Here is a 55811-nt window from a genome sequence, read left to right as displayed (position 1 = left end):
TCTGGCTTTACCACAAGCCGGCGGGCCTGGTTGTCACCGAGAAGGACCCCGAAGGCCGCGAGACCATTTTCGAGCATCTCGAAACCCACGGTCTGCCGCGTGTCGTCACCGTCGGGCGCCTCGATATCAATACCGAGGGCCTGCTGCTGCTGACCAATGATGGCGGCCTCAAGCGCGTGCTCGAACTGCCCGCCACCGGCTGGCTGCGCCGCTATCGCGTGCGCGCCCACGGCACCGTCACCCAGGCGGCGCTCGACAAGCTCAAGGACGGCATCGAGATCGATGGCATCAAATACGGCGCCATCGAAGCCACGCTCGAGCGCGAGCAGGGCGCCAATGTCTGGCTCGTCCTCGCCCTGCGCGAAGGCAAGAACCGCGAGGTCAAGAATGTCCTCGGCGCCCTCGGCCTCGAGGTCAATCGCCTGATCCGCGTCAGCTATGGCCCGTTCCAGCTCGGCGATATCCCGGTTGGTGGCGTCGAAACCATCAAGGCCAAGATGCTGCGCGACCAGCTCGGCAAGAAGCTCGCCGATGCCGCCGACGTCGATTTCGACAGCGAGATGCCGGCCGAGGCCAATGCCCTGGTCGGCAAGCCCACCCGCGACCGCCTGACGGGGCGTGGCACCAACACGGTCGAAATCGCCCGCCAGCGCTTCCGTTTCACCGACGGCGCCGAAAAGACCGAGCGGGAAATGCACGAGGAACGGCCGCGCCAGGATCGCCCTGGCCGCTTCGACAGCCGCAAGCCCGCGCCGAAGCGGCTTGACGAGCGTGACGAAGAGATGGCCCCGCCCCGCCATATCCACTTCGACGAAGATGGCCGCGCGCCGGAAGAATTCGTGGCCAAGCGCAATACCCGCATCGTCAAGCGCCCCGATCGCGATGACCAGTCCGCCAAGTCCTTCGGCAAGGCCGCGCCGCGTCCGGCCGGCAAGCCGTCCGGCGACAAGAAGAGCTTCGGCGACAAGAAGCCTTTCGGCAAAAAGCCTTTCGGGGACAAGACGCGTGGTCCGCGTCGTGACGATGATCGTCGTCCGGCCGGGGCGCGTGCCGGTGCCGAGCGCAGCGAACGCCCCGGCAAGTCCTTCGGCGATCGCCCGCGTGGTCCGCGCCCGGAAGGCGGGGCTCGTCCCCCGCGTGATCGCGAATTCGCCGGCACGCCACGTGGCCCGCGCCGCAGCGATGCCGGTGCCGAGCGCCCGGCGCGCGAATTCACGCCCCGCCTTCGCCCCGATAGCGAGCGCGGCGAAGGCGCGGCTTTCAAGAGCGAAGCCAAGCGCCCCGGTCGCAATTTTTCCGAAAGACCCAAGACGTTCCGCCCCGAAGGCAGGAGTGCGCGCCCCGCTGGCGATCGCCCGACCCGTCCGGGCCGCGACGAATTCGGCTCCGAGGCCAAGACCTATGGCAAGCCGCGCATGCGCGCCGACGGCAAGCCCATGGCCAAACGCGATGGTGCGGCGCCGGCCCGCGGCCCGCGTCCGGGTGGTTTCAAGCCGGGCGGCAAGCCCGGTGGCCGTCCCGGCGGCGGCACGGGGCGGCCGAGTGGGCCGCGCAAGCCGAGGACGTAATTTATCTCCGTGCGTCACCCTCGGGCTTGACCCGAGGGCCCTTCACTTGCCGAGTTGCAGCTAAGTACAGAGCTCTCGGGTCAAGCCCGAGGGTGACGATCTGTGTAAGGGACCCTCACCATGCGCATCGTCGCCGGCAAATTCCGCGGCAAGCAACTGACCTCCCCGTCGGACGACTCCATCCGCCCCACGGCCGATCGCGTCCGCGAATCGATGTTCAACATCCTCGCCAGCCGCCTCGGCCCGGTCTTCAGCGACATCCGCGTGCTCGATCTCTTCGCCGGCACCGGCGCGCTGGGGCTCGAAGCCCTGTCGCGCGGCGCCAGCCACGTCACCTTCGTCGATACCGGCGCCGAGGCCCGTGGTCTCATCCGCGATCACATCGAAGCCTTCGGGGCAGGGGGCATCACCAAGCTCCTGCGCCGCGATGCCACCGATCTGGGCACGCCGGGCACTTTCGGCCAGTTCCAGCTGGTCTTCCTCGACCCGCCCTATGGCAAGGGCCTGGGCGAACAGGCGCTGGCCGGCCTTGCCGCCGGCGGCTGGCTGGCACCTGGCGCCACCATCGTCTTCGAGGAAAGCGTCGATGCGACGGCAGAAATCCCCGAGGGTTTCACGCTGGACGACCGCCGCGAATACGGCGCGGCGGCGGTGCATTTTCTGACGTTTGGCGGATAGTGCCACGCCCTCGTGGTTCGAGGGTCGCTGCGCTCCCGCCTCACCATGAGGGCTGTTGGAACATCGAGCTAAAAGTAGCCCTCATGGTGAGGTGCGCTTCTTCAGCGCCTCGAACCACGAGGGCGTGGCGCAATCTCAGGCCACCCCCGCACACGCCTCGCACGTCCCCCGTATCTCCATCGTCGTCCGCTCCACCCGAAACCCCTTGGCGCCGGCCCAGTCGCCCAGCCGCTCCTCGATCACCGCATCGGCAAATTCATCCACCTTGCCGCAGCCCTCGCAGATCGCAAAGGCAATCAGGCCCTTGCGGTGGCAATGCGCATCCGCGCAGGCCACGAACGCATTGAGCGATTCCAGCCGATGGGCCAGCCCGCGCTCCACCAGCTTGTCGAGCGCCCGATACACCTGCAGCGGCGCCCGCAAGCCGTCTGCCCGCAGCCTGTCGAGAATGTCATAGGCGCTCAGCGGCGCTTCGGAATGGTTGAGCGCGCCCAGCACCAGGCCCTGGTTGCGCGTCAGGTCGCCGGGAACATCGTGACTATGTGCCATGGGGCACCCTCCTGCCGAACAGTCGCGAAACGGGAACCGCCAGCGACACAAGGAATATCACCAAAGCCATCACCACGATCGAGGGGCCGGACGCGGTATCCCACGTTCTTGATCCGAACAACCCCCCGACCACGGCAACGGCGCCGAGCACCGCCGCCACTGCCGCCATCGCCTCCGGCGTGGCGCTCAGCCGCCGCGCCGTCGCCGCGGGAATGATCAAGAGCGAGGTGATGAGCAGCACGCCCACCAGCTTCATGGCAATGGCGATGACCGAGGCCATCAAAATCATCAGCACCAGCCGGCTCGCCTCCGGCCGCAACCCTTCGGCCTCCGCCAGTTCCGGGCTCACGGTCGATGCCAGCAAAGGCCGCCACGCCAGGATCAGGATGGCGAGAATGCCCACCCCGCCGCCATAGATGATGACGATATCCTCCACCGATACGGCCAGGATGTCGCCGAACAGGAACCCCATCAGGTCGATCCGGACCGTGGTGAGGAACCCCACCAGCACCAGCCCCACCGCCAGCGTCGAATGGCTCAATATCCCCAGCAACGCATCGGTCGACAGGCTCGCCTGCCGCTGCAGCACGATCAGCGCCCCGGCCACCAAAGCCGCCACGGCGAACACACCCAGCGTCATGTTCATCGACAGGATGATCGACAGCGCCACCCCCAGCAGCGCCGAATGCGCCATCGTATCGCCGAAATACGCCATCCGCCGCCAGACGACAAAGCACCCCAGAGGCCCGGCGACGAGGGCCAGGCCGACCCCGGCGATGAGTGCGCGAGTGAAATAATCACCGAACATGGCACACCCCAGTTTCAGGCACCAAGCCAAAGCCCCTCCCCCTTGAGGGGAGGGGTTGGGGTGGGGGTGTCGCGCTTTCCCCGAGTTCAAAATGCGTGGAGGCCCCGACACCCCCACCCTCGATCCCTCCCCTCAAGGGGGAGGGAAGAACGACTGGGCATCCAGCCACCAAAACCTCAATGCCCATGATCGTGCCCCTCATGCCCATGCTCATGCCCCTCAGCCACCACACACCCATCGTCGTGATGCTCGTGGTCATGATGATGCTCATAAATCGCCAGCGAGCCGGCCGCCCGCTCACCGAACAGCTTGAGATATTCCGGGCTGCGCTTCACCGCGCTCGGCGTACCCCGGCAACACACATGCCCGTTGAGGCAGATCACCGTATCAGTCTCGGCCATCACCACATGCAGATCGTGCGAAATCATCAAAATCCCGCTCCGCGTCGTGTCGCGGATTTGCCGCACCAGCTCATAGAGCGCCACCTCGCCGGAAAAATCGACGCCCTGCACCGGCTCGTCCAGCACCAGCAGGTCCGGCTTGCGGATCATTGCCCGCGCAAACAGCACGCGCTGGAATTCCCCGCCCGACAATTCCTGCACCGCCGCCTTGCGCAGCCGCGCCGCGCCCACCGCCTCCAGCGTCGCGTCGATCGCTTCGGGCGTATGCCGCCCGGTCAGCGTCATCAGCCGCTCCACCGTCAACGGCAGCGTCCAGTCGATGCTGAGCTTCTGCGGCACATAGCCGATGCGCAGGCCGGGCAGGCGCGTCACACTGCCCATGGTCGGCTTCAATACGCCCGTCGCCAGCTTGGCGGTCGTCGATTTGCCCGAGCCGTTCGGCCCGATCAGCGTCACGATCTCGCCGCGCGCAATCGTCAGGTCGACCCCGTTGACCAGGGTTCGCCCACCGCGCGTAACGCCAGCATTGCTGAGCGTGATGAGAATGTCTTTCGGAACGACCGCATTCATAAAATCATCGGCTCCATCTCTCCCCTCCCCCCTGAGGGGAGGGGCCGGGGGTGGGGGTGTCGAGGCCGGCGAAAAACGCACGGCCACCCCTTGACCCACTCCAATACGTTATAGCATAACATCGCGGCAAGCGTAATAACATAACATATCACGAGGTCGCCGATGAAACTGCTCGCCCCCTTCGCCCTGCTGGCCACGGCGCTTCTCACCACCACGGCCATGGCCGCGCCCAATGTCGTGGCCTCCATCAAGCCGGTGCATTCCCTCGTCGCATCAGTCATGGCCGGCGTGGGCGAGCCGACTCTCATCGTCAAGGGCTCCGCCTCGCCCCACACCTACGCCCTCAAGCCGTCCGATGCCGGCGCCCTCGAAGCGGCCGATATCGTGTTCTGGACCGGCCATGGCATGGAGCTTTTCCTGGCCGACGCCCTCGCAACCCTGGCCACCGGCGCCACCGTCGTCGAACTCGCCGATTCCCCCGGCATCACTCTGCTCCCCGTCCGCGAAGGCGGCGCCTTCGAAGCCCATGAGCATGAAGGCGAGGACCACGACCACGACCACGACCACGAAGAGCATGACCACGCTGACCATGACGAGGGCGACATGCACTTCTGGCTCGATCCCGAAAACGCCAAGCTGATGGTCGCCCAGATCGCCACGACGCTGGCCGAAGCCGACCCGGCAAACGCCACGGCCTACCAGGCCAATGCCGAAGCCGAACAGGTGAAGCTCGACGAACTCGAAGCCGAACTCGCGGCCACCCTGGCCCCCGTCGCCGACAAGCCCTTCATCGTCTTCCACGACGCCTATCAGTATTTCGAAGCCCGCTTCGGCCTCGACGTCGCCGGCTCGGTCACCGTGACCCCCGACATCATGCCCGGCGCCGCCCGCATCGACGCCCTCAAGACCAAACTCGCCACCCTCGGCGCCACCTGCGTTTTCGCCGAACCCAATTTCGAGCCGACCATCATCGCCGCCATCACCGAAGGCAGCGTGGCCAAATCCGGCGTGCTCGATCCCGAAGGCGGCGCGCTGACCGAAGGCCCGGACCTCTATCCCACCCTGCTGCGGGGTCTGGCGACCAGCCTAGTGGATTGCCTGGAGTAATGAAGGAATAATACCCCCTCCTAACCTCCCCCTGAAAAGGGGGAGGAACAGATCGAGTGCCTTGCACCATCCCGCCCCAACCACCGCCCGGATTCCTCCCCCTATCAGGGGGAGGTTGGGAGGGGGTACCCCCACAAAGACTCGCCTTCGCCACCCCTCTCACCCCAAATCCACCATCCAAAACGTAACGTGCTAACATATCGGAGACGTCATGCACGCTCGCTTCCTGCTACCCCTCCTCGCCGCCAGCGCCCTCGCCACTCCCACCTTCGCCGACGACCACATCTCTGCCTGGCGCCTCTTCATCGCCGATCACGCCCAGCCCAGCGTGACTGCGCTCGACCTGGCTACCGGCGATACGCTCGCCACCTTCTCATTGGCCAGCCCCGCCTCGCTCTACACCACCCATTCGGGCGAAGCCGTTTATGCCGTGCAGGGCGCCGGCAATCAGGTCTCGGCCATCGCCTCCGGCATCCACCTCGACGACCATGGCGATCACGGCGACATCGAGATCACCGATCCCGCCGCCATCGACACCGTTATGTCAGGCGAAAAGCCCGTCCATTTCGTCGAGCATGGCGGCAAGATCGCGCTCTTCTTCGACGCCGAAGGCAAGACGCGCGTCGTCAGCGAAGCCGACTGGCTCGATGGCGGCACCCTCGCCACGGCCGAATTGGACAGCGGCGCCCCCCATCACGGCGTCGCCGTCCCCTGGGGCGACTACACCATCGTCTCCGTCCCCAATCCGGCCGATGCCACGGCCCTGCCCATCGGCGTCAAGGTGCTCGACGCGTCAGGCGCCGTAGTGGGCGATCTCCATGCCTGCCCGGACCTGCATGGCGAAGCCTCGTCGGGCAATGTGCTGGTCATCGCCTGCGCCGAGGGCCTGCTTATTGTCACCGGCTCCGGCGCCCCGGAAATCACCCTGCTGCCCTATGCCGGCCTGCCCGAAGGCAAGTCCACCACACTGCTGGGCGGCGTGGGCCTCCAATATTTCCTCGGCAATTACGGCGCCGACAAATTGGTGACCATCGATCCCTCGGCCGAAAATCCCTTCCGCCTCATCGACCTGCCCACCCGCCGCGTCCATTTCGCCGCTGATCCCGTGCGGCCGAAATTCGCCTATGTATTCACCGAAGACGGCCAGCTGCGCCAGATCGACGTGCTCAAGGGCGAGATCATCCAGTCCCTCGCCGTCACAGAGCCCTATTCCATGGATGGCGAATGGAGCCTGCCGCGCCCGCGCATCGCCGTGGCCGGTGACGTCGTGGCGGTGACCGATCCCAATGCCGGCGCCGTGCATCTGGTCGATATCGCCAGCTTCACCGAAACGCGGAGCATCCCGGTCGCCGGCGCGCCGTACAATATCGTGGCCGTGGGTGGGTCCGGGACGGTGCACTAGCCGACTAGTCATTTAGAGCCTGCGGCCCCACCCCACCCTCAATCCCTCCCCATCAAGGGAGGGAGGCGCAAGTTGCGATGCCGGTGTTCATCGTCTCCCCTTGTGGGGAGGGATCAAGGGTGGGGGTGGGCCGCGCGCACCGGGCTCGCCCCTACTTGATCGGCCCCTTGAATATAAAAAACGCCCCCAGCGCGATCATGGCGAAGCCGATGCCGTGGTTCCAGGTGAATTTCTCGCCCAGGTAGAACACCGCGAACAGCACGAAGACCGAGAGCGAGATCACTTCCTGGATGGTCTTGAGCTCGGCGCCCGAAAAGGTGCCATAGCCGATGCGGTTGGCCGGTACGGCCAGCCAGTATTCGAAAAAGGCGATGCCCCAGCTTATCAGCACCGCCGCCCACAGCGCCGCGCCGGGAAATTTCAGGTGCCCATACCAGGCAAAAGTCATGAAGACATTGGACGCGATCAGCAGCCCGATGGGCGCCAGCGTAGCGACATTGAAGCCCAAGGCTTCCTCCGAAAACGGAAAACCGGTCCATCCCGGCCGCGCCTTTTACCGGTCGCCGGGCTTTCGCGGAAGCGGGATTTCAGCGCAGATGCTTCGTCGGCTGCTCCAGCCCGAAAATCTCGTCGGTAAGGCTGTCCATGCGCTCGCGGATCAGCCCCTGCGCGTCATAGAGCCCGCGGTTGTAAAAATAGGCGCCCATCTTGTCGACGAAGAACATCATCAGCATTTCCGCCGGAATGGCGCCGATCTGCTGATCCAGCTCGTCGCGGAAATAGTCCTGGATTTCCCCGACGATGGCCTTGGTTTCCTCTCGGGTGAACTTGATCGGCTTCATGGTGGCAATCTCCTTGTCTCCGCTGTCTAGCGCGAGTCGGCGTTGCGCCGCCGCCATTTTGGTGGCACACCAGTTGCCGTGTTGGTTCCCCGCGTCCGCTGCGGCAAGGGGATCAAAAGGGAACACGGTGCGACGTACCCATCAGGGCGCAAAACCGTGGCTGCCCCCGCAACTGTAAGCGGTGCGCGCTCTCACAGGCCACTGATCCTCGGATCGGGAAGGCGAGGGCGCTATCTCCACCGCGAGCCAGGAGACCTGCCGGCACCCTTGGGAGTATTTCAGCAAAAGTGGCTCCCACTTTTGCGGTTCGAAATGCGACCCACTGAACAGCCGGGCGAAGAGCCCATTCTATTCGTGCACGGAGGGTGCCACATGAATACGACGACCACCTCGACTGGCCTCCAGTCTCTCTCGATTTCCCAGCGTATCATTGCCGGTTCGCTGGCGCTTCTGCTCGGGCTGACCCTTCTGGTCGGCACCGGCTTTGCCGGCGATTTCCGCCTGCATAACGGCGCCCACGACACCCGTCACGCCATGGGCTTCCCCTGCCACTAAGGCAGGCATCAGGGAAAATCGAAAATGATCCGCAATCTGTTTGCCGCTGCGCTTCTCGCAGCCCTTTGTGCTGGCCTCATCACGGCTGGCCTCCAGCATTTCCGCGTCACCCCGCTGATTCTCCACGCCGAGACCTTCGAGGGTGAAGGCGGCCATAGCCACGGCGCCGAAGCCGTTGCAGCCGATCACGAACACGCCGCCGGCACGCCCGAGCACACGCACGACGCCGTCGCCGCCACCGAGGCCGAGCCCGAAGAATGGGCTCCGGCAGACGGCTTCGAGCGCACCGCCTATACGACGCTTGCCACCGTCCTCGCCGCCGCCGGTTTCGCGCTGGTCATCGGCGCTGTCTCGATGTTCGCGGGCCTGCCCATCACCTTCGCCAATGGCTTCCTCTGGGGCATTGCCGGCTTCGTCACCTTCTCGCTGGCTCCGGCCTATGGCCTGGCGCCTGAGCTGCCCGGCATGCCGGCCGCCGATCTCGGCGCCCGCCAGGTCTGGTGGGTCGGCACGGCGCTGGCCACCGGTGCCGCCTGCCTGCTGCTGGCCAAGACCCGCGCCGGCTGGGCCTTTGCCGTCGCCATCGCGCTGGTCGCCGCCCCGCATATCATCGGCGCCCCGGTGGCGCCCGATGAGCCGAGCGCCGTCCCGGCCCATCTCGCCACTGAATTCGCCGCCATCACCCTGGGCACCGCGCTGGTGTTCTGGCTGGTGCTCGGCGTGGTCTTCGGCAAGCTCAACGACGTCTTTGCCGCCCGCAACAGCGTTCCCAACGGGGTGCCCGCATGACCAAGATCCCGACGACAGTCATCACCGGCTTCCTCGGCGCCGGCAAGACAACCCTCGTGCGTCACCTCTTGGCGCACGCCCCCAAGGGCAAGCGCATCGCGCTCATCATCAACGAATTCGGTGATCTGGGCGTCGACAAGGACATTCTCGCCGGCTGCGGCGACGAAACCTGCCGCGAAGAGGACATGGTCGAACTCTCCAATGGCTGCATCTGCTGCACCGTGGCCGATGAATTCATCCCCACCATGCAGGCTCTGCTCGCCCGCCCGGAAAAGTTCGATCACATCGTCATCGAAACCTCGGGCCTCGCGCTGCCCCAGCCGCTGATCCGCGCCTTCAACTGGCCCGAGATCAAGGCCCAGGTCACCATTGACGGCGTCGTCACCGTCGCCGACGCCTCGGCCCTCGCCGAAGGCCGTTTCGCCAGCGACGAAGCCGCGGTCGACGCCCAGCGCCGCCAGGACGAAATGCTCGACCACGAAACGCCCCTCGGCGAACTGTTCGAGGATCAGCTCTCCGTGGCCGACCTGGTCGTCGTCAACAAGGCCGATCTCGTCGATGACGCGACCCTCGATAAGGTGGAGGCCAATCTGCGCGCCGAAATGCGCCCCGGCGTCGGTCTCATCCGCGCCCGCAACGGCCATGTCGATATCGCCGCTTTGCTCGGCATGGGTATGGGCAGCGAAGACGACATCGCCAACCGCCCCAGCCACCATGAGCTGGAGCACGGCGACCAGACCCACGAGCACGACGATTTCGACAGCTTCTCGCTGCGCCTGCCAGCTATCGGCAGCAAGGACGACCTCCTCGCTGTGATCGAACAGACCATCCGCGACCACGACGTTCTGCGCCTCAAGGGCTTTGCCGCCATCCCCGGCGCCGCCGCACGCCTCGCCATCCAGGCCGTCGGCCCCCGCGTCACCGCCTATTTCGACCGCCCCTGGAAAGACGGCGAAATCCGCGACACGGCCCTCGTCGTCATCGGAGAACAGCCGGTCGACCGCGCGGCGATAACGCAGAGCCTGCAGAGAGCGGCCAAGGTCGCCGCTTAGGGATGAACCGCACAAGGGTGCTCACCTCCTCGCCCCCCTACCTCGATCCCTCCCCTCTGAGGGGAGGGAAGCAATGGAGCCGCAAACTCTGCGCCATCGACGCTATCCCTCCCTCCCCCTTGAGGGGAGGGCCGGGGAGGGGGTCGTTCGGTTCCCGCGGAGGAAATCGGTGATGCACCTCCTCTCCGCCCAGGCCGGCGCCATCCAGCAGGAAGGCGAGGCCATCGATCTCAACCAGCGCCCCGGGGCGCTGGTCTTTGCCTCGTCGGCCGATAGCGAACTGGCCATGCTGGCCGGCGCCGCCGACCGGGCAGGGGAGGATGAACTCCGTCTCGCCAATACGCTGCGCCTCTCCAACAATCTCTCTGTCGATCTCTGGCTCGAAAAGACGGTGGCCCATGCGCGCCTCGTCACTCTCCGCCTCATCGGCGGCGCCGCCTATTTCCAATACGGCGTCGACGAACTCACCGCCCTCTGCGCCAACAGGAAGATTCCGCTCGCCCTGCTCCCCGGCGACGCCAACCCCGACCCCATCCTGCAATCCCGCTCCACCATCCACCCCGATGACTGGACAAGGCTCCACAGCCTCTTCACCGCAGGCGGTCCGGATAACGCCGATACGATTCTCACTGCCTTCCGAGAACTCGCCGCTGTACCCACCCTCCCCCCTGAGGGGAGGGTAGCGCAGCTCGACCCAACGGGTCGTAGCGAAGCTGGGGAGGGGGTCCTTCGGACATTACCCCAACCCTTCGCCCGCTTCGGCCTCTGGCACCCAACCACAGGCATGACCGACGAGCCCGGCCTGCGCGCGCTCCATCAAAGACCTCATGGTGAGCCCGTCGAACCACGAGGTCGGGCACTCCAATACATCCCCATCCTCTTCTACCGCGCCGCCCTCGAAGGCGCCGGCACGGCCACCATCGCCGCCCTCATCGCCGAGCTAGAATCCCAAAACCTCGCCCCGGTCCCGCTGCTGGTCTCCTCGCTCAAGGAAGCCCCCTGCGCCCGCTTCGTGCAGAACGCCCTCGCGGCCTTCCCGCCTTCGGCCATTCTCAACCTCACCGGCTTCGCCCTCGGTCTCGACAGCCTCGACGACAAGGCCAACCCCTTTTCCACCACCGACGCCCCGGTCATCCAGCTCATCCAGTCCGGCCGCTCCGAAGCGCAATGGCTGGCCGACAGCCAGGGCCTTTCTTCCAAGGACATGGCGATGTTCCTCGTCATGCCCGAAGTCGACGGGCGCCTCGCCGGCCTCATCATCGGCCACAAGGCCGACGCCGTCTGGCACACCCGCTGCCAGGTCCCCCTCACCGCCTACACCCCCGACCCCTCCGGCATCACCCGCGCCGTGACCCTGGCCAAAAACTGGTCCCGCCTCCGCACCACCCCCCGCGCCGACCGCAAGGTGGCCATCGTCCTCGCCAACTACCCCATCCGCGACGGCCGCCTCGCCAACGGCGTCGGCTACGACGCCCCGGAATCCACGGTGCGGATACTGATGGAACTGGCAAGGGCGGGTTACACCCTCAACGTCGCTCCATCGCCTCCCTCCCCCTTGAGGGGAGGGACCGAGGGAGGGGGTCCATCAGTGAACCACGGCACCACCCCCACCCCCGACCCCTCCCCTCAAGGGGGAGGGGAGGCCAAGCCTCTTGCTTTCAGCAATGCCAGACGGGAACACAGCAAAAGCATTTCGAATGCGCGGCGGCTACGTGGGGGTCAGACCGTCCCGGAGCGGGTTCTGTGGCCGCTGCTGCGAACGTTCGCTGAACGCGGTGTAAAATTCCGGCGGCAGGTTCCGCTTGGAAAATACATCGCCGATTTCGCCAGCCATCACCCAAAGCTTGTGATCGAGCTCGACGGTGACTCGCATTTTTCGGACGACGGCATTCGCCGTGATCTCGAACGCACGCACTATCTGGCAAGCATCGGCTATAAGGTCCTTCGCTTCACCAACTCCGACATATCCACCAATCAAGATGGCATCTGGCAAACCATAACCGCCACCCTCGACGAACTCTCGGCTCCATCGCCTCCCTCCCCTTTGAGGGGAGGGACCGAGGGAGGAGGTCCATCAGTCAGCACTTTGACCGCCGCTGCCCTCATCGCCGCCCTTCAATCCGGCCCCACCAACGCCAATCCCATGCGCGGCACCTCCCCCGCCACGCTAACCCTCGCCCGCTATCTCGAACTCTTCGCTACCCTCCCGGCGCAAATCCGCACCGAAGTCACCGCCCGCTGGGGCCACCCGGCCACCGATCCCTTCGTGCGCGAAAGAACCTTCCATCTCCCGGCCCTGATATCAGGCAATATCGCCATCCTGCTCCAGCCCGCCCGTGGCTACCACCTCGACGAAACCGCCTCCTATCACGATCCGGCCCTCGTCCCCCCTCATGCCTATCTCGCCGCCTATCTCTGGCTGCGCCACGATTTCGGCGCCCATGCTCTCATCCACAACGGCAAGCACGGCACGCTCGAATGGCTCCCCGGCAAGGCCGCCGCGCTCGATGAAGCCAGCTATCCCGACGCCCTCTGGGGCCAGTTGCCGCACCTCTATCCCTTCATCGTCAACGATCCGGGCGAGGGCACCCAGGCCAAGCGCCGCACGGGCGCCGTCATCATCGACCACCTCGTGCCCCCGCTCACCCGCGCCGAGACCTATGGTCCCCTCAAAGACCTCGAAGCCCTGCTCGACGAATATTATGCCGCCTCCGGCATGGACCGCCGCCGCCTGGCCGACCTTCGCCGCCGCATCCTCGATTTCGTCAGCGACACCAGGCTCGATCGCGATATCGGCCTGCCCGAGGACGAAACCCAGGCCCTCATCAAGATCGACAACTTCCTCTGCGACCTCAAGGAGGCCCAGATCCGCGACGGACTGCACATCTTCGGCCAATCGCCCGAGGGCAATCTCGAACGCGACCTCGCCGTCGCCCTGGCCCGCGTCCCGCGCGGCGACGGGGCAGGGGAGGCCTCCCTCATCCGCGCCCTGGCGGACGACCTCAAGCTCGGCTTCGATCCATTGACGGCAAAGCTCGGGGCCCCCTGGACCGGGCCGACTACGATACCGCAGTCGTCCTCCCTCCCCCTTGAGGGGAGGGCTGGGGAGGGGGTGGTTCAATGGACCTCTGATGGACCCCCACCCTCGATCCCTCCCCTCAAGGGGGAGGCAAGGACGACTGCTGAATCTGGTGCAAATCTCCGGACCATCGGCGACGTCGTCGAACACCTCGAATCCCTCGCGGCCGCCCTGGTGGAAGGCACCCTAGACCTCCCCCCCGACTGGGCCGCCACCGCCTCCGTCCTCGCCACCGTCCAATCCACCATCCGCCCCCGCCTCGCCGCCTCTGGTCCGGCGGAAATCGCCGGCCTCATCGCCGGCCTCGATGGCAAATTCATCGCCCCCGGCCCCTCCGGCGCCCCTTCGCGCGGGCGGCTCGACGTGCTCCCCACCGGCCGCAATTTCTATTCGGTGGATTCTCGCGCCGTCCCCACGCCGTCGGCGTGGGAACTGGGCAAAAAGTCCGCCGAAAGCCTGGTTCTCCGCCACCTGCAAGATCATGGCCATCACCTGCGCGCGGTTGCCCTCTCCGTCTGGGGCACGGCGAACATGCGCACCGGCGGCGACGATATCGCCCAGGCCCTGGCCCTGATCGGCGCCCGCCCCACCTGGGACCCCGGCTCCCTCCGCGTCTCTGGCTATGAAATCATCCCGCTGGCCAAACTCGGCCGCCCCCGCGTCGATGTAACAATGCGCATTTCCGGCTTCTTCCGCGACGCCTTCCCGGCCCAGATCGCCCTGTTCGACCGCGCCATCCGCGCCATCGGGGCCCTCGACGAACCTGCCGACGACAACCCCATCGCCGCCACCATGCGCGCAGACGCCCTCGGCCTCATCGCATCCGGCCAGGACGAAGCCGCCGCCGGCCACCGCATCTTCGGCTCCCAACCCGGCACTTATGGCGCCGGCCTCAACGCCATGGTGGATTCCGGCACCTGGTCCACCAAGGCCGACCTCGCCAATCGCGCCCTCGATTGGGGCCAGTACGCCTATGGCGCAAAGCACGCCGGCACCCCCCAGCGCGACCGCTTCGCCGCCCGCCTCTCCGAAATCGACGCCGTCATCCACAACCAGGACAATCGCGAGCACGACCTGCTCGACAGCGACAATTACTACCAGTTCGAGGGCGGCCTTTCCGCCGCCGCCGAGAGCCTCACCGGCGCAAAACCCGCCGCCTATCACAACGATCATTCCCGCCCCGAACGCCCGCTGATCCGCACGCTGGACGAGGAGATTTCCCACGTCATGCGTTCCCGCGTGGTCAATCCGAAGTGGATCGCCGGCATGCAGCGCCACGGCTATCGCGGCGCCTTTGAGATCATTGCCACCGTCGATTTCATGTTCGCCTTTGCCGCCACCACGGGCGCGGTCAGGACCCACCATTTCGACCTGGCCTTCGAAGCCTTCGTCGAGGACGATGCCACCCGCGATTGGTTGAAATCCGCCAACGCCCACGGCTTTGCCGAACTGATCGCAAAATTCAATGAAGCCCGCCAACGCGGCCTCTGGGTGCCGCGCTCCAATTCCGCCTATGCCTATCTGGAGGAAGCCAAATGACCGACAAGCCCGTCAAGAAGACCGACCTGATGACCGAGGCGGAGCGCGACGCCTATCACGCCGAGAAAATGAAGAAGAAGCGCGAGGCGCGGAACAAGATTCTCGCCACAAAGACCCAGGAAAAAGGCCTGCTGATCGTCCATACCGGCAAGGGCAAGGGCAAATCCACCGCCGCCTTCGGCATGGTGTTCCGCGCGCTGGGCCACGGCTTCAAGGTGGGCGTGGTGCAATTCGTCAAGGGCGTCTGGGAGACCGGCGAGCGCGACGTGCTCGACAAATTCCCCGATCTGGTCACCATCAACGCCATGGGCGAGGGCTTCACCTGGGACGTCGCCGACCGCCAGCGCGACCTCGCCGCCGCCCGCAAGGCCTGGGACCAGGCCAGGGCGCTGATCTCGGACCCCAGCTACAAGCTGGTCCTGCTCGACGAACTCAACATCGTCCTGCGCTACGACTATCTCCCCCTTGAGGAAGTGGTGGAGTTCCTGCGCAACAAGCCCGCCGACAAGCACGTCATCGTCACCGGCCGCAACGCCAAGGACGAAATCATCGAAATCGCCGACCTCGTCACCGAAATGACCGAAATCAAGCACCACTTCCGATCAGGCGTGAAAGCACAAAAGGGCATCGAGTTCTAGGCAGTCCAGTAGCCCGCATGGTGAGGTGCGAGCTCTTGCGAGCCTCGAACCACGAGGGCGTGGCACCACGCCCGTTCCACCCACCGTACCGCCCTCGGACTTGATCCGAGGGCCATTCCCAACGCGACACGAGCGGCAAGTGGTCCTCGGATCAAGTCCGAGGACGGTGCGGAGGGTTGCTGAAGCCGTGAGGCTCAGCAATTCCCCCGCAAACTCCGCACCAGCCGCTCCACCACCGGGGCCATGTCCGACGCATCGGTCACCGAATAGTCCATGCGGAATGCCGCATAGCTCGTCCCGTCGCACAGCAGCACCATGCGCTGATAGAGAATCCGAAATCCCTTGATCGCCGACCAACTGGCCCAGCGCGGTGTCGTCGCCTGATAGGTAGTGTTCCAGGCCTCCGCCTCGCTCCACCGCATGCGCTGGGCCACTTCGTCCTCGAAGCTGCCCATCAGTCCACCGCCCCACACCGTCAGGTAGGTCGGATTGCCCCCGGCCGCGAAAGTCGCGCCATCGCCATTGTCGCTCTCGCCCTGGCCGGCGAAGCCGGGCGGAATATCCACGCCATAGCCGAACCGGCCATTGTCATAATGCTCCCACCCCTGCGCGAAAGCGGGGACGGCAAACAGGGTGAGGAGAAGGGCAAGCAGGATACGCATGCTCCGAATCTGCCCGCGCCGCAGGTTGCCCGCAAGTCACAAAGTTCGGCATGGCCGAAACGAGCCTGCTTGCCCGTCGGCTCTTTCGGCATCGTGATTGGGGCAGGCCGGCCCTCGGACCAGCCTGCAGGCCATCTAGCGACGCTGGTCGCGGATTTCCTTGAGCACGTCGTAGATGGAGAACAGGACCATCCACAACTCGACCGCGATCCGCCATACGATCGCGCCGACGACACCGCCGACAAGCGCCGTGATGAATCCGAAGAAGCCTGCGGCGGGCGGCGCATAGGCGCTGCTGCCCATGGCCAGGGCGCCGAATGCCCCGGCCAGCGTGCCCAGCGCGATCAGCACCAGGCCGATCCAGTAGATCACCTTGGTTATCTTCGGCAGGATGAAAGAGTCGAAAGTCAAAAACGCCTTGAGCATGAAGTCCCCCTTGTTTCAGGCTGGATCACGCTACCATTTAAACCTGTTCAGGCAAGACTATCCTGCGGATAAATTGGCTGCCAAGCCAGTCACACCACCACGATCCCCGCATGTTTCGCCTTCTCCTCCGGCTCCACATGAATGGTGATCTGCACATCCTTCACCGCCTCGCGCAGCTTGGCCTCGATTGCGTCGCAGATGGCATGTGCCGCATCCACGCTCATCGCCCCCGGTACCACCAGGTGAAAATCGATGAAGGTCATCTTCCCCGCCTGCCGCGTGCGCACGTCATGTGCCTCGATCGCCCCCTCGGCATTGGCGGCGATCACCTCGCGGATGGTCTTCTGCGTGTCGGCCGGCACGGCCACGTCCATCAGCCCGCCCACGCTGTCGCGGATCACGCCCCAGCCCGACCACAATATATTGAGCGCCACCAGCCCCGCCAGGATCGGGTCGAGCACGGCCCAGCCGGTGAGAAACACCAGCCCCAGCCCGACCAGCACGCCAATGGTCGAAACCACGTCGGTCAGCAGGTGCCGGCCATCGGCCTCCAGCGCCGGCGACCGCACCGCCCGCCCATGCCGGATCAGCACGAAGGCCCAGATCACGTTGATCACGGTCGCCACGCCGCTGACCATCAGCCCCTGCACCGGCGCCTCCGGCAGTTCCGGGGTGAGGAACCCCAGCACCGCCTCGCGGAAGATCAATATCGCCGCCACGATAATCATCACGCCCACGATGACCGCCGAGAAATATTCGGCCTTGTGATAGCCATAGGGCAGGGCGGCATCGGCCGGCTTCTGCGCCAGCCGCACCGCGATCAGCGCCACGATGGCCGTCACCACATTGACGATCGATTCCAGCGCATCGGAATAAAGCGCGATCGAGCCGGTCACATACCAGGCGAGGAATTTCAGCCCGAGCACGATCAGCCCCACGAGCAGGCTCGCTCCGGCAATGGCCAGCGTTCTGTTTGCGGTAATGCTCACGACAGAGGCCCCCGATTGGCTGTCCTCAGCCCATAGACCCAAGCCCGCGATACGGCAAGTCGTTGAATTTGCAAATCATTTTCAGAAGCATTCTGATCTGGACGCAGCCCGCCGCAAGCCATTGATTGACCACGCGCTTCCCCCCGCCTACAAGCAGGTCGCGCAGAGTTCCCGCGATGGAACTGAAACAGAATTCGGTGCGGTCGACCCAAATCGGGGACCAAGTCCGAACTGCACGAGGCCACGGATGACGCAAGTATCGGGACGCATCGTCGCCGGAATCGGCTTTGCCAGCGCCGCCACGGCGCAGGAGCTGATCGACCTGATCGCGGCCAGCCTGGCCGAGGCCGGTCTTGCCGCCACCCATCTCGCCGCCATCGCCACCCACAAGCGCAAGCTGGGCACCGCTCTCCCGCTGCATGTCGCCGCCCATTTCGGCGTGCCTTTGCGCCTGCTCGATGATGGCGACCTGACCATGCTCGGCCTTGCCGAAGGCGCCGCCGCCGCCGCCGGCCCGCTGCGCCTGGGCAAACGCAAATCGCGCTACGCCACCTGCGCCCTGGCCGATTGCGGCCCGGGCTTCACGCTCGACGCCTTCGGTCAGCCACCGATATCCAGCGCCGCAATCGCCTCATCCAGGCTCGCCACTTCATTGGCCGGGCCATAGACCGGCCGCGCGATCATGATAACCTTGACCCCCAGTTTCTGCGCCGCTTCCAGCTTGGCCGCAGTCTGCCCGCCACCCGAATTCTTGGTGACCAGATGAGTGATGCCCTCCCGCTGCATCAGCGCCATTTCGTCGGCCACCGAATAGGGCGGCCGCGTCTGCAACAGGCTGGCATGGGGCGGCAGGTCCATGGCCGGCGCCTCGATGGTCCGCACCACGAACTGGCAATCGTCCCGTTCGAGAAAATGTTCCAGCCCGCTATGGCCCGTCGTCAGCAGCACATCGGCATTGGCCGGCAAAGCTGCCGCGGCCTCGGCCACAGTCTCCACCGTCATCCAGTCGGCGCCGATCTGCTGCTCCCAGGCCGGTCGCATATAGCGCACCAGCGGCACCCTGGCCTGCTGCGCCGCCGCCACTGCATTGATGGAAATCAGCCCGGCATAGGGATGGGTCGCATCCACCAGCCGATCGATCCCAGCCACTTTCAGATACGCTGCCAGCCCCGGAATCCCGCCGAACTTGCCCATGCGCATCTTGCCTTCGGGGAGCTTGGGGCCCTGCGTGCGCCCCGCCAGCGAGGTCGTCACCTCATGCCCCATCGCCACCAGCCGATTAGCCAGCTCCCGCGCCTCGCCGGTGCCGCCCAGGATCAGGATTTTCATGGCTTTGCCGGTGCTCCTTTCCTCCAATGTGCCCATTCGGACCGGGGCCTACAAGGGCACTACTATCGGCTCCTTCCCACCCTCCCCCTTGAGGGGAGGGTAGCGCCGCTCGGCCCAAGGGGCCGTAGCAGAGCTGGGGAGGGGGTCGCTTTGTGGCCCACCGACGGACCCCCTCCCTCAATCCCTCCCCTCAAGGGGGAGGGAGGCGCCAGCTCCGGCCTCCGTGTTCATCGCCACGCACGCGAACCCACCGACGTAGTCCCAGGAGCACATCGCTAATGCCTGGCCATTTCGCCGCCCTCGACCACGCCGATTTCCCCCCGCTGCAGCCCGGCTCGGTCTGGCTCGTCGGCGCCGGCCCCGGCGGCCCCGGCCTCGTCTCGCTGCTCGCCTACCACGCCCTCGGCCAGGCCGACATCATCGTGCATGACGCCCTCGTCTCGCCCGACCTCCTCGCCATGGCCCCCAAGCACACCGAGAAAATCTTCGCCGGCAAGCGCGGCGGCAAGCCCTCGCCCAAGCAGGCCGACATCACCCTGCAACTGATCGACCTCGCCCGTTCCGGCAAGCGCGTCCTCCGCCTCAAGGGCGGCGACCCCTTCATGTTCGGCCGCGGCGGTGAAGAGGCCGGGGCCTTGGCCCGCGCCGGCATCCCCTTCCGCATCGTCCCCGGCATTTCCGCCGGCCTCGCCGGTCCCGCCTATGCCGGCATCCCGATCACCCACCGCGACACCAACCACGCCGTGATCTTCCTCACCGGCCACGACGAAACCGGCGCGGTCCCCCATTCCGTCGATTGGGCCGCCGTCGCCAACGCCGCCCCTGTCATCGTCATGTTCATGGCGGTAAAACACCTCGCCTCCATCGCGCAAAAGCTCCTCGCCGCCGGCCGCCCCGCCACCGACCGCCTCGCCGTGGTCTCCCACGCCGCAACGCCCGCCCAGTCCATCATCGAAACCACTCTCGCTGATGCCCACACCCTCGCCGATGTGCCCACGCCCGCCATCGTCGTCCTCGGCCCCGTCAGCGCTTACCGGCAGAGCCTCGATTGGTATGTCGATGAAGCCCGGAGGCATGTCTTTGGCTGAGCAAAGATCTCACAATCTGCCCACCCTCCCCCTTAGGGGGAGGGTTGCGCCGCTAGGCCCGAAGGGCCGTAGCAAAGCTGGGGAGGGGGTCGCCTTGTGGATCACTGAAGGACCCCCACCCTCGATCCCTCCCCTGGGGGAGGGAAGGTCGACTGCCAGAATCGGCGCCCACCCATGACATCCGGCCTCATCATCGCCGCCCCCCGCTCCGGCTCCGGCAAGACCACCATCACCCTCGGCCTGCTCGCCGCCCTGCGTCGCAGCGGCCGCGTCGTCGCCCCCGCCAAGACCGGCCCCGACTATATCGACCCCGCCTTCCTCGCCCGCGCCGCCCTGCGCGAGGCGGTCAATCTCGACCCCTGGTCCATGTCCGCCGCCCGCCTCAAATCCCTCGCCGCCACCCAATCCACCGGCGCCGATCTGCTGCTGGTCGAAGGCGTCATGGGCCTCTTCGATGGCGCCGCCGACCATACCGGCTCCACCGCCGATCTCGCCGAACTGCTCGAGCTCCCCGTCATCCTTGTCGTCGATGCCGAGCGCCAGAGCCAGTCTGTCGCCCCCCTCGTCGCCGGCTTCGCCAATTGGCGCCCCGGCGTCCGCATTGCCGCCACCGTGCTCAATCGCGTCGCCTCCATGAAGCACGAGCGCATGCTGCTCGACGCCCTCACCGCGACCGGCATTCCCTGCCTCGGCGCCATCCCCCGCGATGCGGCTTTGGCCATCCCCGAACGCCATCTCGGCCTCGTCCTGCCCGGCGAAGTCGCCGCCTTCGACACCTTCCTCGCCGCCGCCGCCGAAGCCGTCAGCAACTACATCGATCTCCCCCGCCTCACCGCGCTCGCCACCCCCATCGCCGCTGCCGACACGGCCCCCGCGCCGCTGCCGCCCCTCGGCCAACACATTGCCGTGGCCCGCGACGACGCCTTCGCCTTCCTTTACCCGCATATTGTCGACGGCTGGCGCGCCATGGGCGCCACCCTCAGCTTCTTCTCGCCCCTGGCCAACGAAGCCCCATCAGCCGCTGCCGACGCCATCTACCTCCCCGGCGGTTATCCCGAACTCCATGCGGACACTCTCGCCAATGCGGCACGTTTCAAAGCCGGCCTCATCGCCGCCCGCGACCGGGGCGCGCTGCTCTATGGCGAATGCGGTGGCTTCATGGTTCTCGGCGAAACCCTCGTTGACAAGTCGGGGCAGGGCCACCCCATGGCCGGCCTGCTGCCCGTCACCACGCGCATCGATCGGCCCAAACGCATCCTCGGCTATCGCCGCCTCACCCAGTCCGGCCCGCTCCCCTGGCCCCGCGCTCTCAACGGCCACGAATTCCACTATTCCTCGGCCCGCCAATCCCGCCTGCCGCCCCTCTTCGCCGCCACCGACGCCCGCGGCGATCCCTTGCCCCCCATGGGCGCCGCTATCAACCGCGTCATGGGGTCTTACGCCCATGTCGTGGATGCGGCTTGATGCTGCCTCTTTCTTCCCTTCTCCCCTTGTGGGAGAAGGTGCCCCGAAGGGGCGGATGAGGGGGACCGATGCCAGCTAAATCCCTGATGTTCATGGGCACCGGCTCCGATGTCGGCAAATCCCTCCTCGTCGCCGGCCTCTGCCGCGCGCTGGTCAATCGCGGCCTCCGCGTCGCCCCCTTCAAGCCGCAGAACATGTCCAACAACGCCGCCGTCACCGCGGATGGAGGCGAAATCGGCCGCGCCCAGGCCCTGCAGGCCCGCGCCGCCCGCCGCGACCCCGTCACGGCCATGAACCCGGTGCTGCTCAAGCCCGAGCAGGAAACCGGCTCGCAGGTCGTGGTGCGTGGCCAGCGCCGCGCCTCCATGTCGGCGCGGGCATACTGGCAGGAAAGGGGCAAGCTGATGCCCGAAATTCTTGCCGCTTTCTCGGAGCTTGCCCGTGATTTGGATGTGGTTGTCGTCGAGGGCGCCGGCAGCGCCTCCGAGGTCAATCTGCGCGCCAACGATCTCGCCAATTTCGGCTTCGCCCAGGCCGCCAATGTGCCGGTGGTTCTCGTCGGCGACATCCACCGCGGCGGCGTCATCGCCTCGCTGGTCGGCACCTTCGCCGTCATCGATCCCGCCGATGCGGCGCTGGTTCGCGGCACCCTGGTCAACAAGTTCCAGGGCGATCCCGCCCTCTTCGCCGACGGCGTTCGTTTCATCGCGCAGCGCACCGGCGTCCCCTGCTTCGGCCCCGTCCCCTGGTTCACCGACGCCACAAAACTCCCCGCCGAAGACGTCCTCGCGCTGGAATCCTATTCATCCAGCCGGGCAGGGGCCTTCACCATCGCCGTGCCTCGCCTGCCGCGCATCGCCAATTTCGATGATCTAGATCCCCTGCGCGCCGAGCCTGGCGTCAGTCTCATCCTCGTCGAGCCTGGCCAGCCGCTGCCCCGCAACGCCGATCTGATCATCCTGCCCGGCTCCAAGGCGACGCGCAGCGATCTCGCCGCCCTCCGCCACAACGGCTGGGATGTCGACGTTGCCGCCCACCACCGCGCCGGTGGCCAAATCCTCGGCATCTGCGGCGGCTACCAGATGCTCGGCCGCACCATCGCCGATCCCGATGGCGTCGAGGGCCCCCCCGGCAGCAGTCCCGGCCTCGGCCTGCTCGACGTCGAAACCACGCTTACCCCGGTCAAGCAACTCCGCGTCGAACAGGCCGTTCACGCCGCCTCCGGCGCCGCCATCAGCGGCTATCACATGCATATGGGCGCCACCTCGGGCCCCGACCGCAACCGCCCCTTTGCTCATGTCGCTGGTGAAAACGAAGGCGCCGTGAGCCCGGATGGCCGCGTCGCCGGCACCTACCTGCACGGCCTCTTCGCCGCCGATCCGTTCCGCCGCGCTGTCCTCGGCAACGCCGCCAGCCCCGACCTCGCCTATGAAGCGGGCGTCGAGCAGGCCCTTGACGATCTGGCCGCCCACCTCGAAAAGCATCTCGATATCGAAGCCCTGCTGGCGTTGGCGGAGGACGTTCAATGGTGAAAGTGGCTGCTGCCCCCTCATCCGTCTCGGCTGCGCCGAGCCACCTTCTCCCACGAGGGGAGAAGGGTTCCGACTGCGATGTCTCGGTTCCGTCCCCTTCTCCCCTGGTGGGAGAAGGTGCCCGAAGGGCGGATGAGGGGGTATTCTGATGTCCTTCATTCCCCCCCTCGCGCTGCTGCTGGAGCGCTGGCTCGGCTATCCGCCCCGCCTCACTGACGCCATCGGCCATCCCGTCATCTGGATCGGCCGTTTCATCACCTTCATGGAAAAAGGCGTCGACAAGCGCGAGCGCACGCCCAGCCAACGCCGCGATGCCGGCATTTTCACGCTCGGCCTGCTGCTGTTGGTCACGCTTGTCGTTGCGCTCATGGTCCAGCAGCTCCTGCGCAGCCTCCCCTTCGGCTGGGTGCTCGAAATCCTCGTCGCCACGCCCTTCCTCGCGCAAAAGGAACTCGGCCGCGCCGTCGAAGCCGTTGCCACCGCCCTGCGCACCTCGCTCGAAGCCGGCCGCGAATCCGTCAGCCACATTGTCGGCCGCGACCCGCAGGCGCTCGATGAGGCCGGCGCCGCCCGCGCCGCCATCGAAACCCTGGCTGAAAGCACCTCCGACGGTGTCGTCGCCCCCTGGTTCTGGCTGGTCGTTTTCGGCCTGCCCGGCATCGCCCTCTACAAGGCCATCAACACCGCCGATTCCATGATCGGCCACATGAACGAGCGCTATCGAGACTATGGCTGGGCCGCCGCCAAGCTCGATGATCTCGTCAACTGGCTCCCCGCCCGCCTTACCGCCATTCTCGTTATCGCCGCCTGCTTCATCACGCCCCATGCCAGCCCCAGCAAGGCCTGGGCCGCCGCCCGCCGTGATGCTTCCAAGCACGAATCCCCCAATGCCGGCTGGCCCGAAGCCGCCTTCGCCGGCGCCCTCGGCTTCAAGCTGGGTGGCCCGCGCAGCTACGATGGCGAACTGGTCGACCTCCCCAGCTTCGGCGACGGTAAATCGGCTCTGGTCGGCAGCGACATCCTGCGCGCACTGGTGCTCTATCGCAGCACGCTCAATGTGCTGCTGGGGCTGAGTGTGGTAGTGGCGCTATTGGTCTGGGTGGCTTAGGCGCGGGGCCTTGCCACGCCCTCGTGGTTCGAGGCTCGCGAAGGGCTCGCACCTCACCATGAGGCTACTGGAACACCGGGCTAAAAGTAGCCCTCATGGTGAGGTGCGCTTCTTCAGCGCCTCGAACCACGAGGGCGTGCCCCACCCCTCAAGCCTCATACACTCGCCCCCGCCCCGCCGCGCTCTTCAGCGTCATCGGCAGCCCGGCCACGATGAAATGCACCTCGTCGCAAATCTCGGCCAGCCGCTGATGCGCCGATCCCGCCAGGTCGCGAAACGTCCGCGCCATGGCATTATCGGGCACGATGCCCAGCCCCACCTCATTGCTCACCAGGATCACCCTGGCCGCCTTGAGCTGCACCAGCGTCGCCCCCAGTTCGCTCACCGCCTTGGCCACGTCCTCGTTGGCCACCAGCAGATTGGTGATCCACAGCGTCAGGCAATCCACCAGGATCACATCGTGCTTTTTCGCCGCCGCCACCAGCGCATCCGATAGCGCCAGCGGTTCCTCGATCGTGGTGAAGCGTGCGGCCCGCCCGGCGCGGTGGCTGGCCACCCGGTCGCGCATTTCGGCGTCCAGCGCCTGGGCCGTCGCCATATAGGCGGGCCTGCTGCCGCTGCGAATGGCCAACTGCTCGGCAAAGGCCGTCTTGCCCGAGCGCGCCCCGCCCAGCACCAGCACATGTCCAGTCATTTGCACCTCTCCGTAACCGTCCGCCGCTGCGGTCATAACAGCAAAAAGCGCGAGCGCCGAACGGGTTGCGCCATCCATGGCGGCAGGCCATGCCTGCAGCGTCCCTGGCGGCTGCTTTTTGTGCCTTATTCTACTTTCGTCTTAGCATCTTTCGCATTATGGTCCGCGCCGAAACCAGACCCTAGAATCCCCCAAAGTTCGGAGCACCCTGGCGTGACCAGATACTACCTTGGCGTTGATGGTGGCGGTACCAATTGCCGCGTGCGTCTGGCCGACGAGAATCTGAAGACGCTGGCCGAAGTCAGGAACGGCCGCTCCAACCTGCAGATCGACGATGGCGAGCCTGCCTTCAAGGCCATCAGCGACGGCACCCGCGACGTGTTCAGGGCGGCCGGCCTCGATTATGCCGAAACCGCCAATACCTATGCCTGCTTCGGCATGGCCGGCGGCCGCATGGATTCTGCCCGCGCCGAATTCGCCGCCCGTCCCTGGCCCTTCGCCGGGGTGAAGGTCTATGACGATATCGATATTGCCCATGCTGGCGCCCTTGGCGGCGAAGAGGGCGGGGTCATCATCGTCGGCACCGGATCGGCCGCCATGTCCATCGTCGATGGCAAGCGCCACCAGGCCGGCGGCTGGGGCTTTCCCACCGGCGACCAGATGAGCGGCGCCATTCTCGGCCGCGAGCTGATGCGCTATTCGGTCGAGGCTGAAGATGGCCTGGTCGAGGCCTCGCCGCTGACCAAGGCAGTAATCGCCCGGCTCGGCGGCGACAATCAGGCCGTCATGGCCTGGGCTTTCGCCACGGCGCTCGACCTCAGGATCACCAGCAGCGATGGCAGCGAGGGATGCGACGATGCCCTCATCGGCCGCGCCCCGGCCGAATTCGGCAAGCTGATGCCGCTTTTCATCGATTATCTCGAAAAAGGCGACCCGGTTGCCCGCAAGATGCTCGATATCGAGCTCGAATACATCGACACCTATGCCCGCTGGTTCAAAAAACATGGCGCCCAGGTCATGGCCATTGTCGGCGGCTTCGGCGAGCGCCTCTACCCCATTCTCTCGCAGCGCTACGGCAATTTCGTCGCCCTGCCCAAATTCGAGCCCCTCCATGGGGCCGTCATCCTCGCCAAGCAGAACTTTGCGTCAAACTAAGGGACTTGCCCCAGTGTCCAGCCGTATCATTCCCGTCCAGCCTTTCGACTATGTGGTGTTCGGCGCCACGGGCGACCTGACCAAGCGCAAGCTGATCCCGGCGCTGTATCATCGCTTCAAGGACGGCCAGTTCGACGACAATAGCCGCATCATCGGCGCCTCGCGATCCAAGCTCTCCGACGCCGATTTCCAGAAAGCGGCGCGCGACGCCATCGCCCAGTTCGTCGAGAAGGAATATCAGGACGAAAAGGTCATCGACCGCTTCATCAAGATTTTCTCCTATGTCCCGGTCGACGCCAGCAAGCCCGACGAGGCCGGCGATCTCGGCGCCAAGCTGCGCGACGATCCCAAGGTCATCCGCGCCTTCTACCTCGCGGTGGCGCCCGACCTGTTCGAGCCCATCGCCGAATATCTCCACAGCAAGAAGCTCTATCGCCGCGATGCCCGCGTCGTCATCGAAAAGCCGCTGGGCCACGACCTGGCTTCGTCGGTCGAAATCAACGACGGCGTCGCCAAGATATTCAAGGAAGATCAGGTCTATCGTATCGACCATTATCTCGGCAAAGAGACCGTCCAGAACCTGCTGGCCCTGCGCTTCGCCAATACGCTGTTCGAGCCGATCTGGAATTCGGCCCATATCGACCATGTCCAGCTGACCGTGGCGGAATCGGTCGGCGCCGGCACGCGCGGCTATTACGACGAGAGCGGCGCCCTGCGCGACATGATCCAGAACCACATGCTGCAGCTCCTCTGCCTCGTGGCCATGGAGCCGCCGGCCAGCGACGACGCCAATGCCCTGCGCGACGAAAAGCTCAAGGTTTTGCGCGCGCTCAAGCCGATCAGCAATGGCGACGTGGCCCGCAACACCGTGCGCGGCCAGTATAAGGGCGTGAAGTCCGAAACCACCTCGGTCGCCGGCTATCAGGACGAATTGCCCGACGAGAAAAAGGGCAGCCGCACCGAAACCTTCGTCGCCCTCAAGGCGGAAGTCGAAAACTGGCGCTGGTCGGGCGTGCCCTTCTATTTCCGCACCGGCAAGCGCATGGCCAGCCGCGTCTCGGAGATTTGCATCCAGTTCAAGCCGATCCCGCACTCCATCTTCGATCACGCCGAAGGCGCGCCCAAGGCCAACAAGCTCATCATCCGCCTGCAGCCCGACGAGGGCGTCAAGCTGATGATGATGATCAAGGATCCGGGTCCCGGCGGCATGCGCCTGCGCGAAGTGCCGCTGAACCTGAGCTTCGCCGCCACCTTCACCGAGCGCACGCCCGAAGCCTATGAGCGCCTGCTGATGGACGTGATCCGCGGCAGCCAGACCCTGTTCATGCGCCGCGACGAACTCGAAGCCGCCTGGAAATGGATCGACCCGATCCGCGAAGCCTGGGAACGCGCCAGCGAACCCCCGCAGGCCTACACCGCCGGCACCTGGGGCCCATCCGGCGCCATCGCATTGATCGAACGCGACGGCCGGACATGGTATGAGGATGATGTGTGATGAGGCCTGTTGGGTGCGATAGACCCGCATCCACCAGGCGGCACCTCCCCCTTGACGGGGGAGGTTGGGAGGGGGTGTTGGGAGCTCGGATATCCGGGCCAACCGCCCCCCACCCTTGATCCCTCCCCGCGAGGGGGAGGGTGTCGACTGAGACATCAGGGCCATATCGGCCCATGACCACGAGTGACCGGCCCATGACCATCGACCGCCGCAGCTTCGCCGACAAGCCCACCCTCGCCAGGGAACTGGCCGAGGCCGTGGCCGATCGCATCCGCGCCGCCATCGAGACGCGCGGAACGGCAGCCATCGCGGTCAGCGGCGGCTCCACCCCCGGCCGTTTCTTCCAGGCCCTGGGCAAGACCAAGGACATCGACTGGTCCAAGGTCATCGTCACCCTGGTCGACGAGCGCTGGGTCGATGAAACCAATGATCGCTCCAACGCGCTCCTCGTCAACGAGCGCATGCTGCAGGGCCCCGCCGCCACCGCCCGCTTCTTCCCGCTCTATTCGGGCGGCGCCGAGCCCGACGCGGCCCATGTCGCCAAAACCAATGCGCTCCTGGCCGACCTGCCCGACACTTTCGCCGCCGTCATCCTCGGCATGGGCAATGACGGTCACACTGCCAGCTTCTTCCCCGGCGGCGACACGCTCGACCAGGCGCTGAGCGCCGAAGGCCCGGCCCTCGCCATCCGCGCGCCCGGCGCCGGCGAGCCGCGCATCACCTTTACCCTTCCGCGTCTCCTCCGCACGGATGGGCTGTACCTTCATATCGAAGGGGAGGAAAAGGCCGACGTGCTCGACACGGCTCTGGGCGATGGTCCCGTCGCGGACATGCCCATTCGTGCCGTCCTGCGGTCCGGCCACGCCGTCACTGTCTACTGGTGCCCATAGTCCCCTTCGCGGTCCCCAATCGACTGCTTAGGCCACTACGCGGCTCCGGTCATTTTGTAGGAGCTCGACCATGTCTGTCCACCAGGCCATCCAGGATGTCACCACCCGCATTGCCGCGCGCAGCCGCGACAGCCGCCGGGACTACCTGAACCGCCTCGACGCCGCGCGCGAAGCCGGCGTCAACCGCGCCGTGCTGTCCTGCGGCAATCTCGCCCACGCCTTCGCCGCCTGCTCGCCGGCCGAAAAGGCCCAGCTCGCCGGCAACAAGGCGCTCAATCTGGGCATCGTCACCAGCTATAACGACATGCTCTCGGCCCATCAGCCCTATCAATTCTACCCCGATATCATCAAGGAAGCGGCCCGTTCCATCGGCGCCACCGCCCAGGTCGCCGGCGGCGTCCCCGCCATGTGTGATGGCGTCACCCAGGGCCAGCCGGGCATGGACCTCTCGCTGTTCTCCCGCGACGTCATCGCCATGTCGACGGCCATCGCCCTCAGCCACAACATGTTCGACGCGGCTGTCTATCTCGGCATCTGCGACAAGATCGTGCCCGGCCTGCTCATCGGCGCCCTGACCTTCGGCCATCTGCCGGCCGTCTTCGTGCCCGCCGGCCCCATGCCCTCGGGCCTGCCCAATGACGAAAAGAGCAAGGTCCGCCAGCTCTATATGGAGGGCAAGGTCGGCCGCGCCGAACTGCTCGAAGCCGAGAGCAAGTCCTACCACTCGGCCGGCACCTGCACCTTCTACGGCACCGCGAACAGCAACCAGATGCTCATGGAGATCATGGGCCTGCACCTGCCCGGCGCCAGCTTCGTCAATCCCGGCACCCCCTTGCGTGACGCCTTGACCAAGGAAGCCACCGTCCGCGCCCTGTCGCTGACCGCCCTGGGCAATAACTACACCCCGGTCGGTCACGTCATCGACGAAAAGGCCATCGTCAACGGCCTGGTGGGCCTGCACGCTACCGGCGGCTCCACCAATCACACCATGCACCTCATCGCCATCGCCGCCGCCGCCGGCCTTCAGGTCACCTGGGACGACATGAGCGATCTCAGCGACGCGACGCCCCTGCTGGCCCGCGTCTACCCCAATGGCGTGGCCGACGTGAACCATTTCCACGCCGCCGGCGGCATGGGCTTCCTCATCCAGGAACTGCTGGAATCCGGGCACCTGCACGAAGACGTCAAGACGGTCTGGGGCGAGGGCCTCTCCGGCTACAAGGTCGAAGCCAAGCTCATCGAGGACAAGCTCACCTTCGAACCCGCGCCGAAGGAATCCGCCCTGCCCAAAGTGCTGACCTCGACCAAGGCCCCGTTCCAGACCTCGGGCGGCCTCAAGCTCCTCACTGGCAATCTCGGCCGCTCGGTCATCAAGGTCTCCGCCGTCAAGCCCGAGCACCGCGTGGTCGAAGCCCCCGCCCGCGTCTTCCATGGCCAGGAAGGCCTGCAGGCCGCCTTCAAGGCCGGCGAACTCACCGGCGACATGATCGCCGTGGTCCGCTTCTCCGGCCCCCGCGCCCTCGGCATGCCCGAACTCCATAAGCTCACCCCCTCGCTCGGCATCCTGCAGGATCGCGGCTTCAAGGTCGCTCTCCTCACCGACGGCCGCATGTCCGGCGCCTCCGGCAAGGTCCCCGCCGCCATCCACATGACGCCCGAAGCCATCGACGGCGGCCCCATCTCCAAGATCCGCGACGGCGACCTCATCCGCCTCGACGCCAATGAAGGCACGCTCACCTTCCTCGGCGACGAACGCGAATTCCTCTCCCGCACCCCCGCCACCGAAGACCTCCGCCCCCAGCATTACGGCATGGGCCGCGAACTCTTCGCCGGCTTCAGGAGCCTCGTCGGCGTGGCGGACAGGGGCGCCAGCGTGTTCCAGTAGGGGTTAGGCCGCAGGCAGGCTCATCGGTTCAATCGACCTCAGCGCCTCGTTCGCCTCCGCCTCGGCCAGCGTCAGGTCATAGAGCCCCTGCATATTAATCCAGAATTCGGGCGTCATTGAAAAGAACCGCCCCAGCCGCAGCGCCGTGTCGGGCGTCACGCCCGTCTCCTCCCGCACCAGCCGCTCGATCCGCGTGCGCGGCACGCCAAGCCGGGCGGCGAGCGCATAGGGCGTCAGCGCCAGCGGCTCCAGCAATTCTTCACGGAGATATTCGCCGGGGTGAACCGGAGGCATGATCCTGATGGCCATGGCTATTTTCCTTCAGTGATAATCCACGATCTCGACATCCTCGGCGCGGCCATCGATCCAGCGGAAGCAGATGCGCCATTGATCGTTGATGCGGATCGAGTGCTGCCCGGCGCGATTGCCGGATAGCGCTTCAAGCCGATTGCCCGGCGGAACCTTTAGATCGGCAAGCTCGGTGGCTGCCATCAGGGCCGCCAGCCTGCGCTGCGCCGGCCGCAGGATATCCGCCGCAAAGCCCTTGGGGCTTTTGCCCCGCGAGACGTCTTCGGCAAATTTGCCTTTGAACGATCCGATCATCGTCTGTCCATTGACGTATCAATATATGATACGTAGTCTTAAGTCAAGAAACTCGTATCGTTCGATGATACGCTTACCTGCTCCGCCCGAACAACCGCTCAATATCCCTCTTCTTCAGCTCGACATAAGTCGGCCGCCCATGGATGCACTGGCCCGAATGCGGCGTCGCTTCCATGTCGCGCAGCAGCGCATTCATTTCGTCCACCCGCAGCCGCCGCCCCGCGCGCACCGAGCCGTGGCAGGCCATGCGCGCGATGATCGCCTCCATCCGGTCGCTCACCGCCGCGATGCTCTCCCATTCCGCCAGGCCATCCGCCACGTCGCGCACCAGCCCTTCGATATCCGAATTGCCCAGCAAAGCCGGGGTCTCGCGCACCGCCACGGCACGCGGCCCGAACCGTTCGAGATAGAGCCCGAACCGCTCCAGCTCGCCCGCCGCCTCTTCCAGCCGGGCGCAATCCTCCTCCGGCAGTTCCACCACCAGCGGGATCAACTGCGCCTGGCTCACCACCGGGCCGGCGGCGAGCTGCGCCTTGAACCGCTCATAGACCAGCCGTTCATGCGCCGCATGCTGGTCCACCAGCAGCAGCCCCTCGCCATTCTGCGCGATGATGAAATTGTCGAACATCTGCGCCCGCGCCGTGCCCAGCGGAAACTCCATCAAAGCCGGCGCCGCCTCGGCCTCCACGCGGGCGCTCGGTTCGCTCAGCCCCTCCAGCGTGGCGCCGAAATCGGGCGCAAACGGATTGGCGCTCCCCGCGCCCACGCGCTCATAGCCGGCAAACGGCGCCCCGGTCTCGGCCCGATAGGTCGGGGCAGGCGAGGGGGCTGCATAAGCCGGCGCCGTAAACGCCCCCAGCACATCCTCGGCCACCGTGCCCGAAGCCTTGAATCCCGCCGCCGCCAGCGCCTCGCCGATGGCGCGGATCACCGCGCCGCGCACCGCCCCGGCATCGCGAAAGCGCAATTCCGCCTTGGCCGGATGCACGTTCACATCCACCTCGCCGGGGTCGATGGCGATATAGAGCGCCGCGACAGGAAAGCGGTCGCGGAACACATAATCGGCATAGGCCGCCCGTACCGCGCCCACCAGCACCTTGTCCTTCACCGAGCGGCCATTGACGAAATAGAACTGGCTCAGCGAATTGGCCCGCGTATAGGTCGGCAACCCCGCCAGTCCCGCCACCACCACGCCATGGCGGCTCGTCGCCAGCGTCACCGCATTGTCGGCGAAATCGTCGCCGATCACCTGGCCCAGCCGCGCCTGCAAGGCCCCGGTCCCCGTCACGGCAGGCCAGTTGCTCGCCGTCCGGTCGCTGCCATTGAGCACGAAATGCACCGCGGGATTGGCCATGGCCAGGCGCTTCACCACATCGGTAATCGCCCCGGCCTCGGCCCGGTCGGTCTTGAGGAATTTCAGCCGCGCCGGCACATTGGCGAACAGATTCTTCACCTCGACCACTGTGCCCCGGTTCATCGCCTGCGGTACCGGCCCCGATCGCAACCCGTTACGCACCGTAAGGCGCAGCCCGCTCTCCGCCTCCGCCGTGCGTGAGGCAATGCTCAGCTCCGCCACCGACCCGATCGAGGCCAGAGCCTCACCGCGAAAGCCCAGCGTGCGGATATCGTCAAGATCGTCCGCCGAGAGCTTGGATGTCGCATGCCGCTCCACCGACAGCACCAGGTCGGCCCGGTCCATGCCATGCCCGTCATCCTCGATGCGGATCAGCCCCTTGCCGCCCGCCGCCGTGGTCACCACCACCCGGCTTGCCCCGGCATCGATGGCATTCTCCACCAGCTCCTTGACCACGCTGGCAGGCCGCTCCACCACCTCGCCGGCGGCAATGCGGTTGATCAGGTCTTCGGGTAGCTGACGGATGGGCAAGGGCGATTCTCCTGGGTGGAGAATATAGGGCAGGAGACAGCGGTTTCCGACCCGGATTTGCGCGGTATTGGCAATCCGCTGTTCTATCGGCTCCTGCCTACCCTCCCCTCAAGGGGGAGGGTGGCGATGAACACCGGCATCGCACAAACGGAATGCGCCCAGGAAGGTGAACAGATTGCCTTCGAGGCACCATGTTGCCCGACCCACCGCACTACTCCTCCCCCTGTCAGGGACAGGGAGGGGGTATCCCACAAAACATCGCCCCATCCCAACCCCGATTGACCAATCCCCCGCCACCGGTTCACCTAGCGCCATGACGGACACGCGCACATCGGCCTGGCACGCCCTGGCCCGCCGCATCAATGCAGGCTGGGACCTGGTGGCCTATCATTTCTCGCCGCCCGGCCTGCTGCTCGGCTCGGTGCTGTTCGCCCTCTCGCTCACCCCCTCGCTGCTGCCGCGCACCGAACTGGTGCAGGGCGTCCTTTCCGGCTGCAGCTTCGCCGTGGGCTATGGCATCGGCAATTTCGCTCACTGGTCCTGGGGCTTTCTCGGCCTGCGCGTCCCCCCCGGACGGATCACGCGCCTGCTCGGCTTTGTCGTGGCCCTGGCCTGTCTCGTGCTGCTCGGCATCGCGCTGGGCAATGCCAATCCCTGGCAGAATTCGGTGCGCGCCGTCATGGGCATGGCCCCGGTCGCCACCAGCCAGCCCCTGCTGATCGCGGCTGTGGCCCTGCCCATCGCCCTGCTGCTCATGCTGGCCGGCAAGCTGCTCGTCACGCTGATCCGCCTCGTCTGGCAGAAGCTGCCGCCCGCCATGCCGCCTCGCGCCGCCCTGCTGCTCAGTGCATTATTGGTCGGCGCCGTGATGGCCCTCCTGGTCAATGGCGTCGTGCTGCGCGGCGCCCTCCGCCTGGCCGACCGCTTCTATGAGCGGCTCGATGCTGTGGTGTCCGACAGTGGCGATGCGCCCGCTCGCCCCAGCCAGACCGGCAGCGACGCCTCGCTCATCCCCTGGAACACGATCGGGCGCGATGCCCGCCTCTATGTGCAGACCGGCCCCGATGCCGCCGCCATCACGGCCATGACCGGCAAGCCGGCCATCGAGCCCCTGCGCAGCTATGTCGGTCTGCGCTCGGCGCCGACGGTGGAGGCCCGCGCCCGGCTGGCTTTGGCCGAGCTGGAGCGCATCGGCGCCTTCGACCGCTCGGTGCTGGTCCTGGTCATGCCGGTCGGCACCGGCTGGGTCGACCGCGCCGCCATCGACACGCTGGAATATCTCCATGGCGGCGACGTCGCCACCGTTGCGGTGCAATATTCCTATCTCACCTCCTGGCTGTCGCTGCTGGTGGAGCCCGACTATGGCAGCGAAACCGCCCAGGCCCTGTTCCAGACCGTCTATGAACACTGGACGCAATTGCCGAAAACCCAGCGTCCCCGGCTCTACCTTCACGGCCTGAGCTTGGGCGCCCTGGCCTCGCAGGCCTCCGCCCCGCTCTATGACGTGCTGGGCGATCCCTTCCAGGGCGCGCTCTGGGTCGGGCCGCCGTTTTCCAGCGGCATCTGGCGCTGGGCCACCACCAATCGCCAGCCCGGCTCGCCTGCTTGGCTGCCGCGCTTCGGCAATGATACCGCCATCCGCTTTCTCAACCAGTCAGGCACGACGGCCTGGCCCGATACGCCCTGGGGGCCGATGCGGACTGTCTTCCTGCAATATGCCAGCGACCCGATCGTTTTCTTCGATCCCGCGGCCGATTGGCAGCGCCCGGATTGGCTCGCCGCGCCGCGCGGTCCCGATGTATCGCCCGCGCTCAACTGGTATCCGGTGGTCACCTTCCTGCAGCTGGCGCTCGACATGGCGCTGGCGCAGACCTCGCCCATAGGCTACGGCCATGTCTATGCCCCGCGCGACTATATCGACGCCTGGGTCGCGGTCACCCAGCCGCCAGGCTGGACCGGGGCCGAGCTCGAAGCGCTCAAGCGCAAAATCCCCGCCGACGAGTACCTGCCGTGACCAGCCAATCCCCCATGGATCTCGCTTTATCCCTTGCCGAAGAGGCCGCCGCCCATGGCGAAGCCCCGGTCGCCGCCGTGATCGTCGAGGGCGAGGTGGTTCTCGCCGCCGAGCGCAACCGCATGAAGGCGCTGGGCGATCCCACCGCCCATGCCGAAATGCTGGCCATCCGGACAGCCTTGAAAACGCGCGGCACCGGCCGCCTCGATGGCTGCGACCTCTATGTCACCCTTGAGCCCTGCGCCATGTGCGCCGGCGCCATCGCCCATGCCCGCCTGCGTCGCGTCTATTTCGCCGCCGAGGACATCAAGGCCGGCGCGGTGGAAAACGGTATTCGCCTCTTCACCCAGCCCACCTGCCACCACGCCCCCGAAGTCATCTCCGGCCTCGGCGCCACCCGCGCCGAAACCCTGCTGCGCGACTTCTTCCGCGCCTTGCGGGAGTAGATCGCGGAGGAGCGCCCTATCGCGCCACCAGCATTGCCACGGCCGACAGCGCCAGCCCCGCCATCATGCCGAACGGATACATCGCATATCCCGGCACATCATCCGGCAGGTCCACCCCGGCCGGCACGAATTTCGTACAGATGCGCCATTGTACCGGCGGCACCACGCCCTCCAGCCGGTCGCGATAGAGCGGCACCCAGTGCCTTGCATCGTCGAAGGTGATGGCCATCGGCGCGTTGCAGCATTTGGCCACCATCCGGTTGGTCTTGGAATCCGGCGTCAGCTTGTGCGCTGCCAGCAGGTGCCCACCCTTGGCCGGCCGCACGCGATCCTTGCGATAGAGCACATTCCCCGTGCCCCCGGCCGCATCGAGCAAGGGCGGCGCATTCTCCAGTTCAGCCAGCATTCGTCCCGCCGCCTGGCAATCGTCGCAATGGCAGATCACGCTGGCAATGGGCTTGCCCCATGCCTCGATTTCCACCTGCCCGCAGGTGCAGCGCGCGATGACCAGGCTGTCCTTCATGCCTCGAGTCGAGCGCATCGACGGGGATTCGACAAGACCCGGCATGCTTAGTCCGGATTGCTCTCCACCACCGGCACCTTGCCGGCGATATAGGCTTCCACCTTGTCGGCCAGGATGCGCTTGAAGCGCTCTTTCTCGATCTCGGCATGGGCGACGATTTCGCGCACCCGCCAGAATTCCAGCGCCCCGAAATTGGCCACATGCGGCCGGATATAGATATCGGGTGGATAGGCCGCCATCATATGCGCCGTCAGCGAATGCATCATGATCTGGGCCGAGCCGAACCAGATGTCGAGCGCCTTATGGTCGGTCTTGGCGATGCCCTCCGAGGGGTCGCCATTGACGTCGATGCCGATCAGGAAATCGGTGTCGATATCGGCCTGGTCGAGCGGCAGCGGATTGACCACCCCGCCATCCACCAGGATATGGCTGGCATAGACCACCGGCTTGAACAGGCTCGGAATGGCGATGGAGCCGGCAATGGCCGGCCGTAGCAGCCCCGAATTGAACACCACCTGGTGCCAGCTCTGGAAATCGGTCGCCACCACATAGAGCGGCACCTTGAGATCCTTGAATTCCAGCGGAAAACTGGCCGGCGTGAACGCATCGACGATGCTGGTGGCATCGAGCTGCATCGAAATGCCGTTCTTGAGGATGCCGCTGATGCCCCGGATCTGCGTCGCCCATAGCTTGGTGGCGATGGTCCGCATCGTGCCCAGCACTTCATAGGAATGTTCGCGCAGCTCCTTGCCGGTCATGCCGGCGGCCCAGCCCGAGCCGATCAGCGCGCCGATGGAAGTGCCCGAGATCACCGAGGGTTTCAGCCCCAGCTCGTCCATCGCTTCGATATAGGGAATATGCGTCAGCCCGCGCGCCGAGCCGCCGCCGAGCGCCACGCCGATCCGAGGTCCAGAAACCGTGTCCATCCCGCCCCGCTCCTTGCCTTTCGAGCGCAACCGGTCGGCGAGCGCCTTGCCGCGCTTCTGCAGCGGCGTCAGCGGACGTTGCGACGGCGTCTCGTCAAAGACGGTCTTGAGGAAGGGTAGGCCAGCGAAGTTGAGGAAAGGTTCAGATGCTGGTGCGGGCGATTTCGCGCCAGCCGATGTCTCGGCGGCAAAAGCCTTCTGGCCAAACAATCTGCTCCACGCCTGCATAAGCACGGCTCTGCGCCTCGTTCACGTCCCTGCCCAAGGCGGTGACGTTGAGCACGCGACCGCCGGCAGCAAGTAAACGCGCACCCTCCCGGCGCGTTCCGGCGTGAAACACGACCAGCGTGTCGCTGTCGATGCCCTCGGCCCCGCGGATTTCGCTGCCCTTGTCATAGTGGCCCGGATAACCCTGCGTCGCCATGATGACGGTCAGCGCATACTGGTCCTTCCACGCCACCTCATGCCCGGCCAGCGTGCCGGTCGCGGTGGCATGCAGCAATGCCAGCAGGTCGCTTTCCATGCGCAGCATCATCACCTGCGTTTCCGGGTCACCGAACCGCGCATTATATTCCACCAGCTTCGGCCCATCCGCCGTCAGCATCAGCCCGGCATAGAGCACCCCCTGATAGGGTGTCCCCCGCGCCGCCAGCCCCTTCACCGTCGGCCAGATCACCCGCTCCAGCGTTTCCTCATAAATCTCGCGTGTCATCACCGGCGCCGGCGAATACGCCCCCATGCCGCCGGTATTGGGCCCGGTATCGCCGTCAAAGGCTCGCTTGTGGTCCTGCGCCGTGGTCAGCGGCAGGATGTCCGTGCCGTCGCACAGCACGAAGAGCGACACCTCCTCGCCCTCCATATATTCCTCGATCACCACTTCGGCGCCCGAAGCCCCGAACGTCCCGGCAAAGCAGTCGATAATGGCCGCCTCGGCCTCCTCGACACTCATGGCCACCGTTACGCCCTTGCCGGCCGCCAGCCCGTCCGCCTTGATGACGATGGGCGCGCCCCGCATATAGAGATACGCCAAGGCCGCCGCCTCGCTGTCGAAGCGCCCATAGGCCGCGGTGGGTATCCCCATCTCGTCGCACAGCGCCTTGGTAAAGCCCTTCGACCCCTCCAACTGCCCGGCCGCCTTGCTCGGGCAGAAGCAGGCGATCCCGGCCGCTCGCACATCGTCGCCCAGCCCCGCCACCACCTGCGCATCGGGCCCAACCACGACGAAGTCGATGGCCATGAGCTTGCAGAAATCGGTGACCGCCTTGTGGTCGGTAATGTCGATCGCGACATTTTCGGCCACCTTGCCAGTCCCGCCATTGCCCGGCGCGATGAAAAGCTTGGTCAGCAGCGGCGACTGGGCAATCTTCCATGCCAGCGCATGCTCGCGCCCCCCCGAACCGATCACCAGAACGCGCATGAAAAGCCCTCCGAGATTGTGAAGGCGTGATGCACGAAGGGGAGGGGAGAGGCAAGGATTTGTTCGTGAAGGGGTGGTTGCAGGGCGCATCCACAACCACGGTGTCACCCCGGCCTTGAGCCGGGCCCCATCTTGAGATCGTTCCACAGCCGCAAGGTCGATCGAGCGGACCACCTCGCCGCAGACCATCAATCTCGGGATGGATCCCGGCTCAAGGCCGGGATGACATCGCGTTTTGGGATGGCTTCAGGTGCCCTTCCAAGCAGGAAGCGTTAAGCCCTACATCTCGGCTTCCTTGAACACCCGCGTCACATCTCCGTTCCACTCCCCGCGGAACTTGTCGACCCAGCGCTGGGCTGGAGACTTGGCCAGCCGTATCGTCTCTTCCAGCGGTGCCAGGTGGATGGTTTCGTCCTTGCCCTGGCCATTGCGGCGCCCGCGCCGCACCAGGCCTGCCTCGGCAATGCCAACGGCCTGCGCCGCTACATCATAGAGGTTGGAGCGGTCATGCGGCGTCATCAGCGCCAGCCGCGGCACTTCGCGGCGCATCTCGTCACGCTCTTCGCGCGTCCACGGCTCGATCAGCTCATAGGCCGCTTCCAGCGACACCGCGTCATAGAGCAGCCCCGTCCAGAACGCCGATAGCGCCGTCACCGACTTTTCGTCGCCCATATCGGCGCCACGCATTTCGAGGAACTGCTTGAGCCGCACTTCGGGGAAAATCGTCGAAAGATGATCTTCCCAGTCCTTGATCGTCGGCTTATCACCCGGCAATTGCGGCAGCTCGCCCCGTAGGAAAGCTCGGAAACTCTCACCGGCGACGTTCACATATTGCTTGTTGCGGATGACGAAATACATCGGCACATCAAGCGCATAGTCGGCATATTGCTCGAAGCCGAACCCCTCGTCGAAGGCAAAGGGCAGCATGCCGGTGCGGTCGTCATCGGTATTGAGCCAGATATGGCTGCGATAGCTGAGATAGCCCGAATCCCGGCCTTCCGAAAAAGGCGAATTGGCGAACAGGGCCGTCGCCACCGGCTGCAGCGCCACCGCCACGCGCAGCTTCTTGACCATGTCGGCTTCGCTGGAAAAATCGAGATTGGCCTGCACCGTGGCCGAGCGGAACATCATCGACGTGCCCAGCGTGCCGACTTTTTCCATATAGGGCTTCATGATGCCGTAGCGCGATTTCGGCATGGAACAGATCTGGTCCACCGACCACAGCGGCGTCACGCCCAGCCCGAGAAAATGAATGTCCAGCGGCGCCGCCACCTTCTTGGTGACCCGCATATGCTCGGCCAGCTCCGCCGCCGTGCCATGCAGGTCCTCCTGCGGCGATCCGCTGAGTTCGAACTGCCCGCCCGGCTCCAGCGAAATGCCGCCGGCCACTTCGTCATTGCGCAGCCCGATCGGGTTGTCGCCATCGTAGAACGGATGCCAGCCCGTCTCGGCCTGGATGCCATCAAGCAGCGCGCGGATGCCGTTCGGTCCCTCATAGGCCACCGGCCGCAGCGGATTGGTGTGGAACACGTGCTTTTCGTGTTCGGTGCCGATGCGCCATTCGCTCTCGGGTTTGGCCCCGCGCGCCATGGCCTCGATCAGGTCGGCCCGCGATTCGATAAGGGGCGAATGGGTGTCGGCGCCGGCCATAGGCAGTCCTCTGGAACTGAGGGGTCAATGTTGGCCGGGAACATAACGTTGCGCGGGCCGAAAGCAATCGCCTTTTATCGCCAATCACCGATGATTGCCTGAATCACCGCCAAAGCCGCTACCGACGCCGTATCGGCCCGCAGGATGCGCGGGCCCAGGCTGATCGGCACGACATAGGGCAGGGCTCGCAATTTCGCCCGTTCCTCGTCGGAAAACCCGCCCTCCGGCCCGACCAGCAGGCCAACCTTGCACCCCCTGAGCCCCTCCAGCGCCGCCACCGGCGAAGACGAAGCCTCCCCCTCATCGGCAAAAATCAGCGCCCGCTCCTCTGGCCAGCCATCGAGCAACCGCTCCAGCGTCACCTCCGGCTCGACCGTGGGTACGCTCAGCACCTCGCATTGCTCTGCCGCCTCGACGGCATTGGCCACCAGCCGCTCATGCTTGAGTCGGGAAACCTGGGTAAACCGCGTCAGCACCGGCTGGATCGTGCCGGCGCCCATCTCCACCGCCTTCTGGACCACATAATCCAGCCGCTCGGTCTTGAGCGGCGCAAAGCCGTACCAGAGGTCGGAAGCCGGCGTCTGGACGACGATTTGTTCCACCAGTTCCAGCACCACCGATTTCTTGGCATCGCTCACCAGCCGCGCCAACCACGCCCCATCCCGCCCATTGAACAGCACCACCGCATCGCCCACCGCCTTGCGCAGCACGGCTGCCAGATACAGCGACTGCTCCTTGCCCAGCGCCACCTGTCCGCCCGCAGCCAGATCATGTTCGACATAAAGACGGGGCAGGGCGGCATGGGTGCGGGGCATGGGCATCTTGCGGAGTGGTAAAGCCGCAGTTAGGACTGAAGCTGTGTTCGGAGCAAGTCGAACAGCACAATCATGGTGCCACGCCCTCGTGGTTCGAGGGTCGCTGCGCTCCCGCCTCACCATGAGGGCTACGTTGAACGCAGTGGTTCAGTAGGCCTCATGGTGAGGTGCGAGTTCTTCACGAGCCTCGAACCACGAGGGCGTGGCACAGCCGATAGGGCGCCCCATGACCAACGAAACGTCCGCCACCGTCCCCGACGCCAAGCGCGGCAACTGGCTCGATCGCTATGCCCCCGCCTGGCTCAAGCCCTATGGGCGCCTGGCGCGCTGGGATCGCCCCATCGGCTTCTACCTGCTGTTCTGGCCCTGTGCCTGGGGGCTCGGCCTGGCGGCCATAGCCAACCCCGCGCAGGGTTTCGACTGGTGGGGCGCGGTGCTCATGTTCATCGGCGCCATCCTCATGCGCGGCGCCGGCTGCACCTTCAACGATATCGTCGATCGCGACATCGATATGCAGGTCGCCCGCACCCGCCTGCGCCCGATTCCCTCCGGCGCCGTCACCGCCCGCGATGCCCTGGCCTTCCTCGTCGCCCAGGCGCTGCTCGGCTCGGTCATCCTCTTCCAGTTCAATCGCTTCACCGTCTGGGCCGGCGTCGCCTCGCTGCTGCTGGTGGCCATCTACCCCTTCATGAAGCGCGTCACCTGGTGGCCGCAGGCCTTTCTTGGCCTCGCCTTCTCCTATGGCGCCCTGGTCGGCTGGACGTCGCAAACCGGCGGCCTCTCCTGGCCCCCCGTGCTGCTCTATGCCGGAACAATCCTCTGGGTCATCGGCTATGATACCATCTACGCCCTGCAGGATATCGAGGACGACGCGCTTGTCGGCGTCAAATCCACGGCCCGCCTGTTCGGCGACCGGGTCAAGCCCGCGGTCGCCACGCTCTATGCCGGGGCCTTCGGGCTGTGGAATGCGGCATCGGTGCTGGCGGGGGGTGGCGTCGTCTTCGCCGCCTTGTCGCTCCTGGCGGCCGCGATGCTGGCCTGGCAGGTGTGGACGGTCGATGCCGACGAGCCGGATAATCCCCGCTTCCGCTTCGACAGCAACAAATATGTCGGGATCGTCCTGACCCTGGCGCTGCTTGCCGACTGGGTCTGGTAGTTTTGCGTTAGCATTATGCTGCCGATTTTGGCCCGTCGGTGACGCCAAATGCTAACAATGTGCTAACCAATTCACCCAAACGTCAAAAGGGCCGACCGCACCACCGGTCAACCCTTTCAACGTGCTTTGGAGGCGCAGAAACTTATGCGTCGGGCTGCATGCCCGGCTTGCGACGATTGAGGAAGCGTGGGCGGCGACCGGCCTCGGCCACCAGCTTGCGGCGGCTCTGGTTATTGCCCACCATGACCCCGTCAACCTGTTGGGAATACGGCATATAAGCGCCGTCGCCGGCCTTGATGAACAACGGCAGACGGAGCTTCTTGCCCCAGTTCTGCCACTCTGCCACCACCGACTGGTTGCCCTCTTCCTCGAACACCCGGTAGTTCAATTCGCTGTCGGAATGGACCAGTTCGATCGAGCTGGTCAGCACGCCTTCCTCGGAAATCCGTGTCGCCACGGCCACGCCGATGAATTCGGTCACCGGCACCTTGACCTTGATGGCCACGCCGCTCTGCTCGAGCATGCGGCGCACGGTAACGGTCTTGACGGGGTCCTTGGGGCCGTTGTCGTTCGCCGCGACGAAACGGCGGTCTGCCAGCGCCGGGCGGCCGAACGCGAGTACGACCGAGGTTCCTTCCATCGCCACACCATGAACCATTTGAATTCGCCTTCCTGTCAACTTCGAGAGCTGGTTTTTGGTGCTCTCTTTTGTAGGCCCACCATACCCCGCCGCCTTACCTGCCCCCTTAATCGGTTCGGTTAAGTTTATCTTGTTTTCCGAGAGGGTTAGCAGGGTCTTGCACCGGGTAGGGAGCGGTTAACCGCGCCCGCTGCCGGGCTGTTAACCCTGCCACATCTGCCGGCGCGATCACGCTGTGTGGCGCCCCCCTTGCTCCGGGCCCCCGCCAAGCCTAAAAGGCCCGCAATGCCTGCTCCCGCCACCACTTACAGCGACGATCTCGAACTGCTCCGCTCCTCCGCGGTCGCGGCCGGCATCATCGCCAGCGGCTACTTCCGCCGCGACGTCAAGAGCTGGACCAAGGAGAATTCCTCCCCGGTCAGCGAGGCCGATATCCTGGTCGACCGCTATCTCGCCGCCTCGCTGCTGCGCGCCCGGCCCGATTATGGCTGGCTGAGCGAGGAAACCGCCGACAATCCCAGCCGGCTCGACTGTGAACGCGTCTTCGTGGTCGATCCCATCGACGGCACCCGCGGCTTCCTGCGCGGCGAGGATAGCTGGACCGTTTCATTGGCCGTGGTTGAACACGGCACTCCCATAGCCGGCGTGGTCTATGCCCCGGCGCGCGATGAAATGTATGAAGCCGCGCGTGGCGAGGGCGCCCGCCTCAATGGCAGGCCCCTCAAGCGCAGCCGCCGGGCCGGCGCCGCGCCGCTGATCCCCGCCCCCGGCGCCGTGCACCAGGAAATGCAGGCCGCGGGCCTTCATTATACCCGCGGCCCGGCCTATCCCTCGCTGGCCTATCGGCTGGTCCAGGTGGCGACCGGCAGGCTCGATGGCGCCGTGGCCCGCCGCGGCAGCCAGGACTGGGATATTGCCGCCGCCGCCCTGATCCTGGCGGAAACCGGCATCGACTTTGCCGATGTCTGCACCGGGTTCCCCAATTTCAACAGACGAGATGTGCGCCACGGCGCGCTTGCGGCGCTCAGCGACATGAGCCTAAAACCCCTTGTCCACGCAGCGCTGATCAAGGTCTATGGCTGCCCGGCCGCAGACACCGGCGATGCCGAATTGCCCATTCCTTCACACACGGACCTGACCGATGGCTGAAAAAGAAGATCCCTCCAAGCAGTTGTTGCACCTGGTGATCGGCGGCGAACTCTCGAGCCTCGAAGGCGTCACCTTCGCCGACCTCGACAAGGTCGATATCGTCGGGCTCTACCCCAACTATGCCGCAGCCTATGCGGTGTGGAAGCAGAAGGCGCAGATGACAGTCGATAGCGCCCAGACGCGCTATTTCATCGTCCACCTGCACCGCCTGCTGGAACCGGAAACGCATAAGCCGTAAAGGCAAAGTGCCACGCCCTCGTGGTTCGAGGCGCTGAAGAAGCGCACCTCACCATGAGGGCTACTGAGACATTGCACCAAGAGTAGCCCTCATGGTGAGGTGCGAGCTCTTGCGAGCCTCGAACCACGAGGGCGTGGCACCAACTACTCCACCAGCGCCTCGATAATCACCTGCATGGCCCCCGGCCCGCCAATCCTCTGCCGCCCGATATTGGCCAGCCTCCGCCGTTCCTCATCATCGCCGAGCAATTTGCGCAAGGCCGCGCCAACCGCCTGCGTCTCGGCCTCCACCACGGTCCGTGCTTCCCCGAACAGCATCTGCTCGTCGGTAAAGCGCGAGCGCCGGTCGCGCGGATTGACAAAGGTGATGGCCGGTTTGCCCAGCCCCAGCGCCTGAACCGTGGCCGTGCCGGCCTGCGACAGCGCCACGTCCGAGGCCGCCAGCAGGTTGCCCATCGCCCCGCCGCGCGCCATGTGGATGGTCATATCCCCATCCGACAACTCCCCCAGATCGGCGGATTCGACGCTCAGCATCGTCGTGCGCTTGAGCCCGGCCTTCTTGGCCAGGTCATCCACGCTGATGCTGCCGGCAACCGCCAGGAACATGTCGGGACGCAGCTCGGCCGGCAGGCTGCGCAGCGCATTGACCTGCAAGGCGAAGCTCTCGCCCGTGAGCGCCCGGCTTCCCGGCAGCAGCGTGACGGCCAATGGCCGCTGACGCCGCGACTGCGCGTCATAGTCGCCATGCGGGATGGCATCCATCATCACATTGCCGGCCGAGCGGGCGTCGACGCCGATATGTTCGAGCGAGCGCGCCAGGTTGTCGGCCCGGCAGAACACGGTCTTGCAGGCCCGCTTGATGGTCCAGCGCTCCGGGCCGGAATAGAGCCGGGCGGCGCCTGTCTTGTAGACATCGAGATAGTAAAGGTCGCGATGGCCGCTCATATAGCAGGCCAGCACGCCCACCATGTCGCCAACCACCACCACGCGGTCATACTTGCCCTTGATCCGGCGCAGGAAATTGAGCGCCGGCGGCACTGTGCCGAGCCCACCGGTGGCGATGTCACGCCGCAGCGAGCCCTTGACGTTGCGCCAGCCTTCCGAGGCCAGCGTGGCGCGCGGCCCCACGATGGGGCACACGCCGGCATAGGCATTGCCCGCCCCGATCATCGGATAGGCTTCCACGATCGCCCGATCGGGCATGCGCGCGACGATCGCGGCCGCGATGGCATCCTCGCCATGGCCGTTGGAAATGAACAGGAACCGGTTTTGGCCCGACGCTTCGGCCTCCACCATCAGGCTCCGCGGCCGAAGCGCTCGAAGGCGGTATGGGCCGCCGTGGCGTCGGCATAGGGCTCCTGCCGGTCGACGCTCCAGTAAAACAGCTCGTCGAGCGGAATGGGCTTCTGCGTGATGGCGCAGCGCACGAAACTGCCGGGTTTGAGCACCACATAGTCGCCGTCGAGATAGCGGATGACCGCTTCGGTGGGTGCAAAGCCTTTGTCGAAGATGTTCATTCTGGCATCCCTTCAACCTTCGCCCCGATATAGCGAGCTGCGGGTCAGATCAAAAGAGGCTTTCCTGCGCGTCGCCATCCGATTGCGGGCGTGGCTTCTTCTTTATGACCGGGCCGCCCGAAATCGTTGCCCCCACCTCCCCATCGGCGAATTCGATGGCGATGGGAGCGCCCGGCAGCAATCCGGCCCGCTCATGCACCAGATTGCCATCGACATCCTTGATGACGGCATAGCCCCGCGCCAGCACGCTTTTGTAGCTGAGCGAGTCGAGCAGCTTGCCGGCCTGGGCCAATGCCGCGCCGCGCTGGCTCAGGCCCTGCAGCATGCTGGCGTAAAGCCGCGTCCCCAGCGGCCCCAGCCGCGTCTGCCCATGGCGCAGCTCCGCCCGCAGCGTATTGGCCGAGAGCTTCGGGCCGACGGCTTCGAGCTGTGCCCGCTTGCGCTCGACCAGCCGGATAGCCGAGGCCCCGAGGCGTTCGGCGCGCGGATCATAGGTCAGCCGCGAGCGGTCCACCGTCTTGTGCAGGCCGGCTTCGGCGCGCAGCGACAGGTTGCGCAGCCGCTCGCCGAATTCCGACTGCCGCCGCACCAGCAATTGCGGCGCCAGCCTCGGCGCGACGCGCGACAGCTTTACGCGATGGTCCTGCACCGAATGGCGCAATCCGGCAAAAAGGTTGCTCGCCGCATGATCGAGCCGCTGCCGCTGCGTCGAAACCAGCTCGGTCGGACGCGGCAGCCCGGCACTGGCGGCGCGCAGCCGGTCGCGGGCGCTGCCGGCGATGCGTCGGGCGCCCTGCCGCTGGCGCGAGCCGAGGTCATCGACATAGCCCACCAGTTCGGCGCGCACTGGAACCGCAGCCTCGGCCGCGGCCGTGGGGGTCGGCGCCCGCATGTCCGAGGCATAATCGACCAGTGTCGTATCGGTCTCGTGCCCCACGGCCGAGATGATGGGGATGCCGCTGGCGGCAACCGCGCGCACCACGGCTTCCTCGTTGAAGCCCCACAAATCCTCGATGGAGCCGCCGCCACGCGCCACGATCAGCAGATCGGGACGGGGTATGGCGCCATCGGGCAGCAATGCGTTGAAGCCCTCGATGGCATTGACCACCTCGGGCGCGCAGGTTTCGCCCTGCACCCGCACCGGCCAGACCAGCACGTGGCTGGGGAAACGGTCGGCCAGGCGATGCAGGATATCGCGGATGACGGCGCCGGTGGGAGAGGTGATGACACCGATGACGCGGGGCAGATAGGGCAGGGGGCGCTTGCGCTCGCGGGCGAACAGCCCCTCGGCATGCAGCTTGCGCCGCCGCTCCTCCAGCAGCGCCATCAGCGCCCCGGCGCCGGCGGGCTCGATATTGTCGATGACAATCTGGTATTTGGAAGACCGCGGAAAGGTCGTCAGCCGCCCGGTGGCAATGACCTCCAGCCCCTCCTGCGGCTTGAAGGTCAGCCGGGCGTAACTGGTCTTCCACACCACGGCGTCGATCGCCGCATTTTCGTCCTTCAGCGTGAAATAGGCGTGGCCCGAGGCATGCTGGCCACGAAAACCGGAAATCTCGCCGCGCACCCGCACATGGCCGAATTCGTCCTCGACCATGCGTTTGACCGCGTGGGAAATCTCGCTGACGGAAAATTCGGCGGCATTGGTCAGGGCTTCGGCCATGCCTTCTGGTGCGATATCGGGTGAGTCAGGTCAAGGGGGCGTGCCTTACTCCGCCGCCTCCGCCACCTTTGCCGGCATCGGCAAATTGCCCATCGACTGCACGATGTGGTTGGCGAGTGCGTCATAAATGCCGCCATAGGCGTGGCTGCCGCGCTTGAGGGCGATCTGCGCGTCGCCCAGCCGGGGCAGGCCAACTTCGTCATTGACCACCCGCATGCCCGGCTGCAGCGCGCTTTCCGGCAGGAAGCCGATGGCCAGGTCGGACAGCACGGCGCTGGAAATGGCGGTGGCGTTGGATGAGGTATAGGCCACTCGATAATCCTTGCCGCTGCGCTCCAGCGCTTCCATCGCGTCCTTGCGCCAGATGCAATATTGCGGCCCGCAGGCGATGGCGATCGGATCGCTGGCCAGCGCCCGCCCGCCATGGCTGGCCACCCAGAACATCTTTTCGGTGCGGAACAGTTCGCCGTAATTCTGCTCGGTGCCCTGCGTGAAGACGATGAGGTCATACCGCCCCGCCCGCATGCCTTCGAGCAGGTGCTCGGACGCCATGCAGGCCACGTCGACCGCAATTTTCGGGTGCGTGCGCTGGAAGCTGGACAGGATCACCGGCAACAGCCGCACCGCATAGTCATCAGGCACGCCAAAGCGGATCGAGCCGGCCAGGTCGCCATCGGAGAAATGGTCGAGAATCTCCGCATTGGTGCGCAGCATCTTGCGGGCGCGGGAATAAAGCGCCTCGCCATGCAGCGTCAGCGTCACGCTGCGCCCGTCGCGAGTCAGCAGCGCCTGCCCCAGGCGTTCCTCGAGCCGCTTGATCTGCATCGACACGGCCGATTGGGTCTTGTTCACCCGGCGCGCCGCCTCGGTGAAGCTGCCACAATCGGCAATGGCACAGAAGCTCTGGAGCTGGTCGAGATCGAGGGGAGCGGTCATGACAACAATCCATCACCCAAATTGATAGAACGGATGAAATCTATTTGTTAGACGAATGGATGTCCAGAGCGCAATGGTACCAATATCGGCGCAAGACCCTGCGACGAACCCCGCCGACCTCCCTTCGGCACAACCACATGTCTGGAGACTTACCATGGCTCTCTCGCTTCCCGGCGAGCGGTCACTCGCGGCCGCTACGCCTGCCAATCCGTTTGTCGCGCTTGCGCGCTGGATCGCCAGGGCGCAAGCCGCTCGTACCCGTCGGGTAGCATTGTCGGCCCTGCTGGAACTGGATCATAACAGGCTCAGCGATCTTGGTATCTCGCGCGACGACGTGGTCGCCGCCCTGGCATGCAACAGCCAGGCCGGCTCCATGCTCAACGCTGCCCGCGCCCGCAGCGCCCGCGTCTGATCAGTCCACGAATTTCGAGTTTGCGCCGGCGCTGCCTCCAGCCGGCGCTTCCCTGTTGGTACGAACGATCTTCACGAGCGCTCGTGCCATCTCCCGGGCCGGTTTTGCCGCCGGTCCCGTTTCCTGATGACTTGCCGGACGGTGCCTCGTGCGCTTGTCCGGCTTTTTTGTCAGGTGAACTGCACCCCGATTTCGAACTCGGTCTTCCACATCGCCGTACAGGCGAACTTGCGCCCGTCATCCATCAGCAGCTCGAACCTGTCGGGTATCCCCACAATGCCGGCGACCTTCAGCCGCGCCCCGGTCTCGGACAGGTTCCGCACCGTGCACTGAAAGGTCGAGAAGCCGTCATTGATGACGATACGGCCACCCTTGAGCACCCGTTGGCGCGGGGCCGCGCGATGTTCATCGGTCATGCCGGACCCTCCGAGCTAGGGGAGCTGGGCGAACCCATCCTTGAAGCCATTGAGCGACACCGGAATGCCGATGCCCTCCTCGGGGGTCTTGAACACCACGAAAATGGCATTGCTCCCGTTCGACAGCGTTTCGATCAGGCTGTCATCGAGCACCACCTCGGCCACGCAGCCATTGGGCAGGCAGCGCACGAAGGCGACGCGCCCCATATCCTTGCCGTCGACATTGAGGCCAAGCCCATTGGGCAGCAGCACGCCGAGCGGCGCCAGCACGCGCAGCAGCCGCGCCTCGCGATCGGCGGTGCGCAGCACGATCACCGACAGGCCCACATTGGGCTGATCCTCGGCCATCACATTCTGGATGATGGCGCATTGCTCGAAGCTGGCGCCGGGCGGCGTATCGCAACTCATCTGCCAGTCGCCATATTGGGCGCGTACCACGCCCTGGCCGAAGCTGGTACCGGCCGTCGCCGCAACCACCGCCAGAGCAAGGCCCAGGCCGGCCAGACAGTGCTTCACAATCCGCTTCACTCTACAATTCTCCCGACGAATCGCGTGCCAACGCGAGGCTTTGTTTGTTTCCGACAGGCAGGGAGCCAAGTCAACCAAGGCCCGGATTTGCTGGGGATATGGCGGCCAAACTGCGGCGACGGTGAGGCGCGGCAGCGGCGGGCGCCGCGCAATATGACGCAGTTGCGGCCCCGCTTGCCGCAATGGACTTGGCGTTTCCGATGTGATTTAGGTCAGGGCAGAGTTTTTCGCTCCGAGGTTGAGTCGGGGCGGCGTTTGCTATGCCGCTGTTTTCGCCCCTCAATCCCGGTGTGGACACACCAATTGAAGTCGACAGGGGGTTTAGGTGACCGGGCAGTTCTTGAAAAAGATGGGGGCTCTATCGGCGGCCGCAATGGCGCTGATTCCAGCTCTGGCCACCGCGCAGGAAGAAGCCGGCTACACCGCCGGCCATCCGCTCCCCGGCCAGTTCCACCTGCAGCGCTCCGTGACGCCGATCATGGACTCCATCACGGCCTTCCACGATGGCATCCTGATGTGGACCATCAGCCTGATCGTGCTGTTCGTGCTGGCGCTGCTGCTGTGGATCGCCTTCCGCTACAATGCCAGGCGCAATCCGGTGCCCGCCGGCTTTACCCACAACACGCTGGTCGAGATCATCTGGACCGTGCTGCCGGTGGTCATCCTGATCATCATCGCCATTCCCTCCTTCGGCGTGCTGAGCGACCAGCTCACCACACCCGATGGCGAGCGCAAGTATCTCGGCTCGAACATCTTCTCGTTCGGCGAAGTCGCGGTTCCGGCGCCCGAACTCACCATCAAGGCCACCGGCCAGCAGTGGTACTGGGACTATGAATATGTCGACCAGGGCCTGGCCTTCACCTCGCTGATCCTCAACGAGGAGGATCGCACCGCGACCAAGCCGGGCCAGCCCCGTCTGCTGGCCGTCGACAACGAACTCGTCGTTCCGGTCGATACCACCGTGCGCGTGCAGGTCACGGCCGATCCGCTCGGCGTCATCCATGCCTTCGCCGTCCCGTCCTTCGGCATCAAGATCGATGCCGTGCCGGGCCGTCTCAACGAAACCTGGTTCAACGCCCGCGAGACCGGCATCTACTACGGTCAGTGCTCGGAGCTTTGCGGCCGCGATCACGCCTTCATGCCGATTGCCGTGCGCGTCGTCACCAAGGAAGAATTTGCAGCCTATATGGCGGCGTTCAAGGATGGCGACTATGCCGCCGCCAGCGCCACGCTTGCGGCAGTGCAGTAAGAACACGGGTCAGGGGAAACAATAAATGGCCGATACCGCTCACCTCGAAGCCCATGCCACTGGACACGACGCTTCATCGCATCATGAGCCCACCGGCTGGCGCCGCTGGGTCTACTCGACCAACCACAAGGACATCGGTGTGATGTACCTGGTCTTCGCGATTTTCGCGGGGGTCATCGGTGGTCTGCTTTCCGGCGTCATGCGCATGGAGCTGCAGGAGCCCGGCATCCAGATTTTCCACGGCCTGGCCGCGATGGTCTACGGTATCGAAGGCGGTGAAGCCCTCGACGCCGGCAAGCACATGTACAATGTGTTCACCACCGCGCATGCGCTGATCATGATCTTCTTCGTGGTCATGCCGGCCACCATGGGCGGCTTCGCCAACTATTTCGCACCGCTTATGATCGGCGCGCCCGACACCGCTTTCCCGCGTATCAACAACATCGCCTTCTGGCTGTTGCCGCCCGCCTTCATCCTGCTGATGCTGAGCCTGTTCTTTGAAGGCACCGGCCCGACCGCGCTCGGTTTCGGTGGCGGCTGGACCATCTACCCGCCGCTCTCCTCTACCGTCGGCCATCCTGGCCCCGCCATGGATTTTGCCATCCTGTCGCTGCATGTGGCCGGCATCAGCTCGATCCTGGGTGCCATCAACCTCATCACCACCATTTTCAACATGCGCGCTCCGGGCATGACGCTGCACAAGATGCCGCTGTTTGCCTGGTCCGTGCTGGTGACCGCGTTCCTGCTGGTGCTGGCGCTGCCGGTGCTGGCCGGCGGCATTACCATGCTGCTGACCGATCGCAACTTCGATACGGCCTTCTTCAAGCCGGCCGAAGGCGGCGATCCGGTGCTGTTCCAGCATCTGTTCTGGTTCTTCGGTCACCCTGAAGTCTACATCATGATCCTGCCGGGCTTCGGCATCGTCAGCCACATCGTCTCGACCTTCAGCCGCAAGCCGATCTTCGGCTACATGGCCATGGCCTACGCCATGGTCGCCATCGGCTTCGTCGGCTTCGTCGTGTGGGCGCACCACATGTACACCACCGGCCTCAGCCTTGACGTGCAGCGCTACTTCGTGGCCGCCACCATGGTCATCGCCGTGCCGACGGGCGTGAAGATCTTCTCGTGGATCGCCACGATGTGGGGCGGCTCGATCACCTTCAAGTCGCCCATGCTCTGGGCCATCGGCTTCATCTTCCTGTTCACCGTCGGTGGCGTGACCGGCGTGGTGCTGGCCAATGCCGGTGCCGACCGCGCCCTGCACGACACCTATTATGTGGTCGCCCACTTCCACTACGTGCTGTCGCTGGGCGCCGTGTTCTCGATCTTCGCGGCCTGGTACTACTGGTACCCCAAGATGTTCGGCTACATGTACAACGAGTTCCTGGCCCAGGCGCATTTCTGGATCATGTTCGTCGGCGTGAACCTGATCTTCTTCCCGCAGCATTTCCTCGGCCTTGCCGGCATGCCGCGCCGCTATATCGACTACCCGGATGCCTTCGGCTTCTTCAACCGCATCTCCTCGATCGGCTACTACATCACCTTCGTCGCCATGCTGGTCTTCTTCTACGCGACCTGGGAAGCCTCCCGTAAGAAGCGCCCGGCCGGTGACAATCCGTGGGGTGAAGGCGCCACGACGCTGGAATGGACCTTGTCCAGCCCGCCGCCGTTCCACCAGTTCACCACGCTGCCGAAGATCGACTCGACCAACGCACACTAACCACGGGCGGGTCGCCTCCGCGCGGCCCGCTTCCATCCAACCAAGGCAAAGCCAGTGGCTCTGATCGACGACAGCAGGAACCTGCCCGGCATGGCCGGCGAAGCGCGCGTGGAGGATTACCTCGCGCTGCTGAAGCCGAGCGTCATGCAACTGGTCGTGTTCACCGCCATCGTCGGCCTGATCGCGGCCCCGGGCGGCATCAATCCCTTCGTCGGCATCATCGCCATCGCCTGCATCGCCATCGGCGCCGGCGCATCGGGTGCGCTGAACATGTGGTACGATGCTGATATCGACGCCGTCATGAGCCGCACGCAGAACCGGCCCATTCCGGCCGGTCGCATCAGCAAGGAAGAAGCCCTGGTCTTCGGCCTTGTGCTGTCGATCTTCTCGGTGGCCCTGCTGGGCCTGGCGACCAACTGGGTCGCGGCCGCGCTGCTGGCCTTCACCATCTTCTTCTATGCCGTCATCTATACGATGTGGCTCAAGCGCTCGACGCCGCAGAACATCGTCATCGGCGGCGCCGCCGGCGCCTTCCCGCCTGTTGTCGGCTGGGCTGCCGTTACCGGCACGGTCTCGTTCGAGAGCGTCGTGCTGTTCCTCATCATCTTCCTGTGGACGCCCCCGCATTTCTGGGCCCTGGCGCTCTACAAGCAGTCTGACTATGGCGCTGCCGGCGTGCCGATGATGCCCAATGTGGTCGGCGAAGCGTCCACCAAGCTGCAGATTTTCGTCTACACGCTGGTTCTCGCCGCCGCCGCCATGCTGCCGACCTGGTTCGGCTTTGCCGGTGGGGTCTATACAACTGTCGCGGTCATCACCGGCGCCTCGTTCATCCTGCTGGCCTGGCGTCTGCTGCGGACCCGCGAGGATGTGGCTATGCGCAAGTCGGCCCGCACGCTGTTCAATTACTCGTTGAGCTATCTGTTCATCGTGTTCTTCGCCTTCATGACCGACAATCTTTTGACCCGCTTCGGGGGCTTTTCCCTATGAGCGCTCCAGATGAAATCCGCAGCGTCGAGATCGAGTCGCCCGAAATTGCCGCCAGGCGCGTCAGGCTGCGCCGCCGCCGCTCCATCGCGCTCGGCATCGCGCTGGCGCTGTTCGCGCTCACCTTCTATGCGCTGACCATCATCAAGATGGGTCCGGCCCTGTTTGACCGGGCGCTCTGATGGCTGAGTTGCATCAATCCGGTATTGACCCCGCAATGGCGCGCCGCAACAAGCGCGTGGCGATGGCCGGCATGTTTATCGCTGTCGGCATGGTCGGCGTGGCCTATGCTTCGGTGCCGCTCTACCAGCTCTTCTGCCAGGTCACCGGTTTCGGTGGCACGCCGCAAACGGCCGTCGATAGCCCCAAGGGCGCCATTGCACGGCAGATGACCGTGCGCTTCGACTCCAATGTCGCCAATGACTTGGCCTGGACCGTGAAGCCCGCCGCCCATATCACCGACAATATCGGCAAGGTCGATACGGTCAACTACGTGGCCACCAACTATTCGGACAAGCCAATCACCGGCATGGCCGTATTCAACGTCTCGCCTGAACGGGCAGGCGTCTACTTCAACAAGATCGAATGCTTCTGCTTCACCGAGCAGACGCTGCAGCCCGGCGAGACCGTGGATATGCCGATCGTGTTCTTCGTCGATCCCGAGCTTGACGACAACCAAGAGCTCGACACCATCAAAGAGATCACGCTCTCTTACACTTTCTACGCTTCAGACAACGAGGGAAGCTGACCATGGCCGCAATAGCCAAGAACCACGACTATCACATGGTCGAACCCAGCCCATGGCCGTTTGTCATGTCGGCCGCAGTGCTGGTGATGGCCATCGGCGCCGTCTCCTGGATGCACCACTGGACCCCGTGGATTTTCTTCGTCGGCCTCGCTGGCGTGCTCTACACCATGTATGCGTGGTGGAGCGACGTCATCAAGGAAGCGAACCAGGGCGACCACACCCCGGTCGTGCAGATGCACCACCGCTACGGCATGATGCTGTTCATCGCCTCCGAAGTGATGGTGTTCTTCGGTTTCTTCTGGGCCTATTTCGATGGCTTCTTCCGTCTCGACGACGTCGAGCAATATGCCCGCGTCGCCGCCACGTCGGGCATCTGGCCGCCGACCGGCGTCGAGCTGTTCGATCCCTTCCACCTGCCGCTGTTCAACACGCTGCTGCTGCTGACCTCGGGCACCACGGTCACCTGGGCGCACCATGCGCTGCTCGAGGGCGACCGCGACGGCCTCAAGTGGGGCCTGGTGCTGACCGTGCTGCTCGGCGCGCTGTTTACCGGCGTGCAGGCGCTGGAATATAGCGAAGCCGGCTTTGCCTTCAGCCACAACATGTATGGTGCCACCTTCTTCATGGCCACCGGCCTGCACGGCTTCCACGTGCTGATCGGCACCATCTTCCTGCTGGTCTGCCTGATCCGCGCGCTGCGGGGCGATTTCACCCCCGAACGCCACCTCGGTTTCGAATTCGCCGCCTGGTACTGGCATTTCGTCGACGTGGTCTGGCTGTTCCTGTTTGCCTCGATCTATGTCTGGGGCAGCTGGGGCGTGGCGATCCACCACTAGATCCGCCCGGACGCGATTTACGGGGCGCAGCCGCAAGCTGCGCCCCGCTTTGTTTGGAGAGCCGCTTGTCCCAGTCGTCGCCCATCCTCACCGGCCTCATGTGCCGCTGCCCGCGTTGCGGCGAGGGCAGGCTGTTTGCCGGCTACCTCAAGGTGGCGCCCGCCTGCGCGGTCTGCGGGCTCGATCTCAAATTCGCCGATAGCGGCGACGGCCCGGCCATTTTCGTCATCTTCCTCGTGGCGCCCATCATCGTCCTGCTGGCGCTCGTGGTCGGCGCGCTGTTCAATCCGCCGCCCTATATCCACCTGATCCTGTGGATTCCGGCGACGCTGATCCTGTCGCTGCTGCTGTTGCCGCCGTTCAAGGGCGTACTGGTGTCGCTGCAATACCGGCACGACGCCCATGAGGGACACCAATGAGCCAGGAGCGCCGCCCCAACCCGGTCATGACCTGGATCTTCGTGGCGCTGATGCTGGCGCTGGCGGCCACCTGCACCTGGCTCGGCACCTGGCAGATGCACCGGCTGGCCGAAAAGGAAGCGCTCATCGCCGCCGTGGATGCCCGGCTCGGCGCCGACCCGGTGCCGGTGCCCCCTGTCGCCGACTGGGCCGCGCTCGATCTCGACGCGTTCAATTTCCAGCCGGTCTCGCTGTCAGGCAGCTTCCGCTACAACCAGACGGTGACGGTGTTCACCAGCCTCGCCAATGCACGCGGCCCGGCATCGGGCCCCGGCTACTGGGTGGTCACCCCCTTCGTATTGGCCGATGGCGGCACGGTCTTCGTCAATCGCGGTTTCGTCCCCCAGGATTTCCAGGAAGCCGCCGTTACCGATACGCAGGGCGACGACGGCCAGGTTACCATCGCCGGCCTGCTGCGTCCGGCCGAAGCCGCCGGCTTCATGACCCCCGGTCCCGACACCTCCAACCGCATCGAATGGGTGCGCGACCCCGCCCGGCTCGCGGCCATGGTCGATCCTGCTCTGGCCCCCTTCGCCCCGTTCTATGTCGACCTCCCCGCCGGTCCCGCCGGCGAGCTGCCGCAGGG

Annotated in this window: 57 protein-coding genes and 1 riboswitch (2 of these 58 running past the window's edge); of the genes, 32 read left to right on the top strand and 25 right to left on the bottom strand. The window is 65.5% G+C overall.

Going from position 1 to position 55811, the window contains the following annotated elements; genetic code table 11:
• Positions 1-1568, top strand: the 3' portion of a protein-coding gene (locus ASD80_RS01915; protein ID WP_056228128.1) for a pseudouridine synthase. Its footprint begins 220 nt before the window's first position; only the last 1568 of its 1788 coding nucleotides appear in the window; its start codon lies off the left edge, out of view; the stop codon is at positions 1566-1568.
• Positions 1569-1688: 120 nt separating this feature from the next.
• Positions 1689-2246 (top strand): 16S rRNA (guanine(966)-N(2))-methyltransferase RsmD, encoded by a 558-nt coding sequence (rsmD, locus tag ASD80_RS01910; RefSeq protein WP_056228125.1) that lies wholly within the window; start codon positions 1689-1691, stop codon positions 2244-2246.
• A gap of 135 nt (positions 2247-2381) precedes the next feature.
• On the opposite strand, the gene ASD80_RS01905 is transcribed toward rsmD, so the two are convergent.
• From ASD80_RS01905 to ASD80_RS01895, 3 genes are all read right to left on the bottom strand, one after another.
• Positions 2382-2795 carry a Fur family transcriptional regulator gene (locus tag ASD80_RS01905; RefSeq protein WP_056228122.1) on the bottom strand — a complete coding sequence of 138 codons (414 nt, stop codon included), beginning with the start codon at positions 2793-2795 and terminating at the stop codon, positions 2382-2384.
• Positions 2785-3603 carry a metal ABC transporter permease gene (locus ASD80_RS01900; RefSeq protein ID WP_056228120.1) on the bottom strand — a complete coding sequence of 273 codons (819 nt, stop codon included), beginning with the start codon at positions 3601-3603 and terminating at the stop codon, positions 2785-2787. The genes ASD80_RS01905 and ASD80_RS01900 overlap by 11 nt, the downstream gene beginning before the upstream one ends.
• A gap of 176 nt (positions 3604-3779) precedes the next feature.
• Positions 3780-4574 (bottom strand): metal ABC transporter ATP-binding protein, encoded by a 795-nt coding sequence (locus ASD80_RS01895; protein ID WP_082554981.1) that lies wholly within the window; start codon positions 4572-4574, stop codon positions 3780-3782.
• Positions 4575-4736: 162 nt separating this feature from the next.
• Here ASD80_RS01895 and ASD80_RS01890 point away from each other — a divergent pair, with 162 nt between their 5' ends.
• On the top strand, positions 4737-5681 hold the full coding sequence (locus ASD80_RS01890) for a zinc ABC transporter substrate-binding protein (protein WP_056228117.1): 945 nt from the start codon (positions 4737-4739) through the stop codon (positions 5679-5681).
• A gap of 211 nt (positions 5682-5892) precedes the next feature.
• Positions 5893-7083, top strand: coding sequence for a zinc metallochaperone AztD (gene aztD, locus ASD80_RS01885; RefSeq protein ID WP_056228114.1), 1191 nt, complete (start codon positions 5893-5895; stop codon positions 7081-7083).
• Between the two features lie 151 nt (positions 7084-7234).
• Here the strand turns inward: aztD and ASD80_RS01880 are convergent, their stop codons facing one another.
• Together ASD80_RS01880 and ASD80_RS01875 are read right to left on the bottom strand one after the other, a co-directional pair.
• Complete coding sequence (locus ASD80_RS01880; protein ID WP_274532308.1) at positions 7235-7591, bottom strand: DMT family protein; 357 nt, start codon at positions 7589-7591, stop codon at positions 7235-7237.
• 79 nt (positions 7592-7670) lie between these two features.
• Positions 7671-7925 (bottom strand): DUF2164 domain-containing protein, encoded by a 255-nt coding sequence (locus ASD80_RS01875; RefSeq protein ID WP_056228111.1) that lies wholly within the window; start codon positions 7923-7925, stop codon positions 7671-7673.
• 65 nt (positions 7926-7990) lie between these two features.
• Positions 7991-8203, top strand: a riboswitch (cobalamin riboswitch).
• Between the two features lie 94 nt (positions 8204-8297).
• Here ASD80_RS01875 and ASD80_RS01870 point away from each other — a divergent pair.
• From ASD80_RS01870 to cobO, 5 genes are all read left to right on the top strand, one after another.
• Positions 8298-8480, top strand: a complete 183-nt coding sequence (locus tag ASD80_RS01870; RefSeq protein WP_056228109.1) for a CbtB domain-containing protein — start codon at positions 8298-8300, stop codon at positions 8478-8480.
• A 24-nt stretch (positions 8481-8504) separates the two neighbouring features.
• Complete coding sequence (locus tag ASD80_RS01865) at positions 8505-9269, top strand: CbtA family protein (protein ID WP_056228107.1); 765 nt, start codon at positions 8505-8507, stop codon at positions 9267-9269.
• Positions 9266-10321: a cobalamin biosynthesis protein CobW gene (gene cobW, locus ASD80_RS01860; RefSeq protein WP_056228105.1), complete on the top strand. Its 1056-nt coding sequence runs from the start codon at positions 9266-9268 to the stop codon at positions 10319-10321. Before ASD80_RS01865 ends, cobW begins: the two co-directional genes overlap by 4 nt.
• Before the next feature lie 172 nt (positions 10322-10493).
• Entirely contained in the window at positions 10494-14939 is a 4446-nt protein-coding gene (locus ASD80_RS01855; RefSeq protein ID WP_056228102.1) for a cobaltochelatase subunit CobN, read from the top strand.
• Positions 14936-15577, top strand: coding sequence for a cob(I)yrinic acid a,c-diamide adenosyltransferase (cobO, locus tag ASD80_RS01850; protein ID WP_056228099.1), 642 nt, complete (start codon positions 14936-14938; stop codon positions 15575-15577). The genes ASD80_RS01855 and cobO overlap by 4 nt, the downstream gene beginning before the upstream one ends.
• Before the next feature lie 194 nt (positions 15578-15771).
• Here cobO and ASD80_RS01845 read toward each other — a convergent pair whose 3' ends face one another.
• From ASD80_RS01845 to ASD80_RS01835, 3 genes are all read right to left on the bottom strand, one after another.
• Positions 15772-16239: a hypothetical protein gene (locus tag ASD80_RS01845; protein WP_056228096.1), complete on the bottom strand. Its 468-nt coding sequence runs from the start codon at positions 16237-16239 to the stop codon at positions 15772-15774.
• Positions 16240-16374: 135 nt separating this feature from the next.
• A complete protein-coding gene (locus ASD80_RS01840; protein WP_056228092.1) occupies positions 16375-16665 on the bottom strand; it encodes a DUF4282 domain-containing protein in 291 nt (96 codons plus the stop codon).
• Between the two features lie 89 nt (positions 16666-16754).
• Complete coding sequence (locus ASD80_RS01835) at positions 16755-17654, bottom strand: cation diffusion facilitator family transporter (protein WP_200950196.1); 900 nt, start codon at positions 17652-17654, stop codon at positions 16755-16757.
• A 247-nt stretch (positions 17655-17901) separates the two neighbouring features.
• On the opposite strand from ASD80_RS01835, the gene ASD80_RS18680 reads away from it, so the two are divergent.
• A complete protein-coding gene (locus ASD80_RS18680) occupies positions 17902-18321 on the top strand; it encodes a cobalamin biosynthesis protein (RefSeq protein WP_056228089.1) in 420 nt (139 codons plus the stop codon).
• On the opposite strand, the gene ASD80_RS01825 is transcribed toward ASD80_RS18680, so the two are convergent.
• Entirely contained in the window at positions 18255-18983 is a 729-nt protein-coding gene (locus ASD80_RS01825) for a cobalt-precorrin-6A reductase (protein ID WP_056228086.1), read from the bottom strand. The two genes, ASD80_RS18680 and ASD80_RS01825, sit on opposite strands and share 67 nt — an antisense overlap.
• Positions 18984-19261: 278 nt before the next feature.
• On the opposite strand from ASD80_RS01825, the gene cobA reads away from it, so the two are divergent.
• The 4 genes from cobA to cbiB all read left to right on the top strand — a co-directional run bounded on the left by cobA (position 19262) and on the right by cbiB (position 24175).
• Entirely contained in the window at positions 19262-20071 is an 810-nt protein-coding gene (gene cobA / locus ASD80_RS01820) for a uroporphyrinogen-III C-methyltransferase (protein ID WP_056228085.1), read from the top strand.
• A 174-nt stretch (positions 20072-20245) separates the two neighbouring features.
• Entirely contained in the window at positions 20246-21535 is a 1290-nt protein-coding gene (locus ASD80_RS01815) for a cobyrinate a,c-diamide synthase (RefSeq protein ID WP_056228081.1), read from the top strand.
• Between the two features lie 68 nt (positions 21536-21603).
• Positions 21604-23067, top strand: a complete 1464-nt coding sequence (locus ASD80_RS01810; RefSeq protein WP_156460276.1) for a cobyric acid synthase — start codon at positions 21604-21606, stop codon at positions 23065-23067.
• A 148-nt stretch (positions 23068-23215) separates the two neighbouring features.
• Complete coding sequence (gene cbiB, locus ASD80_RS01805) at positions 23216-24175, top strand: adenosylcobinamide-phosphate synthase CbiB (RefSeq protein ID WP_056228075.1); 960 nt, start codon at positions 23216-23218, stop codon at positions 24173-24175.
• Between the two features lie 148 nt (positions 24176-24323).
• Here cbiB and cobU read toward each other — a convergent pair whose 3' ends face one another.
• Complete coding sequence (cobU, locus tag ASD80_RS01800; protein ID WP_056228073.1) at positions 24324-24869, bottom strand: bifunctional adenosylcobinamide kinase/adenosylcobinamide-phosphate guanylyltransferase; 546 nt, start codon at positions 24867-24869, stop codon at positions 24324-24326.
• Between the two features lie 213 nt (positions 24870-25082).
• Between cobU and ASD80_RS01795 the strand changes: the two genes are divergently transcribed.
• The 4 genes from ASD80_RS01795 to edd all read left to right on the top strand — a co-directional run bounded on the left by ASD80_RS01795 (position 25083) and on the right by edd (position 30294).
• Positions 25083-26024, top strand: a complete 942-nt coding sequence (locus tag ASD80_RS01795; RefSeq protein WP_162247298.1) for a BadF/BadG/BcrA/BcrD ATPase family protein — start codon at positions 25083-25085, stop codon at positions 26022-26024.
• Positions 26025-26037: 13 nt separating this feature from the next.
• Entirely contained in the window at positions 26038-27519 is a 1482-nt protein-coding gene (zwf, locus tag ASD80_RS01790; RefSeq protein ID WP_056228068.1) for a glucose-6-phosphate dehydrogenase, read from the top strand.
• A 194-nt stretch (positions 27520-27713) separates the two neighbouring features.
• The gene (gene pgl, locus ASD80_RS01785) at positions 27714-28409 is read left to right on the top strand and encodes a 6-phosphogluconolactonase (protein ID WP_056228065.1); all 696 of its coding nucleotides are present in this window, start codon (positions 27714-27716) and stop codon (positions 28407-28409) included.
• Positions 28410-28479: 70 nt separating this feature from the next.
• Positions 28480-30294, top strand: a complete 1815-nt coding sequence (edd, locus tag ASD80_RS01780) for a phosphogluconate dehydratase (RefSeq protein ID WP_056228062.1) — start codon at positions 28480-28482, stop codon at positions 30292-30294.
• Between the two features lie 3 nt (positions 30295-30297).
• Here the strand turns inward: edd and ASD80_RS01775 are convergent, their stop codons facing one another.
• The 3 genes from ASD80_RS01775 to mutL all read right to left on the bottom strand — a co-directional run bounded on the left by ASD80_RS01775 (position 30298) and on the right by mutL (position 32782).
• A complete protein-coding gene (locus ASD80_RS01775; RefSeq protein ID WP_056228059.1) occupies positions 30298-30603 on the bottom strand; it encodes a HigA family addiction module antitoxin in 306 nt (101 codons plus the stop codon).
• Positions 30604-30615: 12 nt separating this feature from the next.
• Entirely contained in the window at positions 30616-30897 is a 282-nt protein-coding gene (locus ASD80_RS01770) for a type II toxin-antitoxin system RelE/ParE family toxin (RefSeq protein WP_056228056.1), read from the bottom strand.
• Between the two features lie 73 nt (positions 30898-30970).
• Positions 30971-32782, bottom strand: a complete 1812-nt coding sequence (mutL, locus tag ASD80_RS01765) for a DNA mismatch repair endonuclease MutL (RefSeq protein ID WP_056228054.1) — start codon at positions 32780-32782, stop codon at positions 30971-30973.
• Positions 32783-33095: 313 nt separating this feature from the next.
• Between mutL and ASD80_RS01760 the strand changes: the two genes are divergently transcribed.
• Together ASD80_RS01760 and ASD80_RS01755 are read left to right on the top strand one after the other, a co-directional pair.
• Positions 33096-34796, top strand: coding sequence for an alpha/beta hydrolase (locus ASD80_RS01760; RefSeq protein ID WP_082554976.1), 1701 nt, complete (start codon positions 33096-33098; stop codon positions 34794-34796).
• Complete coding sequence (locus ASD80_RS01755) at positions 34793-35242, top strand: nucleoside deaminase (protein WP_244488904.1); 450 nt, start codon at positions 34793-34795, stop codon at positions 35240-35242. Before ASD80_RS01760 ends, ASD80_RS01755 begins: the two co-directional genes overlap by 4 nt.
• 16 nt (positions 35243-35258) lie before the next feature.
• On the opposite strand, the gene ASD80_RS01750 is transcribed toward ASD80_RS01755, so the two are convergent.
• From ASD80_RS01750 to ASD80_RS01730, 5 genes are all read right to left on the bottom strand, one after another.
• Positions 35259-35765, bottom strand: coding sequence for a GFA family protein (locus tag ASD80_RS01750; RefSeq protein ID WP_056228048.1), 507 nt, complete (start codon positions 35763-35765; stop codon positions 35259-35261).
• Positions 35766-35812: 47 nt separating this feature from the next.
• On the bottom strand, positions 35813-36901 hold the full coding sequence (locus ASD80_RS01745; RefSeq protein WP_162247297.1) for a patatin-like phospholipase family protein: 1089 nt from the start codon (positions 36899-36901) through the stop codon (positions 35813-35815).
• Positions 36834-38108 carry a phosphoribosylamine--glycine ligase gene (gene purD, locus ASD80_RS01740; RefSeq protein ID WP_056228043.1) on the bottom strand — a complete coding sequence of 425 codons (1275 nt, stop codon included), beginning with the start codon at positions 38106-38108 and terminating at the stop codon, positions 36834-36836. Before purD ends, ASD80_RS01745 begins: the two co-directional genes overlap by 68 nt.
• A 279-nt stretch (positions 38109-38387) precedes the next feature.
• The gene (locus ASD80_RS01735) at positions 38388-39758 is read right to left on the bottom strand and encodes a glutamate--cysteine ligase (RefSeq protein WP_056228041.1); all 1371 of its coding nucleotides are present in this window, start codon (positions 39756-39758) and stop codon (positions 38388-38390) included.
• A 74-nt stretch (positions 39759-39832) separates the two neighbouring features.
• Positions 39833-40573 carry a 16S rRNA (uracil(1498)-N(3))-methyltransferase gene (locus ASD80_RS01730; RefSeq protein ID WP_056228252.1) on the bottom strand — a complete coding sequence of 247 codons (741 nt, stop codon included), beginning with the start codon at positions 40571-40573 and terminating at the stop codon, positions 39833-39835.
• Positions 40574-40799: 226 nt separating this feature from the next.
• On the opposite strand from ASD80_RS01730, the gene ubiA reads away from it, so the two are divergent.
• On the top strand, positions 40800-41729 hold the full coding sequence (gene ubiA, locus ASD80_RS01725; RefSeq protein ID WP_056228038.1) for a 4-hydroxybenzoate octaprenyltransferase: 930 nt from the start codon (positions 40800-40802) through the stop codon (positions 41727-41729).
• A 142-nt stretch (positions 41730-41871) separates the two neighbouring features.
• On the opposite strand, the gene ASD80_RS01720 is transcribed toward ubiA, so the two are convergent.
• Positions 41872-42387: a DUF6101 family protein gene (locus tag ASD80_RS01720; RefSeq protein ID WP_156460274.1), complete on the bottom strand. Its 516-nt coding sequence runs from the start codon at positions 42385-42387 to the stop codon at positions 41872-41874.
• Positions 42388-42654: 267 nt separating this feature from the next.
• On the opposite strand from ASD80_RS01720, the gene ASD80_RS01715 reads away from it, so the two are divergent.
• Both ASD80_RS01715 and ASD80_RS01710 read left to right on the top strand, forming a co-directional pair.
• On the top strand, positions 42655-43518 hold the full coding sequence (locus ASD80_RS01715) for a 3'(2'),5'-bisphosphate nucleotidase CysQ (RefSeq protein WP_082554974.1): 864 nt from the start codon (positions 42655-42657) through the stop codon (positions 43516-43518).
• Complete coding sequence (locus ASD80_RS01710; protein ID WP_056228033.1) at positions 43511-43756, top strand: DUF4170 domain-containing protein; 246 nt, start codon at positions 43511-43513, stop codon at positions 43754-43756. Before ASD80_RS01715 ends, ASD80_RS01710 begins: the two co-directional genes overlap by 8 nt.
• 143 nt (positions 43757-43899) lie before the next feature.
• Here ASD80_RS01710 and ASD80_RS01705 read toward each other — a convergent pair whose 3' ends face one another.
• The 4 genes from ASD80_RS01705 to ASD80_RS01690 are packed head-to-tail and all read right to left on the bottom strand — an operon-like array spanning position 43900 to position 47871.
• A complete protein-coding gene (locus ASD80_RS01705) occupies positions 43900-45051 on the bottom strand; it encodes a hypothetical protein (protein ID WP_056228030.1) in 1152 nt (383 codons plus the stop codon).
• Positions 45051-45272, bottom strand: a complete 222-nt coding sequence (locus ASD80_RS01700) for a DUF2093 domain-containing protein (RefSeq protein WP_056228027.1) — start codon at positions 45270-45272, stop codon at positions 45051-45053. The genes ASD80_RS01705 and ASD80_RS01700 overlap by 1 nt, the downstream gene beginning before the upstream one ends.
• Positions 45273-45321: 49 nt before the next feature.
• Positions 45322-46935 (bottom strand): exodeoxyribonuclease VII large subunit, encoded by a 1614-nt coding sequence (xseA, locus tag ASD80_RS01695; protein WP_056228024.1) that lies wholly within the window; start codon positions 46933-46935, stop codon positions 45322-45324.
• 45 nt (positions 46936-46980) lie between these two features.
• On the bottom strand, positions 46981-47871 hold the full coding sequence (locus ASD80_RS01690; protein WP_056228021.1) for a LysR family transcriptional regulator: 891 nt from the start codon (positions 47869-47871) through the stop codon (positions 46981-46983).
• A 154-nt stretch (positions 47872-48025) separates the two neighbouring features.
• Between ASD80_RS01690 and ASD80_RS18675 the strand changes: the two genes are divergently transcribed.
• Complete coding sequence (locus ASD80_RS18675) at positions 48026-48283, top strand: hypothetical protein (RefSeq protein ID WP_156460273.1); 258 nt, start codon at positions 48026-48028, stop codon at positions 48281-48283.
• 170 nt (positions 48284-48453) lie between these two features.
• On the opposite strand, the gene ASD80_RS01685 is transcribed toward ASD80_RS18675, so the two are convergent.
• Positions 48454-48699: a PilZ domain-containing protein gene (locus tag ASD80_RS01685; RefSeq protein ID WP_056228017.1), complete on the bottom strand. Its 246-nt coding sequence runs from the start codon at positions 48697-48699 to the stop codon at positions 48454-48456.
• Between the two features lie 15 nt (positions 48700-48714).
• A complete protein-coding gene (locus tag ASD80_RS01680; protein WP_413813352.1) occupies positions 48715-49227 on the bottom strand; it encodes an invasion associated locus B family protein in 513 nt (170 codons plus the stop codon).
• Positions 49228-49600: 373 nt separating this feature from the next.
• Between ASD80_RS01680 and coxB the strand changes: the two genes are divergently transcribed.
• From coxB to ASD80_RS01640, 8 genes are all read left to right on the top strand, one after another.
• Positions 49601-50476 carry a cytochrome c oxidase subunit II gene (gene coxB, locus ASD80_RS01675; protein ID WP_056228014.1) on the top strand — a complete coding sequence of 292 codons (876 nt, stop codon included), beginning with the start codon at positions 49601-49603 and terminating at the stop codon, positions 50474-50476.
• A 25-nt stretch (positions 50477-50501) separates the two neighbouring features.
• Positions 50502-52196: a cytochrome c oxidase subunit I gene (gene ctaD / locus ASD80_RS01670; RefSeq protein WP_056228011.1), complete on the top strand. Its 1695-nt coding sequence runs from the start codon at positions 50502-50504 to the stop codon at positions 52194-52196.
• Between the two features lie 54 nt (positions 52197-52250).
• Positions 52251-53186: a heme o synthase gene (locus ASD80_RS01665; protein WP_056228008.1), complete on the top strand. Its 936-nt coding sequence runs from the start codon at positions 52251-52253 to the stop codon at positions 53184-53186.
• Positions 53183-53365: a hypothetical protein gene (locus tag ASD80_RS01660; protein WP_056228006.1), complete on the top strand. Its 183-nt coding sequence runs from the start codon at positions 53183-53185 to the stop codon at positions 53363-53365. The genes ASD80_RS01665 and ASD80_RS01660 overlap by 4 nt, the downstream gene beginning before the upstream one ends.
• Complete coding sequence (locus ASD80_RS01655) at positions 53365-53931, top strand: cytochrome c oxidase assembly protein (protein ID WP_056228002.1); 567 nt, start codon at positions 53365-53367, stop codon at positions 53929-53931. Before ASD80_RS01660 ends, ASD80_RS01655 begins: the two co-directional genes overlap by 1 nt.
• A 2-nt stretch (positions 53932-53933) precedes the next feature.
• The gene (locus ASD80_RS01650) at positions 53934-54767 is read left to right on the top strand and encodes a cytochrome c oxidase subunit 3 (protein WP_056227999.1); all 834 of its coding nucleotides are present in this window, start codon (positions 53934-53936) and stop codon (positions 54765-54767) included.
• A gap of 65 nt (positions 54768-54832) precedes the next feature.
• On the top strand, positions 54833-55186 hold the full coding sequence (locus ASD80_RS01645) for a DUF983 domain-containing protein (RefSeq protein ID WP_244488903.1): 354 nt from the start codon (positions 54833-54835) through the stop codon (positions 55184-55186).
• Positions 55183-55811 carry the 5' portion of an SURF1 family protein gene (locus ASD80_RS01640; RefSeq protein WP_056227996.1) on the top strand. Its footprint extends 130 nt past the window's final position, so 629 of the gene's 759 nt are visible here — the first part of the coding sequence; the start codon lies at positions 55183-55185; its stop codon lies off the right edge, out of view. Before ASD80_RS01645 ends, ASD80_RS01640 begins: the two co-directional genes overlap by 4 nt.

The organism is Devosia sp. Root635 (assembly GCF_001427605.1).
Lineage (GTDB): Bacteria > Pseudomonadota > Alphaproteobacteria > Rhizobiales > Devosiaceae > Devosia.
The sequence above is the reverse complement of the archived record's forward strand: the minus strand, read 5'-3'. Positions and strand labels throughout refer to the sequence as shown.

Excerpts from the sequence above, each read along its gene's own strand:
- ASD80_RS01875 (WP_056228111.1), bottom strand. The coding sequence starts at position 7,925 with ATGAAGCCGATCAAGTTCACCCGAGAGGAAACCAAGGCCATCGTCGGG.
- ASD80_RS18680 (WP_056228089.1), top strand. The coding sequence starts at position 17,902 with ATGACGCAAGTATCGGGACGCATCGTCGCCGGAATCGGCTTTGCCAGC.
- ASD80_RS01825 (WP_056228086.1), bottom strand. The coding sequence starts at position 18,983 with ATGAAAATCCTGATCCTGGGCGGCACCGGCGAGGCGCGGGAGCTGGCT.
- pgl (WP_056228065.1), top strand. The coding sequence starts at position 27,714 with ATGACCATCGACCGCCGCAGCTTCGCCGACAAGCCCACCCTCGCCAGG.
- edd (WP_056228062.1), top strand. The coding sequence starts at position 28,480 with ATGTCTGTCCACCAGGCCATCCAGGATGTCACCACCCGCATTGCCGCG.
- ASD80_RS01760 (WP_082554976.1), top strand. The coding sequence starts at position 33,096 with ATGACGGACACGCGCACATCGGCCTGGCACGCCCTGGCCCGCCGCATC.
- ctaD (WP_056228011.1), top strand. The coding sequence starts at position 50,502 with ATGGCCGATACCGCTCACCTCGAAGCCCATGCCACTGGACACGACGCT.
- ASD80_RS01715 (WP_082554974.1), top strand. The coding sequence starts at position 42,655 with ATGCCTGCTCCCGCCACCACTTACAGCGACGATCTCGAACTGCTCCGC.
- ASD80_RS01705 (WP_056228030.1), bottom strand. The coding sequence starts at position 45,051 with ATGGTGGAGGCCGAAGCGTCGGGCCAAAACCGGTTCCTGTTCATTTCC.
- ASD80_RS01730 (WP_056228252.1), bottom strand. The coding sequence starts at position 40,573 with ATGCCCCGCACCCATGCCGCCCTGCCCCGTCTTTATGTCGAACATGAT.
- rsmD (WP_056228125.1), top strand. The coding sequence starts at position 1,689 with ATGCGCATCGTCGCCGGCAAATTCCGCGGCAAGCAACTGACCTCCCCG.
- ASD80_RS01895 (WP_082554981.1), bottom strand. The coding sequence starts at position 4,574 with ATGAATGCGGTCGTTCCGAAAGACATTCTCATCACGCTCAGCAATGCT.
- cobW (WP_056228105.1), top strand. The coding sequence starts at position 9,266 with ATGACCAAGATCCCGACGACAGTCATCACCGGCTTCCTCGGCGCCGGC.
- ASD80_RS01700 (WP_056228027.1), bottom strand. The coding sequence starts at position 45,272 with ATGAACATCTTCGACAAAGGCTTTGCACCCACCGAAGCGGTCATCCGC.
- ASD80_RS01775 (WP_056228059.1), bottom strand. The coding sequence starts at position 30,603 with ATGGCCATCAGGATCATGCCTCCGGTTCACCCCGGCGAATATCTCCGT.
- ASD80_RS01865 (WP_056228107.1), top strand. The coding sequence starts at position 8,505 with ATGATCCGCAATCTGTTTGCCGCTGCGCTTCTCGCAGCCCTTTGTGCT.
- ASD80_RS01890 (WP_056228117.1), top strand. The coding sequence starts at position 4,737 with ATGAAACTGCTCGCCCCCTTCGCCCTGCTGGCCACGGCGCTTCTCACC.
- ASD80_RS01735 (WP_056228041.1), bottom strand. The coding sequence starts at position 39,758 with ATGGCCGGCGCCGACACCCATTCGCCCCTTATCGAATCGCGGGCCGAC.
- ASD80_RS01655 (WP_056228002.1), top strand. The coding sequence starts at position 53,365 with ATGGCTGAGTTGCATCAATCCGGTATTGACCCCGCAATGGCGCGCCGC.
- ASD80_RS01685 (WP_056228017.1), bottom strand. The coding sequence starts at position 48,699 with ATGACCGATGAACATCGCGCGGCCCCGCGCCAACGGGTGCTCAAGGGT.
- ASD80_RS01650 (WP_056227999.1), top strand. The coding sequence starts at position 53,934 with ATGGCCGCAATAGCCAAGAACCACGACTATCACATGGTCGAACCCAGC.
- ASD80_RS01660 (WP_056228006.1), top strand. The coding sequence starts at position 53,183 with ATGAGCGCTCCAGATGAAATCCGCAGCGTCGAGATCGAGTCGCCCGAA.
- ASD80_RS01905 (WP_056228122.1), bottom strand. The coding sequence starts at position 2,795 with ATGGCACATAGTCACGATGTTCCCGGCGACCTGACGCGCAACCAGGGC.
- ASD80_RS01710 (WP_056228033.1), top strand. The coding sequence starts at position 43,511 with ATGGCTGAAAAAGAAGATCCCTCCAAGCAGTTGTTGCACCTGGTGATC.
- ASD80_RS01855 (WP_056228102.1), top strand. The coding sequence starts at position 10,494 with ATGCACCTCCTCTCCGCCCAGGCCGGCGCCATCCAGCAGGAAGGCGAG.
- ASD80_RS01845 (WP_056228096.1), bottom strand. The coding sequence starts at position 16,239 with ATGCGTATCCTGCTTGCCCTTCTCCTCACCCTGTTTGCCGTCCCCGCT.
- xseA (WP_056228024.1), bottom strand. The coding sequence starts at position 46,935 with ATGGCCGAAGCCCTGACCAATGCCGCCGAATTTTCCGTCAGCGAGATT.
- ASD80_RS01770 (WP_056228056.1), bottom strand. The coding sequence starts at position 30,897 with ATGATCGGATCGTTCAAAGGCAAATTTGCCGAAGACGTCTCGCGGGGC.
- cobA (WP_056228085.1), top strand. The coding sequence starts at position 19,262 with ATGCCTGGCCATTTCGCCGCCCTCGACCACGCCGATTTCCCCCCGCTG.
- cbiB (WP_056228075.1), top strand. The coding sequence starts at position 23,216 with ATGTCCTTCATTCCCCCCCTCGCGCTGCTGCTGGAGCGCTGGCTCGGC.
- cobO (WP_056228099.1), top strand. The coding sequence starts at position 14,936 with ATGACCGACAAGCCCGTCAAGAAGACCGACCTGATGACCGAGGCGGAG.
- ASD80_RS01900 (WP_056228120.1), bottom strand. The coding sequence starts at position 3,603 with ATGTTCGGTGATTATTTCACTCGCGCACTCATCGCCGGGGTCGGCCTG.
- purD (WP_056228043.1), bottom strand. The coding sequence starts at position 38,108 with ATGCGCGTTCTGGTGATCGGTTCGGGGGGGCGCGAGCATGCGCTGGCA.
- ASD80_RS18675 (WP_156460273.1), top strand. The coding sequence starts at position 48,026 with ATGGCTCTCTCGCTTCCCGGCGAGCGGTCACTCGCGGCCGCTACGCCT.
- aztD (WP_056228114.1), top strand. The coding sequence starts at position 5,893 with ATGCACGCTCGCTTCCTGCTACCCCTCCTCGCCGCCAGCGCCCTCGCC.
- ASD80_RS01720 (WP_156460274.1), bottom strand. The coding sequence starts at position 42,387 with ATGGTTCATGGTGTGGCGATGGAAGGAACCTCGGTCGTACTCGCGTTC.
- ASD80_RS01870 (WP_056228109.1), top strand. The coding sequence starts at position 8,298 with ATGAATACGACGACCACCTCGACTGGCCTCCAGTCTCTCTCGATTTCC.
- coxB (WP_056228014.1), top strand. The coding sequence starts at position 49,601 with ATGGCGCTGATTCCAGCTCTGGCCACCGCGCAGGAAGAAGCCGGCTAC.
- ASD80_RS01815 (WP_056228081.1), top strand. The coding sequence starts at position 20,246 with ATGACATCCGGCCTCATCATCGCCGCCCCCCGCTCCGGCTCCGGCAAG.
- ASD80_RS01690 (WP_056228021.1), bottom strand. The coding sequence starts at position 47,871 with ATGACCGCTCCCCTCGATCTCGACCAGCTCCAGAGCTTCTGTGCCATT.
- cobU (WP_056228073.1), bottom strand. The coding sequence starts at position 24,869 with ATGACTGGACATGTGCTGGTGCTGGGCGGGGCGCGCTCGGGCAAGACG.
- ubiA (WP_056228038.1), top strand. The coding sequence starts at position 40,800 with ATGACCAACGAAACGTCCGCCACCGTCCCCGACGCCAAGCGCGGCAAC.
- ASD80_RS01840 (WP_056228092.1), bottom strand. The coding sequence starts at position 16,665 with ATGCTCAAGGCGTTTTTGACTTTCGACTCTTTCATCCTGCCGAAGATA.
- ASD80_RS01810 (WP_156460276.1), top strand. The coding sequence starts at position 21,604 with ATGCCAGCTAAATCCCTGATGTTCATGGGCACCGGCTCCGATGTCGGC.
- ASD80_RS01750 (WP_056228048.1), bottom strand. The coding sequence starts at position 35,765 with ATGAAGGACAGCCTGGTCATCGCGCGCTGCACCTGCGGGCAGGTGGAA.